The 57671-nt window shown below is 69.3% G+C and carries 44 protein-coding genes and 1 tRNA gene; 24 read left to right on the top strand and 21 right to left on the bottom strand.

From position 1 onward, the window contains the following. Positions 1-60: 60 nt before the first annotated feature. Positions 61-136: transfer RNA gene (locus tag E8A74_RS34160), tRNA-Asn, on the bottom strand. 136 nt (positions 137-272) lie between these two features. Between E8A74_RS34160 and E8A74_RS34155 the strand changes: the two genes are divergently transcribed. Further along, the gene (locus E8A74_RS34155) at positions 273-1865 is read left to right on the top strand and encodes a lipopolysaccharide biosynthesis protein (protein WP_232379849.1); all 1593 of its coding nucleotides are present in this window, start codon (positions 273-275) and stop codon (positions 1863-1865) included. Positions 1866-1979: 114 nt separating this feature from the next. Further along, a complete protein-coding gene (gene ettA / locus E8A74_RS34150; RefSeq protein ID WP_136932996.1) occupies positions 1980-3659 on the top strand; it encodes an energy-dependent translational throttle protein EttA in 1680 nt (559 codons plus the stop codon). 70 nt (positions 3660-3729) lie between these two features. On the opposite strand, the gene E8A74_RS34145 is transcribed toward ettA, so the two are convergent. Continuing rightward, positions 3730-5778 carry a MopE-related protein gene (locus E8A74_RS34145; protein ID WP_136932995.1) on the bottom strand — a complete coding sequence of 683 codons (2049 nt, stop codon included), beginning with the start codon at positions 5776-5778 and terminating at the stop codon, positions 3730-3732. Between the two features lie 295 nt (positions 5779-6073). Here E8A74_RS34145 and E8A74_RS34140 point away from each other — a divergent pair, with 295 nt between their 5' ends. After that, positions 6074-7051 carry an endonuclease/exonuclease/phosphatase family protein gene (locus tag E8A74_RS34140; protein WP_170229548.1) on the top strand — a complete coding sequence of 326 codons (978 nt, stop codon included), beginning with the start codon at positions 6074-6076 and terminating at the stop codon, positions 7049-7051. A gap of 141 nt (positions 7052-7192) precedes the next feature. Here E8A74_RS34140 and E8A74_RS34135 read toward each other — a convergent pair whose 3' ends face one another. Then, positions 7193-8911 carry a MopE-related protein gene (locus E8A74_RS34135; protein ID WP_170229547.1) on the bottom strand — a complete coding sequence of 573 codons (1719 nt, stop codon included), beginning with the start codon at positions 8909-8911 and terminating at the stop codon, positions 7193-7195. 160 nt (positions 8912-9071) lie between these two features. On the opposite strand from E8A74_RS34135, the gene E8A74_RS34130 reads away from it, so the two are divergent. Then, complete coding sequence (locus E8A74_RS34130; protein WP_136932992.1) at positions 9072-13496, top strand: translocation/assembly module TamB domain-containing protein; 4425 nt, start codon at positions 9072-9074, stop codon at positions 13494-13496. A 10-nt stretch (positions 13497-13506) separates the two neighbouring features. Here E8A74_RS34130 and E8A74_RS34125 read toward each other — a convergent pair whose 3' ends face one another. Further along, positions 13507-14319 carry a phosphate/phosphite/phosphonate ABC transporter substrate-binding protein gene (locus tag E8A74_RS34125; protein ID WP_136932991.1) on the bottom strand — a complete coding sequence of 271 codons (813 nt, stop codon included), beginning with the start codon at positions 14317-14319 and terminating at the stop codon, positions 13507-13509. Positions 14320-14417: 98 nt separating this feature from the next. Between E8A74_RS34125 and E8A74_RS34120 the strand changes: the two genes are divergently transcribed. The 9 genes from E8A74_RS34120 to E8A74_RS34075 all read left to right on the top strand — a co-directional run bounded on the left by E8A74_RS34120 (position 14418) and on the right by E8A74_RS34075 (position 26784). Continuing rightward, a complete protein-coding gene (locus E8A74_RS34120; protein ID WP_136932990.1) occupies positions 14418-17681 on the top strand; it encodes a POTRA domain-containing protein in 3264 nt (1087 codons plus the stop codon). A gap of 258 nt (positions 17682-17939) precedes the next feature. After that, positions 17940-19058, top strand: coding sequence for a recombinase RecA (recA, locus tag E8A74_RS34115; RefSeq protein WP_136933019.1), 1119 nt, complete (start codon positions 17940-17942; stop codon positions 19056-19058). Between the two features lie 47 nt (positions 19059-19105). Further along, positions 19106-19603: a SixA phosphatase family protein gene (locus E8A74_RS34110; RefSeq protein ID WP_136932989.1), complete on the top strand. Its 498-nt coding sequence runs from the start codon at positions 19106-19108 to the stop codon at positions 19601-19603. 79 nt (positions 19604-19682) lie between these two features. Then, positions 19683-20651 (top strand): HD domain-containing protein, encoded by a 969-nt coding sequence (locus E8A74_RS34105; protein ID WP_232379848.1) that lies wholly within the window; start codon positions 19683-19685, stop codon positions 20649-20651. Between the two features lie 466 nt (positions 20652-21117). Beyond that, positions 21118-22608, top strand: a complete 1491-nt coding sequence (locus E8A74_RS34100; protein ID WP_232379881.1) for a vWA domain-containing protein — start codon at positions 21118-21120, stop codon at positions 22606-22608. Between the two features lie 97 nt (positions 22609-22705). Beyond that, positions 22706-23806 (top strand): hypothetical protein, encoded by a 1101-nt coding sequence (locus tag E8A74_RS34095; RefSeq protein ID WP_136933285.1) that lies wholly within the window; start codon positions 22706-22708, stop codon positions 23804-23806. A 41-nt stretch (positions 23807-23847) separates the two neighbouring features. Beyond that, positions 23848-24789, top strand: a complete 942-nt coding sequence (locus E8A74_RS53040; RefSeq protein ID WP_170229579.1) for a hypothetical protein — start codon at positions 23848-23850, stop codon at positions 24787-24789. Further along, entirely contained in the window at positions 24777-25568 is a 792-nt protein-coding gene (gene modA / locus E8A74_RS34080) for a molybdate ABC transporter substrate-binding protein (RefSeq protein ID WP_170229578.1), read from the top strand. Before E8A74_RS53040 ends, modA begins: the two co-directional genes overlap by 13 nt. Before the next feature lie 316 nt (positions 25569-25884). Continuing rightward, positions 25885-26784 (top strand): type II CAAX endopeptidase family protein, encoded by a 900-nt coding sequence (locus E8A74_RS34075; protein ID WP_136933282.1) that lies wholly within the window; start codon positions 25885-25887, stop codon positions 26782-26784. 7 nt (positions 26785-26791) lie between these two features. On the opposite strand, the gene E8A74_RS34070 is transcribed toward E8A74_RS34075, so the two are convergent. Together E8A74_RS34070 and E8A74_RS34065 are read right to left on the bottom strand one after the other, a co-directional pair. Beyond that, positions 26792-27313 (bottom strand): cyclic nucleotide-binding domain-containing protein, encoded by a 522-nt coding sequence (locus E8A74_RS34070; protein ID WP_136933281.1) that lies wholly within the window; start codon positions 27311-27313, stop codon positions 26792-26794. A 13-nt stretch (positions 27314-27326) separates the two neighbouring features. Beyond that, positions 27327-28559 carry a M50 family metallopeptidase gene (locus E8A74_RS34065; RefSeq protein WP_170229577.1) on the bottom strand — a complete coding sequence of 411 codons (1233 nt, stop codon included), beginning with the start codon at positions 28557-28559 and terminating at the stop codon, positions 27327-27329. Positions 28560-28727: 168 nt separating this feature from the next. On the opposite strand from E8A74_RS34065, the gene E8A74_RS53035 reads away from it, so the two are divergent. Both E8A74_RS53035 and E8A74_RS34055 read left to right on the top strand, forming a co-directional pair. After that, positions 28728-28949, top strand: a complete 222-nt coding sequence (locus E8A74_RS53035) for a Franean1_4349 family RiPP (RefSeq protein WP_170229576.1) — start codon at positions 28728-28730, stop codon at positions 28947-28949. A gap of 87 nt (positions 28950-29036) precedes the next feature. Then, positions 29037-30926 (top strand): prenyltransferase/squalene oxidase repeat-containing protein, encoded by a 1890-nt coding sequence (locus tag E8A74_RS34055; protein ID WP_136933278.1) that lies wholly within the window; start codon positions 29037-29039, stop codon positions 30924-30926. Here the strand turns inward: E8A74_RS34055 and E8A74_RS34050 are convergent. Continuing rightward, positions 30886-31917 carry a class 1 isoprenoid biosynthesis enzyme gene (locus tag E8A74_RS34050; protein WP_136933277.1) on the bottom strand — a complete coding sequence of 344 codons (1032 nt, stop codon included), beginning with the start codon at positions 31915-31917 and terminating at the stop codon, positions 30886-30888. The genes E8A74_RS34055 and E8A74_RS34050 overlap by 41 nt on opposite strands. Further along, positions 31914-33305: an adenylate/guanylate cyclase domain-containing protein gene (locus tag E8A74_RS34045; RefSeq protein WP_136933276.1), complete on the bottom strand. Its 1392-nt coding sequence runs from the start codon at positions 33303-33305 to the stop codon at positions 31914-31916. The genes E8A74_RS34050 and E8A74_RS34045 overlap by 4 nt, the downstream gene beginning before the upstream one ends. A gap of 473 nt (positions 33306-33778) precedes the next feature. Here E8A74_RS34045 and E8A74_RS34040 point away from each other — a divergent pair, with 473 nt between their 5' ends. The 3 genes from E8A74_RS34040 to E8A74_RS53025 are packed head-to-tail and all read left to right on the top strand — an operon-like array spanning position 33779 to position 37006. Beyond that, a complete protein-coding gene (locus tag E8A74_RS34040) occupies positions 33779-34963 on the top strand; it encodes a GNAT family N-acetyltransferase (RefSeq protein WP_136933275.1) in 1185 nt (394 codons plus the stop codon). 19 nt (positions 34964-34982) lie between these two features. Next, complete coding sequence (locus E8A74_RS53030; RefSeq protein ID WP_170229575.1) at positions 34983-36227, top strand: carboxylate--amine ligase; 1245 nt, start codon at positions 34983-34985, stop codon at positions 36225-36227. Further along, positions 36224-37006 carry a metallophosphoesterase family protein gene (locus E8A74_RS53025; protein ID WP_170229574.1) on the top strand — a complete coding sequence of 261 codons (783 nt, stop codon included), beginning with the start codon at positions 36224-36226 and terminating at the stop codon, positions 37004-37006. Before E8A74_RS53030 ends, E8A74_RS53025 begins: the two co-directional genes overlap by 4 nt. Here E8A74_RS53025 and E8A74_RS34030 read toward each other — a convergent pair. From E8A74_RS34030 to E8A74_RS34010, 5 genes are all read right to left on the bottom strand, one after another. Then, entirely contained in the window at positions 36959-38386 is a 1428-nt protein-coding gene (locus E8A74_RS34030; RefSeq protein ID WP_136933273.1) for a VanW family protein, read from the bottom strand. The two genes, E8A74_RS53025 and E8A74_RS34030, sit on opposite strands and share 48 nt — an antisense overlap. A gap of 69 nt (positions 38387-38455) precedes the next feature. Further along, the gene (locus E8A74_RS34025) at positions 38456-39361 is read right to left on the bottom strand and encodes an SH3 domain-containing protein (RefSeq protein ID WP_136933272.1); all 906 of its coding nucleotides are present in this window, start codon (positions 39359-39361) and stop codon (positions 38456-38458) included. Positions 39362-39555: 194 nt separating this feature from the next. Continuing rightward, entirely contained in the window at positions 39556-40281 is a 726-nt protein-coding gene (phoU, locus tag E8A74_RS34020; protein ID WP_136933271.1) for a phosphate signaling complex protein PhoU, read from the bottom strand. 24 nt (positions 40282-40305) lie between these two features. Then, on the bottom strand, positions 40306-41091 hold the full coding sequence (locus tag E8A74_RS34015) for a phosphate ABC transporter ATP-binding protein (protein ID WP_136933270.1): 786 nt from the start codon (positions 41089-41091) through the stop codon (positions 40306-40308). 26 nt (positions 41092-41117) lie between these two features. Beyond that, complete coding sequence (locus tag E8A74_RS34010; protein WP_136933269.1) at positions 41118-42335, bottom strand: ABC transporter permease subunit; 1218 nt, start codon at positions 42333-42335, stop codon at positions 41118-41120. Positions 42336-42719: 384 nt separating this feature from the next. Here E8A74_RS34010 and E8A74_RS34000 point away from each other — a divergent pair, with 384 nt between their 5' ends. Then, positions 42720-43049: a four helix bundle protein gene (locus E8A74_RS34000; RefSeq protein WP_136933268.1), complete on the top strand. Its 330-nt coding sequence runs from the start codon at positions 42720-42722 to the stop codon at positions 43047-43049. Positions 43050-43123: 74 nt separating this feature from the next. Then, a complete protein-coding gene (locus E8A74_RS33995) occupies positions 43124-43255 on the top strand; it encodes a sigma factor-like helix-turn-helix DNA-binding protein (protein ID WP_136933267.1) in 132 nt (43 codons plus the stop codon). 173 nt (positions 43256-43428) lie between these two features. On the opposite strand, the gene E8A74_RS33985 is transcribed toward E8A74_RS33995, so the two are convergent. The 8 genes from E8A74_RS33985 to E8A74_RS33955 form a co-directional block, all read right to left on the bottom strand. Next, positions 43429-44136, bottom strand: a complete 708-nt coding sequence (locus E8A74_RS33985) for an OmpA family protein (RefSeq protein ID WP_170229572.1) — start codon at positions 44134-44136, stop codon at positions 43429-43431. A gap of 570 nt (positions 44137-44706) precedes the next feature. Beyond that, positions 44707-45624 (bottom strand): hypothetical protein, encoded by a 918-nt coding sequence (locus E8A74_RS54195; RefSeq protein ID WP_211365508.1) that lies wholly within the window; start codon positions 45622-45624, stop codon positions 44707-44709. 139 nt (positions 45625-45763) lie between these two features. Continuing rightward, positions 45764-46627, bottom strand: coding sequence for a pepsin/retropepsin-like aspartic protease family protein (locus tag E8A74_RS33980; protein WP_136933265.1), 864 nt, complete (start codon positions 46625-46627; stop codon positions 45764-45766). Between the two features lie 213 nt (positions 46628-46840). Then, entirely contained in the window at positions 46841-47722 is an 882-nt protein-coding gene (locus tag E8A74_RS33975; protein WP_136933264.1) for a hypothetical protein, read from the bottom strand. 271 nt (positions 47723-47993) lie between these two features. Continuing rightward, positions 47994-48461, bottom strand: a complete 468-nt coding sequence (locus tag E8A74_RS33970) for a hypothetical protein (protein ID WP_136933263.1) — start codon at positions 48459-48461, stop codon at positions 47994-47996. 845 nt (positions 48462-49306) lie between these two features. Continuing rightward, the gene (locus tag E8A74_RS33965) at positions 49307-51487 is read right to left on the bottom strand and encodes an alkaline phosphatase D family protein (protein WP_136933262.1); all 2181 of its coding nucleotides are present in this window, start codon (positions 51485-51487) and stop codon (positions 49307-49309) included. 70 nt (positions 51488-51557) lie between these two features. Continuing rightward, a complete protein-coding gene (locus E8A74_RS33960; protein WP_232379880.1) occupies positions 51558-53393 on the bottom strand; it encodes a HAMP domain-containing sensor histidine kinase in 1836 nt (611 codons plus the stop codon). Then, positions 53390-54103, bottom strand: coding sequence for a response regulator (locus tag E8A74_RS33955; RefSeq protein WP_136933261.1), 714 nt, complete (start codon positions 54101-54103; stop codon positions 53390-53392). The genes E8A74_RS33960 and E8A74_RS33955 overlap by 4 nt, the downstream gene beginning before the upstream one ends. A 168-nt stretch (positions 54104-54271) precedes the next feature. Between E8A74_RS33955 and ndk the strand changes: the two genes are divergently transcribed. The 4 genes from ndk to dapE are packed head-to-tail and all read left to right on the top strand — an operon-like array spanning position 54272 to position 57465. Next, a complete protein-coding gene (gene ndk, locus E8A74_RS33950) occupies positions 54272-54700 on the top strand; it encodes a nucleoside-diphosphate kinase (protein WP_136933260.1) in 429 nt (142 codons plus the stop codon). Then, positions 54697-55536, top strand: a complete 840-nt coding sequence (locus E8A74_RS33945; RefSeq protein WP_136933259.1) for a hypothetical protein — start codon at positions 54697-54699, stop codon at positions 55534-55536. The genes ndk and E8A74_RS33945 overlap by 4 nt, the downstream gene beginning before the upstream one ends. A gap of 22 nt (positions 55537-55558) precedes the next feature. After that, positions 55559-56386, top strand: coding sequence for a 2,3,4,5-tetrahydropyridine-2,6-dicarboxylate N-succinyltransferase (locus E8A74_RS33940; RefSeq protein WP_136933258.1), 828 nt, complete (start codon positions 55559-55561; stop codon positions 56384-56386). Continuing rightward, complete coding sequence (gene dapE / locus E8A74_RS33935) at positions 56383-57465, top strand: succinyl-diaminopimelate desuccinylase (protein WP_136933257.1); 1083 nt, start codon at positions 56383-56385, stop codon at positions 57463-57465. The genes E8A74_RS33940 and dapE overlap by 4 nt, the downstream gene beginning before the upstream one ends. Positions 57466-57671: the final 206 nt, after the last annotated feature.

Below are 57671 nucleotides of genomic sequence, written 5' to 3'. Positions count from 1 at the left end.
CTCGCTCTCAGGGGCCGCTGTTTACTGACGCCTCTCGCAATGTTCGCGAGGAGGAAGAAATGGCTCCAGCTGCTGGACTCGAACCAGCGACCCGGCGGTTAACAGCCGCCTGCTCTACCGACTGAGCTAAGCTGGAATGGCGTCGAAACGGACCGCGAGGATACCCGCGGAGCTTCGTCCGTCAAGAACTTTTTTCGAGCCCACGCGAAGATCACCTCCCGGCCCGGCAACGAGCGGTTGCCCTCCCGCGCGCGTTCTGCGAAGAAGCCGCCGTGCAAGAAGCCGCGCCCGCCCCCGCGACGAACGCCCCCGCGCCTGCCGCGAGCGGAGCGGCCCCCGCGCTCCCGACGCCCAGCGCCGCGCGCACCGCCGGGCGCGGCGGGCTCGCCATCGCCTTCGCGAAGGTCTCGTTCATCCTCTTCGGCTTCGTTCAGCAGCTCCTCCTCGAACGGCTGCTCGGCCAGGCCGGCTACGGGCAGATCTCCCGCGTCCTCGCGATCGTTGGCGTCTTGAACAACGTCGTCGTCTCGACCGCGCTCCAGGGCGTGTCCCGCGCGGTCTCGACGGCCTCCGCGGGCGAGGAGGGGGCCGTTTTTGCGCGCACGCTGCGTGTCCACGTGGTGCTCGCGGTCGTGCTCTCGCTCGGCTTCGCGCTCGCCGCGGGGACGATCGCGGCGGCGGTCGGCGCCCCGCACGTCGCGACGCCGCTGCGCCTCGTCGCGGCCGTCGTGCTGCTCTACGGCATCTACGCGCCGCTCGTGGGGTCGCTGAACGGACGCAGGCGTTTCCTCGATCAGGCCGGGCTCGACGTGGGCTACGGGCTGCTGCGCACGATCGGCATGGGCGTCGGGGCCTTCGCGCTCCTCCGGCTCGGCGGGAGCGGGACGCTCGGCGCGACGATCGGGTTCGTCTCCGCCGCCGCGCTCATCGTGCCGATCGCGATCACCCGCTCGGGGGTGGGCCGCCTCGGCGCCGCGGGGCCGAGCGCGCGCGACTACCTCGGCTTCCTCGGCCCGCTCGCGCTCGGCCAGATCGCGCTGAACCTCCTGCTCCAGACCGACTTCCTCCTGCTCAGCCGCTTCGTCGGGCGCGAGGCGAGCCGGCTCGGGCTCGCGGCGACCGCGTCCGACGATCTGCTCGGGATCTACCGCGGCGTGCAGCTCTTTTCGTTCCTGCCCTACCAGCTCCTCATGTCGGTGAGCTTCGTGCTCTTCCCGATGCTCGCGAAGGCCCGGGCCGAAAAGAGCGAGCCGCTCGTCGCCGAGTACACGCGCGCTGGCGTGCGCATCGCGCTCGTGGTGACGGGCGCGGTCTCGGGGACGATCGCGGCGCTCGCGCCACACGTGCTGCGATTTGCCTACAAATCGAGTGCGATCTGGGAGCACGGCGGGCCGGTGCTCCGTGTGCTCGCGCTCGGGATGGGGTCGTTCGCGATCCTCGGGATCAGCTCGGCGGCGCTGACGGGCCTCGGGCGCGAGCGGATGAGCGCGGCGTTCAATGCGCTCGCGGTCTGCCTCGTGGCGCTCGGGTGCGTGGGGGTGACGCCGCGCCTGCCGTTTGGCCCGCCGATGCTCCTCGCCACGGCGATCTCGACGTCGGTCGCGCTCGGCCTCGTGGCCGTCGTGGCGGCGCTCGCGCTGCGGCGCGAGGCGGGCGCGTTCGTCGCGCCGCTCTCGCTCGTGCGGGTGCTCGTGGCCGCGGCGGTGACGGTGGCCGTGGGGATGCGGCTGCCTTGGCTCGGCAAACCGGCCGTGCTCGCCCAAGGCCTCGTGACCGGCGCGCTGTATCTTTCGGTGCTCGTGGTGACGGGCGAGCTTGGCAAGAAGGACCTGTCGCTCGTCCGGAAGGTCCTCGGGAAGGCCTGAAGTTGCGGGAGAACCCGTACGTCGGGCGTGACGAATCGTCGGCTTTCGGTATCCTTCGCCGCCTCCCCCTCCCCTTCCCATTCATCATCAACTCGCGAGAGCGGTAAAAGAAACGTGGCGCATCAGTTCATTTTCACGATGCAGGACGTCCGGAAGGTGCACCCCCCGAACAAGGAGGTGCTGAAGGGCCTGTGGCTCTCCTTCTTCCCCGGCGCGAAGATCGGGGTCCTCGGGCACAACGGCGCAGGCAAGAGCACGCTGCTCCGGATCATGGCGGGCACCGACAAGGAGTTCCTCGGCGAGGCAAAGCCTGCCGACGGCACGCGCGTGGGCTTCCTTCAGCAGGAGCCGCGGCTCGACGCGGGCCGCACGGTGATCGAGAACGTCGAGGCCGCCGTCGCGGACACGCGCAAGCTGATGAAGCGCTTCGAGGAGATCGGCGTGCTGCTCGGCGAGTCGCCGGACAACATGGAGGAGCTGCTCGAAGAGTACGGGGTTTTGCAGGACAAGATCGACGCGTCGGGCGGCTGGGAGCTCGATCGCGTGCTCGAACGCGCGATGGACGCGCTGCGCCTGCCGCCGCCGGACGCCGAGGTCGCGCTCCTCTCGGGCGGCGAGCGTCGCCGCGTGGCGCTCTGCCGGTTGCTCCTCGAAAAGCCAGATCTTTTGCTGCTCGACGAGCCGACGAACCACCTCGACGCCGAGAGCGTGGCGTGGCTCGAGCGGTTCCTCGCGGAGTACACGGGCACCGTCGTCGCCGTGACCCACGATCGGTACTTCCTCGACAACGTGGCGGGCTGGATCCTCGAGCTCGATCGCGGCATGGGCTACCCGTACGAGGGCAACTACTCGGGCTGGCTCGAACAGAAGAAGAAGCGCCTCGAGCTCGAACAAAAGCAGGAGTCGTCGCGGCAGAAGACGCTCGAGCGCGAGCTCGAGTGGGTGCGGATGAACCCGCGCGCGCGGCAGGCCAAGAGCAAGGCGCGCCTCGCGGCCTACGAGACGTTGCTCGCCGAGGATCTGAAGGCGAAGGAGTACTCGCCGAGCCAGATCCACATCCCGGCCGGCGCGCGCCTCGGCAACGTGGTCGTGGAGGCCGATCACCTGACGAAGGCGTTCGGCGACAAGCTGCTCATCGACGACCTCTCGTTCTCGCTGCCGCGCGGCGGGATCGTCGGCGTGATCGGGCCGAACGGCGCGGGCAAGACAACGCTGTTCAAGATGATGATGGGCCTCGAGAAGGCCGACAAGGGCGCGCTCCGGATCGGCGAGAGCGTGGAGCTCGCGTACGTGGATCAGTCGCGCGACGCGCTCGATCCGAACAAGAGCGTCTGGCAGGAGATCTCGGGCGGCGAGCCGACGTTGCTCGTGGGCAAGCGTGAGGTGAACTCGCGCGCGTACGTGGCGTCGTTCAACTTCCAGGGCGCCGATCAGCAGAAGAAGGTCGGTGATCTCTCGGGCGGCGAGCGCAACCGCGTGCACCTGGCGAAGCTGCTCCGCCGCGGGGGCAACGTGCTCCTGCTCGACGAGCCGACGAACGACCTCGACGTCGACACGCTGCGGTCGCTGGAGGAGGCGCTGCTCGAGTTCGCGGGCTGCGCGGTGATCATCAGCCACGATCGCTGGTTCCTCGACCGCATCGCGACGCACATCCTCGCCTTCGAGGGCGACAGCAAGGTCGTGTGGTTCGAGGGGAACTACGAGGACTACGAGGCGGATCTGAAGCGCCGGAAGGGCGCCGACGCGAACGAGCCGCACCGGATCCGCTACCGGCGCATGAGCGACGTGGGCTGACGTTTCGTTCGAGTGCCAAAGAAAAACCGCCCCCGGATCCAGGAGGATCGGGGGCGTTTTTTTGTGGGAGCTACTGGCAGCGGCGAATGACGATGTCGTCCAGATTCCAGGACGACACGACATACGCGTCGAGCTGATTGACGCTGACGCCGAAACGGACGCGCATGGTCGCGGACTTGTAGGCGGTCAGATCATAGTTGTAGTTGTTCCACGCCTGCTCCTGGATGCCCGGCATGGCGCCCGACTGCCAGATCACGGTCCAGGTCGAGCCATTGTTCGCGGAGACCTCGATCGTGTTGATCATGTAGGGGTCGTAGTCGCTGTTCAGCCACCGCCAGAGGTCCATGGTCACGAATCCCGTGCCGCTCGTGTTGATGACGGGGCTCGTGAGGTAGTAGGCCGCGTGAACCACCGTGCTCGCATTGCCGCCGATGACGACGCCCGCGACGCCGTTGTCCGCGGTCAGGGTATGATCCGCGGCGGGATCCGGGAAGCCATACCCGTGCCCGCTGGACACCTTGGCCGCGCCGATCTGCCACTCGGTCCCGAGCCCCCACCCGGCGGTGTTGTTCACGAAGGTCTCGGAAAAAATCGAAACGATGTTCGGGACCGTCTCGTCGATCAGCCCATCACAATCGTTGTCCTTGCCGTCGCAAATCTCGGTGGAAGGCATGACGTTCTGCTTGCACGAGAGTGCCCCGCTCGTGCACGTCTGCGTGCCCGCGGCGCAAACCCCCTGAAGGCCGGTGGTGCACGCCGCGCCGCCACCCGGGTTGCCCTCGTCCGTCTGGCTGTCGCAATCGTCGTCGACGCCATTGCAAACCTCGGCCACGGGCTGGGCATTCTGGTTGCAGACCGGCGCGCCGTTCGTGCAGGCCGTCGTCCCCGGCCCGCAGATGCCGGGTTTTCCGGTCGAGCACACAACGCCCCCGCCCGGGTTGCCCTCGTCCGTCTGGCCGTCGCAGTCGTTGTCTTTGCCGTCGCACGTCTCGGCGCCGGCCATGGTCGTCGCCGCGCACGTGAGCGAGCCGTTCTGGCAGTTGAGCACGCCCGCCGCGCAGACGCCCTGGAGGCCCGTGGGGCACGCGCCGCCGCCGCCGGGGTTGCCCTCGTCCGTCTGACCATTGCAGTTGTCGTCGACGCCGTTGCACGTCTCGGCCGTGCCCATGCTGGGCACGCACATTTGCGGTTGTCCCGCGACGCAAGCCTGCACGGTCTTCTGGCACGCGCCCATGCCGCAGGTGAGCGTGCCGAGGCCGTCATCGATGAGGAGATTGCAATCGTCGTCGACGCCGTTGCACGTCTCGGGGCTCGGCATCCCGGGATTGCAAGCCTGGGGCATGCCGTTCACGCAGCTCTCGACGGTGTTCGCGCAGGCGCCGGCGCCGCAGGTGGTCTGCCCGAGATCCTCGTCGGACATCCCATCACAATCGTTGTCGAGCGCGTCGCAGGCCTCGACGACGGGGAGGGTCTCCCCTTCGCAGGGGCCCCAGGTGCCGCCGGCGCAGGTCTGCGTGCCGTCCTTGCATGCGCCGACGCCCTTCGTGGCGGCGCCGCCCGAATAACACGATTGCGTTTGTCCGTCGACGCAGGTGCAGCCCTCGTCGATCTGGCCGTCGCAATTGTCGTCGCTGCCGTCGCACGTCTCCGTTCCCGAGGGCGGCGGGAGCGGGGTGCAATCGGGGACGGCGCCGTCTTTGCAGCCGTCGACGGTGACGGAGCAGGCGCCGAGGCCGCAGGTGACCTGCGCGATGGCGTCGTCGACCTGGCCGTTGCAATCGTCGTCCTTGCCGTCGCACGTCTCCGTGGCGCTCGGCAAGACCTCGCCGGCGCACGCGGACCACTGGCCACCGGCGCACGTCGCGGTGCCGCCTTTGCATTCCCCTTGGCCCTGGGTGCCCGCGGGGCCGGTATAACAAGGCTGGGTCTCCCCCTCGTTGCAAACGGCGGTTCCGCCCTCGCCGCCCTCGCCGCCCGCCCCGCCGCGCCCGCCCGCCCCGCCGCTGCCGCCCGCGCCGTTGGAGGACGAGGATCCGCCGTCGCTGCACCCGAATGCAGCGACGCCGACGACGAGGAAAATTGCGCCCGCGAACAGCCCTTCGCGCATGAGGTTCCGCATGGCCCGCTCCTGAAAAGAATATTCCAAGCGAATGCCTGGTCGATTGATCCTCGCATGGATCACGAAGCGCTGTAAAGGCCGGGGGTCCGCGCGCCCCGTCGTCATGCGCCGAAGCGGCGTGCTCATGCATGGTTACGAACCTGACCATGCGCCGCATCGTGAAGCGGAGAACGACGCGGGGCTTGCCGCGCCGGAATGGCGACGGGACACTGAGCGCATGTTGCATGCTTCTTCTCGATCTCAAGGCTCTCGTTTCGGTGGATGGACTTGCCTCGCCCGCGCGGGGAGGCTCACGGTGGGCAGCGCGCTCGCGACCGCGCTGCTCGTGCTTTCGAGCGGAGGGTGCGGGCAGGAAGGCCGCGTCCGGGAGGGCGCGGGCGGCGATGCCGGCGGGAGCGGCGGGACGGGCGGGAGCGGCGGGAACGGCGGCGCCGGCGGCGGGGCGCCGAAGGACCCGCTGCCGCTGCGCGTGGCCAACTGGAACGTTCGCAATTATCTGAACGACAAGAACGACAGCGCGGCGGCGGACGAGGTGGTGCGGTCGACGGCGCAATACGTGAACCATCGAAAGGCCATCGGCGTGGTGCTTTCGGCGATCGACGCGGACGTCGTGGTGCTGCAGGAGGTCGAGAACGAGGCTTCCCTCGCGGACCTCGTGCAGAGCGAGCTTGGTGGAAAATACACGAGCATCGGGATCGTGGACGGAAACGACCCGCGCGGCGTGGACATCGGAATTCTCTCGAAGCTGCCGCTCGACAAGGTCGTCTCGCACAAGGACGAGCAATTCCCGCTGAATGGCACGGTGGGGCCGACGTATCGATTCTCGCGCGATTGCCCCGAATACCACCTCACCTACAACGGGCGAAAGCTCGTGCTCCTCGGCGTGCATTTCAAGGCGAAGGAGGACGACAATCCGAACAAGCGCCTCGCGGAGGCGCAACGCACGCGCGCGATCGCGAACGCGCTCGTGAAGGAGGACCCGTCACGCGGGGTGCTGGTGCTCGGCGACTTTAATGACGTGCCGGGCTCGCCGCCTTACCTCGCGATGATCGGCGAGGGGGACGGGACGTACACGAATGCGCCCGACTTCGTGCCGGCGAACGTCCGCTGGACCTACGATTACCAGGGCGCGCTGGAGCTCGTGGACCACCAAATGTCGCACCCTCTGCTCGCAGGGATGCTCGATCAGGCGTCCGTGACCATTCGCCACGGCGACGACGTGGACGACGCAACGGACCACGCGCCGATCGTGGCGACCTATGGGGTAAAATAAACCTAGGAAATCGAAACGCAGCCGAGGGCCGAGAAGCGCCGCGAGCGCCTCGAAGCTAGGGAGGGCGACGCAGGAATACACATGTATTCCGAGGAGCCCGACCGACGATTCGAGGCGCGCAGCAAGCTTATCGCCCCTCGGCTAGGGGCAGATTGTGGTGGAGACGATGACGTCGTCGATGTTCCACGAGCCCATCGGGTCGACCCCGGCCGAGGCGACGTTGAAGCCCCAGCGAATACGCATGGTGGCGTTCTTGTGCGGGGTGATGTCGTAGGACACCTTCGTCCAGGCAGAGGCCGTCGAAAGCACGGCGCCGCTTTGCCAGACCTGGACCCAGGCGGTGCCGTTGTACACCTCGATGACGTTGTTCATGTACGGCGTCACGTCGCTGTTCAGCCAGCGCTGGAACTGGAGATAGACGCCGGGCGCCGCCGAGGTGTCGAAGATCGGGCTCGTCAGGTAGTAGTAGCCGTGCGTCGTCGCGCTCTGCGAGCTCGTCGAGCAGCCGCCGACGACCACACCCGCGACCTTGTTGTCGGACGAGGACGAGGTGTCGGTCGCCGGATCGCTGTGGGTGCCGCTCGTGTTCTTGCAGGTGCCGTTGGCGACGGCCGCCTTGACCTCCCACTCGGGGCCGAGGGTCCAGTCGGGGGCGTCGCCGAAGTCTTCGTAAAGGAAGACCGGCGGGCCGCCCGTGCAGCGGAGTTGGCCCTCCGCGCAGGTCGTCGTGCCGCCGCAGCCGCAGGCCGCGCCGCTGCCCGGGTTGCCCTCGTCGACCGTGCCGTTGCAGTTCTCGTCGATGCCGTTGCACACCTCGAGGGTCGCCGACGAGTTCGGCTCGCAGAGGAGGGATCCGCTCGCGCATTTCAGCGTGCCGGTCCCGCAGGCGCCGGACTGACCCGTCTGGCAGGAGACGCCGCCCTCGGGGTTGTTCTCGTCGACCACGCCGTCGCAGTCGTCGTCGACGCCGTTGCACTTCTCGGGCGCTTGCGGGATGATCGGGAAGCAGTCGATCGTGCTGTTTTTGCACTGGATCGCGCCGTTCGCACAGACGCCGAGCAGGCCCGTGCCGCACTCGCCGCCCGTGCCGGGGATGTCCTCGTCCACCGTGCCGTCGCAGTCGTCGTCGATGCCGTTGCAGGTCTCGGGGACGGGCATGACGTCGGGGACGCACTCCAGTGCGCCGTTCGTGCAGGCGTACTTGCCCTTGGAGCAGGCGCCGATCAGCTCCGACACGCAGGCCTTCCCCTTCTCGGGGAACGAGTCGTCGACGATCTGATCGCAGTCGTTGTCCAGGCCGTCGCACTTCTCGAGCGTGGGCTGGAGCGGGACGCACTCGTTGAGCTGGCCGTTCTCGCAAGCGACGACCGTGACCTGGCAGGCGCCGAAGCCGCAGACCGTCGGCGCCATGTCGTCGACCGTCCCGTTGCAGTCGTCGTCGATGCCGTTGCAGCTCTCCTGCGTCTTCGGCACGACCTCGCCCTTGCACTTGCTCCACTTGCCATTCACGTCACACGTCTGCTGACCCGCGGTGCAGGAGCCGACGCCCTGCGTGCCGTTGGCGCCCGAGTAGCAGGACTGCGTTTGTCCTTCGACGCAGGGGCAATCCTCGTCGACGTCCTGATCGCAGTCGTTGTCCAGGCCGTCGCACAGCTCTGCGGTCGGCATGCACGTCGCGCCGCCCGCGCCCCCCTGGCCCCCTTCGCCGCCGGTGCCGCCGGTTCCGCCCGTGGCGCCGGTTCCGCCGCCACCCAGCCCCCCGGAGCCGCCTTGTCCCGGGGTTTCGCCGCCCGCGCAGCCAAATGCATGAATTGCCAAGCAGCCAAGCGCCACCAGCGTGGCGGGGATCGTCGATCGCATCGGTCCTCCGAACAACACGAAGCACAGGCGCACCCGCACCGGGACCTCGCACGCAAGACAGAAGGATGTTTCCAGGATTCTCGGGCCGCGTAAAGCGCCGAAGGTGCATGCGGGGCGGTGATCCCGGCACGGGGGACCGGCCTGAGGTAAGCTCGGCGCCATGGTGTCCGGGAGCGCGCCGACGAACAAACGCACGCGAAAACGCGGGCGTCGCGACGTCGGCCGCGCTTTCGCCGTCGCGCTCTGCGTGCTGTTTGCCCTCGTCGGAGCGATCCCGCTCGTCCTCGGGGCGCTCGTGCGCACAGGCACCGTGCGCGCGTGGGCCGCGCGCGAGACGGCTGCGCTCGTGCAGCGGGAGCTCGGCGTCGTCGCCCGCTACCGGGTCGCCGTGCAAGCGTGGCCGATGGCGATCGACCTCGAAGACGTGGTCGTCGACGCGACCGACGGCGGCGCGCCCGTGCTCGCGGTGGAGCGGATCAGCGTTCGTCCGCGGGTGTTCTCCCTGCTCGACGGGGAGCTCGACGTGGGCGAGGTCGAGGTGCTCGGGCCGCGGATCCGCGCCGTGGTCGAGGGCGGCGCGCTGAAGAACCTCGTGTACAAACTGCCGGCCTCGCAGCCCTCGGCCGCGAAGGCGCGGGCCCCGTTCTCCTCGCTCGCCGTGACGGACGCGCGCATCGACGCGCTCGTCGAGGGCGTGCACGTCGTGACCAGCGAGGTCGACGTCGACGTGTCCGCGGAGGACGATGGGGCCTTCGAGATCGCGCTCCGCGCAGGGAAATCGACGATCGTCCGGACGCACCCCATGCCCGGTCGACCGGACGAGGACATGGTCGACGAGGACGTGATCTGCCGGCTCGACACGCGGGTGCGTGTCGACGCGGAGGGGCTGCTCGTGCGGCGGCTCCGGCTCCTCGGGGCGGCGGATCTCGATCCGGACGCGGAGACGAGCCCGGGGTGCGAGCTCGCGCGGGAGGACTGGCGCTCGGTGGAGCTCGAGCTCGGCGCGCTGCGCGTGGAGCTGCCCAAGGGCGGGGCGCCGCTCGCCGTGCCGGCGTTTCGTGGCCGCGTGCGGACGCGGCTTCCGGTGCCGCTCGCGCATCGCTTCGTGGACACGCCGTGGCTCACGGGCGCCGTGGACCTCGACGTGGAGGTCGAGCACGACGGCAAGTCCACGCTGCCGCGCGTGGCGGGGCGCATCGAGGCGGATCGACCGGGCCTCTCGGGCAAGGTCTTCGCGACGACGTTCGAGGGCGAGCTGTCGATCGCCGAGGACGTCGTACGCGTGTCGAAGATCGAGCTCACGTGGGCCGACGGCACCGCGAAGATCGCCGACGTGAAGATCGAGCCGTTCGCGCCCGGCGCGCCGCTCACGGCGGGCCCGATCGAGGTCCGCGATCTCCAGTTCCCCGGCCTCCTCCGGGATCTCGGCGTGCACCCGCAGGCACACGTGGCCTGGCACCTCGAACGAGGCCGCTTCGAGCGGTTCACCGGCACGCTCTCGCCGCTCTCGCTCGACGGTCCGATGGAGATCACGACGCGGGACTTCGAGGTCTTCGACAAACCGACGACGGATCCCGCGCGTGGGCACATGATGGGCGTGGCCGAGGGGACGCTGCGCGGCTTCTTCCGGGTGCGGCCGACGGGGATCGTGCTCGACGACGTCGCGATCGAGACGCCGAAGTCGGAGCTGCACACGACGGTGAAGCTCTTCTTCCGGAGCTACCTCGACATCGAGATCGCGAAAGGATCCCACGTCGACCTGTCGGAGCTCTCGCCCCTGCGGAACATCCCGATCGCGGGGATCGCGGACGTTGCCGCGGTCGCGCGCGGGCCGTTCACGCGGCCGAAGGTCGAGGCCGACGTGGCGATCAAGGGCTTCGAGTTCGCGGCGTTCTCGTTCGGCGACGTGGAGAGCGCGCGCGTGTTCTTCGAGCCCTTCGATCTGCGCCTCGCCGACGTGCATGTGCGCAAGGGCGAGAGCAAGATCCGCGCGCCTGAGGTGCACGTCGACTTCGACGCGGGGCCGAACGTCGTGGTGGACGCGGAGCTCGACACGCAGAGCGCGCCGCACCTCTGGCTCCACGACTTCTACCGGATCGTGCACCTCGACGACGATCCGCGCTTCGCCGAGATCGACGGCAACGCGAGCGGGACGGCGCGGGTGCATTTCGTCGTCGGCGGGCCCGAAGATCGCTGCGGCGCGGGCCGCTTGCGCGTGAAGACGAAGATGCACCTCGAGGAGGTGGCGCTCTTCGGCGAGAAATATTCCGACGGTGACGTCGACGTCGATCTCGACTGGGAAGATCGCGAGGCGGGCGCGGCGGGGATGAACCTCGACGTGCACGCGGCGAGCCTGCGCAAGGGCACGGGCTCGCTGCTCGCGACGGTGTCGGTTCGTCCGGGCGGGCGTGTGTCCGGGCAAGCGATCGCCACGGGGATCCCGATCGATCACCTCGACGCGCTCGGCCGCATGGGCAAGCCGCTCGACGGCTCGATCTCGGCGATCGCGAACATCTCGGGCACGGTGAGCCAGCTCGAAGCGCAGGCCGACGTGCAGATCTCGCCGATCCGGATCGGGCCCTCGTCGCTGCCGTCGTCGCAGCTCCGCGTGCTCATGGGCTCCGAAGGCACGCAGGTGAAGACGGTCGGCTGGACGCGCTGCGGCAATCCACGCTCGGGGCCCTTCGATCGCGCCGAGTACGACAGGGACACGTCCGCGGGCACGTTCCGCGTCGACGGGATGCTCGCGGGCGGGCAGCTCGCGCTCTCGGACGTGCGCATCACGCGGCAGAAGCACAAGGTCGTGACGGGCAAGCTCACGACGCGTGGGCTCGATCTCGGCACGCTCGCGAACCTGATCCCGGGCGTCGCGTTCAGCGCCACGCCGCCGCATGGCAGCCTCGACGCGGCGCTCGAGATCCGCCGGCTGCCGCTCGACGATCTCGCGAAGAGCGACGTGATCGTCACGCTGACGGGGCTCGACCTCGATCGCGGCGGGCGTCGCGTGTCGCTGCAGGGGACGCCCGGGCCGATCGTCGTGCAGAACAACACGCTCGTGCTGCCCGACCTCGAGCTCGTCGTGCAGAGTGGCTCGGGTTTGTCGGCGCCGATCGCGCTCGGCGGCCGCGTGCAGCGCCTCGTGACCACGCCCGAGTTCGATGTGGGCTTGCGCGTCGGGCCGCTCGATCTCGGGCGCCTCTCCGCGGACATGCAGCAGGTCTCGCGGGCGCGCGGGTCGCTCGAAGCGAACCTGCGCGTGCAAGGCACGACGAACGCGCTGCGGTACGGCGGTTCGGCGCGGCTGCGCGGCGGCGAGCTCGCGCTGCGAGGGATGCCCGTGTCGCTCGACGACATCGAGGTGGACGTCGCGGTCACGAACAGCGAGGTGCGCATCCTGCGCGGCGCGGCCAAGGTCGGCGGCGGCGAGGTGAGCTTGACGGGGCGCATGCCGATCCGCGGCTTCGAGCTCGGCACGGCCGAGGCGTCGATCCTCGCGCGCGGCGTGAAGATGCCGCTCGGCGAGGGGATCAACTTGACCGCGGACGCCGACCTCTCCGCGACGTTCCGGCCCTTCACGAGCGACGAGGAGCGCGCGGAGCGGAACCTGCCCGAGGTGAAGGGCACGGTGTCGCTCACGTCGTTCACGTACTCGCGGCCGATCGCGCTGAGCCTCGACCTGAACCAGCTCGCGGGCGGGCCGAAGCGCACGGCGGTCGAGACGTACGACCCGAAGAACGACGCGCTTCGCTTCGACGTGAACGTGGTCTCGCCGCGGCCGATGCGCTTCTCGAACGGGCTCGTCGACATGCTGCTCGAAGTCACGCCGCCCGGGCTCGCGCTCTCCGGGACGAACCAGCGCTACGGCGCGCGCGGCAACCTGCGCATCCTGCCGGACTCGAAGCTCCGGCTGCGGAACAGCGAGTTCACGGTGCGCGAGGGATCGGTTCGTTTCGACGACCCGCTGCGCCTTTCGCCGCGGATCGATCTCCGCGCGCAGACCGAGTACCGGCGCTACGCGGCGACGAGCGCCCCGGGCGCGGCGCCCGCCGACACGAGCACGAGCGCGGCGGCGACTGCGACGCTCGGGCAGCAGTGGCGCATCAACCTCTACGCCCACGGCAATCAGGAGAACGTGAAGCTCGACCTCACGAGTGATCCGCCGCTCGGCCAGGAGGACATCGTCCTCTTGCTGACGCTCGGCCTCACGCGGGCCGAGATGGATCGTGGCCTCGCCTCGTCGCTCGGCGAGACCGTGGGCCTCGAAGCGCTCGCCGCGCTCACCGGCGCGGACAAGGCCGTGAAGACGATCGTGCCGCTCATCGACGAGTTCCGGTTCGGCACGTCGTACTCGTCGCGCACGGGCCGCACGGAGCCGACGGTCACGCTCGGCAAGCGCATCACGGAGGACGTGCGCGCCACCGTGACGACGGGCATCACCGAGAACCGCGAGGTCCGTTCGAGCATCGAGTGGCGCCTCGGCAAACGCGTCATCGTGCAGGGCGCGTACGACAACACGAACGACGTCTCGAGCTCGCCGCTCGGCAACCTCGGCGCCGACTTGCGCTGGCGGCTCGAGTTCGAATGATCGCGCGAGCTCAGCCGAAGCCGGGCAGATCGTCGAGCGCGGCGCGCACCGGCGCGTAGCTCTGCTCGCGACCCGGAACCCAGCGGCGCAGCCCCTCCATGTCGAGGAGCTTGCGGTGCTTGGGGTTCGCGTACGCCATCTCCGAGAGCACGCGCTTGAACGTCTCGGCCTTGTCCGCGGCGAGCGTGGGCATCGCGTCGAACATGCGCAGGTCGAAGGTCGGCGTCGTCCAGAGCACGTCGACGATGCGCGGATCGACGTGCCCCGTCGCCTGCTCGGCCTGGAAGACGAGGCTCCCGACCGCGCCCGCGTGCGCACGGCCTTCGTGCACGGCCGCGAGCACCGCGAGCTCGCTCGCGCCCGTGTCGCCGTGCTTGCCGACGTCGGAGTCGAACGCGAGGATCTTCACCTGGTTCAGATCCACGCCCGCTTGTTTCAAGTAGTAGAGCGGCAAGATCCGCGACTGCGCCGAGTCGCGCGTCCCCACGGCCAGCACCTTGCCGTGGAGGTCCGTGAGCTTGCGAACGACGACCTCCCGCCGGATGAGGATCTTCGCGCACACATCGCGGTCCCGGTCGCGCATGGCGATGCCGATGGCCTTGCCTTCGGTGCGTCGCTTCACACGCACATGGGAGATGCCGGAGTTCCAGGCGATGTCGACGTGCCCATGGAGCAGGGCCTCGATTTGCCGCTCGTAGCTGGAGAAAAGCGCGAAATCGAGGGACACGCCGTGCTCCTGGAAGTGCTCACGCATGCCCTCCCAGATGGTCACGACCTTTGGGTCGTATGCGACCGCCCCTATCAGGATCGTCGGATCAGCCATGCCGTACCTTTTGGCGAGCAACTCGGGCGGACGGTAGCATCGGGACGGGCGTCTCCAAAGGGCCGCGAGCCCCTCTGTGCCCCCATCCACCTCGGCCCGTGCCCATCCCGCGTTTTTCCCGGTCCCAACGAGCCCGCTGCCTGGCCGCGGCATGCTCGCTCGTCTGCCTGCTCGGCGCGGCGACGGCGGGGGCCGATGACGCGAAAAACCCGGGGACGAGCCCCGGCGAGAGCGCCGCGCTCGCCGGCGAGGAGCCGCAAGCCGCGCTCGCCGCGCCGCAGCTCGGGCCGCCGCCCGACACGAGCGCGCTCACGGGCAAACCGATCAAGCGCGTCGACGTCGTGACCGTGGGCTCCCGCTGGAGCACCTCGCCGCGCGTCACGAAGATCCGCACAGGCGAGCCGTTTCAGCCCTCGGCCGCGCGAACCGTGATGCGCGAGCTCACGGAGTCGGGGCAGTTCGCCCGCGTGACGGTCGAGGCGATCGCCGAGGGAGACGGCGTGGTCCTGCGCGCGCACGTCTTGCCGCGGCGCATCGTGGCCTCGATCCGCCTCTCGGGCGCGACGCTGGATCGCGCCGCGACGCTCGACGCGGGGCGCGTGCGCGAAGGCGGCGAGATCACGGCGCCGATGTTGACGGAGATGGGCCAGCGGATCCGCCGGTACTACGCGGATCACGGCTACCCCCAGGCGAACGTCACGTCCGACGTCTCGGACACGGACGATCCGGGCCGCGTCGTCTTGCGCATCGACATCGACGCGGGCGCGCCGCGCACCGTGTCGCGCCGCTCCTTCGTGATCACGCCCGGCATGGAGCGCGAGCTCGGCGGCCGGGAAGAGCGTTATCGGTTCGGGGTCGGCGCGCGCATCGACGAGCCGCTGCTCGAAGAGGCCGATCGGGAGCTCGCCGAGGCGCTGCGCGAGAGCGGCTTTTACCGCGCCGACGTCAAGCACGCGGTGCGGCTCTCGGCGTCGAGCAGCGAGCTCTTCGTGTACGTCACGCCGGGGCCGCGGATCGTCCCGGTCTTCGAGGGCAACCGCTCCGTCGACGAGGTCGAGCTCTCCGCCGCGGTCGCACCAAAGAAGGGCCTCGAACAGAAGACGCAAGAACTCATCGAGCGGCTCACCCGCTTCTACGTGCAGCGCGGCTTCCTCGACGCGCGCGTCGTCGCCGAGGAGCGCGGCGGCCCGAACGATCCGGTGCATCACCTCGTGCTGCGGATCGACGAGGGCGAGCAGGTGCGGGTCGTGCAGCGCATCTTCCCGTGCCTGCCGAAGACCTGGAACGCCGAGCAGGTGCGCGGCGAGATCGACAGCTTCCTCGTGGAGGATCTGCCCGGCGACAAAGGTTTTTCGCTGAAGGACCCGAACGCGGTCTCGGCCCTCTTCGGCGGGCGCGGGCCGCGCGCCGTGGCGAGGCCGCTCGATCTGAACCCGGCCGAGACGTACGCGCCCGAGACGTACGAGCGCGCGCTCAAGCACCTGAAGGATCTCGCGTACAGCAAGGGCTACCTCAACGCCATCGTCGGACCCGTGCAGATCGAGCGCGCGACATGCAGCACGCGTTCGCCCGCGGGACGCTGCATGCCCGAGCCGCGCGAGCCGAACGAGGCTGTCTGCGCGAAGGACGCCCTCGGCCTCCCGCTGCCGGAGCCGGAGCCCCCGCAGACGCTCGCGTGCCGCCCCGATCCCCTGAAGCACGTCGAGTGCTCGCGCGAGATCGCGCTGCGCATCCCGATGCACCTCGGCCCGCAGACCTTGCTGCACGACGTCGCCTTCGAGGGCAGCCGCACGCTCTCCGAGCAGGCGCTCTTCGAGACGAGCCGCCTCGAGCTCGGCAAGCCGCTCTCCACGATCGAGCTCGAAGCGGCGCGCCTCCGGCTCGTCGAGGCCTACCGCGATCGCGGGTATGCGTTCGCCGAGGTGAAGGCGGCGATCGAGCCCTCGCCCGACCGCACGCGGGCGCGCGCTCGCTTCGCGATCACCGAGCGGGATCAGGTCATCGTCGGCGGCTTCGTCGTGCGCGGCGCGCTGCGCACGAGCGAGGCGCTCATCCTGCGCCGTGTCACGCTCCAGGAGGGCAAACCCTTCGTGGAGCGCGACGCGCGGCGCAGCGAGGAGCGCATCGGCTCGCTCGGCGCATTCTCCAGCGTCTCGGTGGGCCTCGAAGATCCGGAGGTCCCGCAGAAGCAGAAGCGCGTGCTCGTCACGGTGACCGAGCAGGTCCCGCAGTACCTCGATCCACGCGTCGGCTTCTCCACGGGCGAGGGCCTGCGCTTCGCCGTCGAGTACGGTCACAAGAACATCGCGGGCCTCGCCATCGCGCTCACCTTGCGCGTGCAGCTCTCGTACCTCTTCGACTTCATCGTCCTCGATCCCGGCGTGCGCGCCGACTACGAGAAGAAGCTCAGCGTCGGCCAGCAGCTCGAACGCCGGAACACCGCGTCGATCGCGTTCCCCGAGATCGGCCTCGGCCCGCTCGTGAGCCTCTCGATCGACGGCATCGACGTGCGCGACAACCAGCGCGGCTTCGGCATCACCCGCCAGGCGCTCGTGCCCACGCTCGCCTACCGGCCGAGCCGCACGGTCACGATGCGCCTCGGCGCGTCCGCGGAGGTGAACGAGGTCGACGTCTTCAACGAGACCGCCCTCGACTCGCCGATCATCCCGCTGCTCCGCGTCCCCTTCGGCAGCACCTTCGCCGTCGCCGAGCGCATCAACTTCGCGTGGGACGGCCGCAACAGCGCCTTCGCCGCGACGAAGGGCGCGCTCGTCGCGCTCGGCGTCGAGCACGTCAACGCGCTGCCCACCGACGAGGACGAGGCCACGATCAACAGCCACTTCCTGCGCATGTCCGGCCGCGTCGCCGGCTACTTCGAGCTCGGCTCGAAGGGCCCGAGCATCGCGATGAGCCTCGCGGCCGGCTACAACCTCCAGCTCAAGGACGGCAGCTCCACCTACCCCGACCGCCTCTTCTTCCTCGGCGGCGTCGACACGATCCGCGCCTTCCTCGCCGACGCGCTCGTGCCCGAGGACGTCGCGCGTGGGCTCGTCGCGAAGGGCCAGACCACGCGCTCGGCCGTCCTCGCGAACGTCCCGATCCGCGGCGGAGACCTCTCGATCAACCCGCGCCTCGAGCTCCGCGTGCCCGTGACCGACCTCTTCCAGGCCGGCTTCTTCCTCGACACGGGCAACCTCTGGAAGGAGCCGACGGCCATCGACTTCACGCTCCGGTACGCCCTCGGCGCGGGCCTGCGCATCACGACCCCCATCGGCCCGCTCGCGCTCGACTACGGCTTCAACCTGAACCGCCGTCAGTGGGAGGACATCGGCGCCTTCCACTTCTCGATCGGCCTCTTTTGAGGAGGGATCCGGCCTCGTTGGGCCGGCTCCCTACGTCCCTCACGCCGCTACGCTTCGTTCGGGCCTACCCTGGGGCTTGGCCGCTGTCTTGGGCGGCCAAAAAAGAGACACGCCAGACAGGACATTTCGTGTCCTACCCGCGACCGTTCAGCCTTGCCTCCTGAACAGCCGGACAGTATACGCAGCCGAGACGAACGGTTCGTGGCGCAAAACCCGCGACCCAGTACCCTCTTTGCCCCCCTGCCCCCCGAGGTCGCCATGAGTGACGAGAAAAACCCCAAGCAGAAGCTCGCCGCGCTGGAGCTCGCCATCGCGAGCGTCGAGAAGGAATACGGCAAGGGCGCGATCATGCGCCTCAAGGAGGGGCAGAGCCTGCACGACGACGTCGCCGCCGTCTCCAGCGGCTCGCTCTCGCTCGACATCGCCCTCGGGATCGGCGGCTACCCCCGCGGCCGCATCATCGAGATCTACGGCCCGGAGTCCTCCGGCAAGACCACGCTGACCCTGCACGCGATCGCGCAGATCCAGCGCACCGGCGGTGTCGCCGCCTTCATCGACGCCGAACACGCCCTCGACGTGAACTACGCGAAGAAGCTCGGCGTGAAGACGGACGAGCTGCTCATCTCGCAGCCCGACTACGGCGAGCAGGCCCTCGAGATCGCGGACATGCTCGTCCGCTCGAACTCCGTCGACATCATCGTCATCGACTCCGTCGCCGCCCTCGTGCCCAAGGCCGAGATCGAAGGCGACATGGGCGACAGCCACGTCGGCCTCCAGGCCCGCCTCATGAGCCAGGCGCTGCGCAAGCTCACCGGCACCGTGGCCCGCTCGAACTGCCTGCTCATCTTCATCAACCAGATCCGCCTGAAGATCGGCGTGATGTTCGGCAACCCCGAGACGACGAGCGGCGGCAACGCCCTCAAATTCTACTCCTCGGTGCGCATGGACATCCGCGCCATCGGCAAGATCAAGGAGGCCGCGGCGACCGGCAAGGAGCCCGCCGTGGTCGGCAACCGCACCCGCGTGAAGATCGTGAAGAACAAGATGGCGCCGCCCTTCCGCGAGGTGGAGTTCGACATCCTTTACGGCCAGGGCATCAGCCACGCCGGCGACGTCATCGACCTCGCGACGGAAGCAAACATCGTCGAGAAGAGCGGCGCCTGGTTCTCCTTCCAGGGCGAGCGCATCGGCCAGGGCCGCGAAAACGCCCGCACCTACCTGGAGCAGCACCCCGACGTGCTCGACCGCATCGAGGCGCTCGTGCTCGCCAAGCACGGCATCCAGCGCTCCGGCAAGGCGCCCGAAGCCGCCCCGGCCGGCAAGAAGGGCGACGCCGCCCCCGCCGAAGGTCGCCGCGCCCCCGCGAAGACCAACTGAACCATCCCCGAGGGGGCCTCCCTCGTGGCAGGCTCCCTCTCGTCACCATGAACCTCTACGTGATGCGCCACGGCCTCGCGGCCGACAGCTCGCCGTCGGGACGAGACCGCGATCGTCCCCTCACCCCCGAAGGCATCCTCGGCGTCGAGGAAATCGGCAAGACGCTGCGGACCCAGCAAGGTCCGACGCTCGGCCGCATCGTGGCAAGCACCTACGTGCGCGCGCATCACACCGCAGAGCTCATGGCCGGCGCGCTCGGTGTCGCGGCGATCCCGATCGAGACGTTCCCAGAGCTCGAACCGGACGAGTCGCCGCCCGTCGCGCTCCTGCGCGAGCTCGCCGCAGCAGACGCAGACGCGCTGCTCGTCGGCCATCACCCGATGGTGATCGCGCTTCTGCGCTTGCTCGTGCGTGACGTCGGCGAGCTGCCGCTCGGCTTGCACCCAGGCATGCTCGTGGGCATCGCGCGCCCGAGCGAGCCGAACGCGACCACGCAGATCGGCGGCTCCTTCCGCGTGACGACGGTGCTCCGCCCAGGCCGCTGACGCGCGCGCTCGCGCTCGACAGGCAAGGCGCGCCGCGCTACGCCCTCCCCCTCCCCTGTTTTCAAGCGAGATCGGAAGCGTGCAGGAAGAGACGAAGGCCCCCAAGACCCCCGATCCCGAGCGGGCCATGACGGCACTCGCCTGGGCCGTCGAGCGCGCCGAGCGAGGCACGCCCCCGCCGCCTGCCGAGCCAGGCGCCGCCCCCACGCATCCCGTCGCGGACAGCGAAGACTTCCGCGCCGCCTCGTCGCTCTACCTCCCCGACGTCCGCCGTTCCATCGACCGCATCATCATGTCGCGCGACGCCGAAGACGGGCTCGACGCGCTCCTCGAATGCGGCGCCCTCAGCGCCATGTTGCCCGAGGTCAAAGCGATGGTCGGCTTCGGCGACGGCGAGTGGCGTCACAAGGACGTCTGGAAACACACGAAGCAAGTGGTTCGCCAGGCCGTCCCCCGGCTCGAAGTCCGGTGGGCAGCGCTCCTGCACGACATCGGCAAGGTCAAGACGCGTACGATCTCGCCTTCGGGGGAAGTTCACTTCTTCGGCCACGCCGAGGTCGGCGCGCGCATGTTCGACCGGCTCGACCGGCGTTTGCCGATCTTCAACCCCGAGCCCGCGCTGAAGAGCTCGGTGCGTTTCCTGATCCTGCACCACCTGCGGGCAAGCCAGTACGAGGCCTCGTGGACCGATAGCGCCGTGCGCCGGTTCGCGAAGGAGATGGGTGATCAGCTCCAGGACCTGCTCGACCTGTCGCGCGCAGACATCACCACGAAGCGGCCCGAAAAGAAGAAGAAGGGCCTGCGCCAGATCAGCGATCTCGCCGACCGCGTGGAGCAAATCCAGAAGCTCGACGCCGTCGTGCCCCCGCTGCCAAGCGGCATCGGCGACGAGATGATGCGCGCCTTCGGCCTGCCGCCCTCGCGCAAGATCGGCGACCTGAAGAAGGCACTCGAAGCTGCGATCGACAGCGGCGAAGTGCCGTCGCACCAGTGTGCCGACGTGTACCTCCAGTTTTTGCGGGAAAACGCAGGGCGGTTCGGGCTGTAGGCAGGCAGCGCCGCGCCCGGGGCTCTGCCCCGGACCCCGCGGGGGGCTGTCCGCCCCCTCGACCCCGGACCAGCCAGGGGCTGGACCCAGGGTTGAAAAACTGCGCTCCGCGCAGTTTTTCAAACAGGCCGACGAAGAAGCCGGGGGGCCAGCCGAACCAGCAGCGCGGCTGTTTTGGTGGGGAACGTCGTTGCCGGTCTTGACCGGGCCTGTTCGATGAACTGCGCATCGCGCAGTTCATCGAGCTTGGGTCCAGCCCCTGGCTGGTCCGGGTGCAGGGGCGGACAGCCCCTGCTGGGGCCTGGGGCAAAGCCCCAGCGAAGCGGCTCCCTTGGGCTCCCCGCCGCCCGCCGACACCTTCTTCACGCCCGAAAGATCGTTCGCCCCTCTCGTCCGTAAGAGGTCGGGCCGCCGCGCCCGAGGAGCTGGCCACTCCCGCGACGCGCGCCCCAACGAGGAGCCGACGATGCGACCGAAGGTGATTGCTTTGTTCACGGCCACCCTGCTCGCCGGGTGCGCCGCCGCCGCCCCACAAGCCCCCGTCGCGAGCCCCACGCACACGGAAGAAGGCGCTGCTGTCGCGCCGAAGACGCCCGCGCCCGCGACCCTCCTCGTGGCCTCCGGAGGCGCCGCCGAGCCCGGCCCCGCGAGCGACGCGCCGCGCGAAAATGCCTCGTGGATCGGCGCCGCCCCCGCGAGTGATTTCATCCTCCGCAGCCAGCGCGAGACCTTGCTCGGCGTGTGGGTCGACGTCCCCACGAGCGCCAGGATCGCCCGCGCGAAGAGCGCCCTCGCGCTCGTCATCGATACGTCCGGCTCCATGTCCGGCGCGAAGATCGAGCACGCGCGCGCCGCCGCGCATCGCATGGTCGACAGCCTGCCCGACGGCGACATCGTCTCCATCCAGGCATTCTCGGACGCCGCCGAGGATCGCATCGCGCCCTTTCCGCTCGACCCCGGCACGCGCCGGACCATGCACGCCGTGATCGATCACCTCAGCGCGGCGGGCGGGACGAACCTCTTCGACGGCCTGCGCCTCGCCGAGCTGCGCGTCGCGTCCGCGCCCGCCTCGCACCCCGTTCGCCGCGTCGTCGTCATCTCCGACGGCGTCGCCACCGTCGGCCCCACCTCGCCCGAATTGCTCGGCGCGATCGCCGAGACCGGCGCCGAGCGCGGCATCCAGGTCACGGCCCTCGGCGTCGGCCTCGACTACGACGAGCGCACCTTGAACACCCTCGCCGTTCGATCGAGCGGCCGCATGCATCACCTCGCCTCGCCCGAGGACATGACGAACGTGCTCGCCGAGGAGACGCGCCTCGTCGCCGCCACCCGCGCGACCGACGCCGTCGTCGAGATCGTCCCCGCGCCGGGCGTCACGATCCTCTCCGTCGCCGGCGCCCGCGCCACGCCCGTCGCGGGCGGCGGGATGCGCGTGCCCCTCGGCGCGATGTTCGGCGGCCAGCACCGCGAAATGGCCGTCCGCGTGCGCGTGGACGATGCGAGCATGACGGGCGCCCGTCCCCTCGCGAGCGTGCGCCTGCACTTCCGCGACCCCGCGGAGCAGGGTTTGCCGCGGGTGCAGGAGGTCGTGGCGCGTTTTGATCTGACCGACGATCCCGCGGTCGTCGCGCGAACGGAACACGCGCGCGCCCGGACGATCGCCGCCGTGCACGAGGCGGCGGAAATTTCAATCGCCGCCGCGCAGGACGTGAATGCGGGCCGCTTCGAGGATGCCTCGAAGGCCCTCGCGCAGGCGGAGCAGCGGCTCCACGCGGTCGCCGCGACCGTCCGCGACGAGAAAGAAAAACAACGTGTCCTCGCCGCCGCGCGCAACGTGAGCGCGGCCCGCAAGAGCTCCGATTCCGCCGCCGCTGCGCCCGCGCCCGCCGCGCCTGCCGCCCGCCGCGCCCGCGCCCTCGAGATCAACGCGGCGGCCATGCACGACGCCGGGTACTGACCGACGCACGCCCTCCTTAAATCCGTCATTCCGACGAACGTTCCGTTCTTGCAGAAAGAGTGGATCGATTGCGGGCGCCGCGGGATCATGGGCGACCATGGGTACCCGAATCTTTGTTCCCCTCGCCGCCCTCGCCGCGCTTTCGTCCACGGGATGTGGAGGAGAGAGCGTGCTCCTCTGTGGCGGCGGCGAGGTCCTGTTCCGCGGCGCGTGTGTTGATCCCGTGCGGCGTTACGAACCGGACGCGCAGCTCGATCTGGACAACGTCGTCGCGTATGGCGAGCCGCTCCAGGATCTCGCGCTCCCGCCCCCGCCGAAGAGCGGCTTTCGGATCGTCGCCCCGCCGCGCACGCTCGCGCCCGGCGCGGAGATCTCGTTTTGCCTCTCGTGGCCCATCCCCGAGCTCACGCACGAGATCGTGCACGGCGGCCGCCTCTACACGACGCCGGGCTTGCACCACTCCAACATGGTCGCCAAGCCCGTCGAGGCCGTTCTCGGGCCGAACCCTTATCCAGGCTGCCACCCCGGCGCGGGAGATCCCTTCTCGAACGTGGGCGCCGGCATCCCCGACGTGCTCTTCGCCAACTCGACGCAGGTGGTTGGCGAGGAGACCATCCAGTTTCCCGAGGGAATGGGCTACGTGCTCGACACCACGCGCGAGATCTCGACGAGCATCCATTTCCTGAACACGAAAACCGAGCCGCAGCGCATCGAGCTCGCCTACGATTTTTTCACGATGCCCGCGGGCGAGCTGACGCAGGAGGTCGCGCCGTTCGTCGTGCAGATCGCGGACTTCTCGATCCCGCCGCACACGACCGAGAACGTCGCCACCACGTGCACCGTGTTCGGCGGGCATGTCGTCTCGCTCATGCCCCACACGCATGATCTCGCCCAGGGTTTCACGGTGGATTTCATGACGGCAGACGGCGCCGCGCGCCGCGTCTACGAGGACGGCGCCTACGATCTCGCGAGCGACATCCGGAACTACGATCCGCCGCTCGATCTCGACGGCGTCACGGCGATCCGCCACGCGTGCCTGTTCAACAACACGCGCGACATCGAGGTCCACTACGGCCTCGGGCTCAACGAAATGTGCATCCTGTTCGGGTACATTTATCCGCCTGTGAAGCAGTTCGCCGGCTTCGTCGAGGAGGACGGCAAGTCCTGCTCGTCCCTGCAGCTCGGCCTCTTTCGTTGACCCCCGCGCGGGGATCGGGCGATGATCCCGGCGGGAGCGACATGAAACGAGCGACCGCGGGGTTCGTCCTCGCCTTGATCCTGGCGTACGGCTGCGTGGAGCCGCCCGCGGGCACCCTCGTGCCCACGCCCTCCGGCAATGGCGGCGCGGGCGGCACGGGCGGGCCGCCGGACGATGATTTCACGGCGAAGGAGCTCTTCGACCTGAACGTCTACCCGATCTTCGCCACCAAATGCACGCCCTGCCACACGCAAGGCGCGAACAGCGCGCCCATCTGGCTCGGCGCCGAGGAGAGCTCGTCGTACGCGAAGATCGAGGGGTACCCGAAGCCGCTCATCGCCCACCCCGACAACAGCCTGCTCCGCCTGAAAGGCGAGCATACCGGTCCGGCCCTCGCGATCGAGGACGATACCCTCCTCACGGAATGGCTGATGAAAGAGGTCGACGAGCGCGGGCTCTTCGGGGATCCCACGTTCGAGCCGGATCCGGGCGTCGGCGGCGCGGGCGGCGAAGCCGGGGCGGGGGGCGCGGGCGGAGGCGGGGGCGCGGGCGGCGGCCCCGGGAGCAACACGACGCTGCTCGAAGCGCTCGAAGCGTTCGGCGCGTGCATGCAGTGGAAGGACTGGGAGTCCACCGGAATGGTGAACCTGCCCGATCAGCCGACGGCGTCCGGCGCCTGCAAGACGTGCCATTTCGCGGGGATGGGCGGCAATTGGCTCTCGGGCGACGCCGCCGCCACGTTCGAGAAAAACCGGCTCTTTCCGTACATTTTGAAAATCGCGGTCGGCACGGTGGACGAGACCGGCGCGTTCAAGGATCTCGTGCCGGCGCGGCGTCACATCGACAAAGGCAAGGAGAGCCAGATGTGCGACCAGGAGCCGTGCCATCCGACGTTTTTGCTGACGCCGGAGATGGAGACGGCGGTGGAGAACTTCTTTTTGCTGTCCTACGCGCGATGGAAGCAAGGGCTTTGCGAGCCCTAGGCCGGAGGAGGTTCGTCCTCGCGTTCGCCCTCGTCGCGTTCGTCGTCGCTGGCTGCAAGCGGGAACCCGCCGAGGGAGGCGGGGAGGTGACGGTCGCCGCGGCGACGAGCCTGCGGAAGGTGTTCCCCAAGCTGAGCGAAGGTTTTGGCGCGACGCATCCAGGCGTCCGCGTGCGCGCGACGTACGGCGCTTCGGGGGAGCTCGCGCGGCAGATCGAGGGCGGGGCCGGGGTCGATCTGGTGATCGTCGCGGCCCGGGATCCGATCGACAAGCTCGCGGCCGGTGGGCACGTGGACGCCAAACGCGCGCGCATCGTCGCGACGAACGAGCTCGTCCTCGTCGGGCCGAAGGGTGGGCCGAAGCTCACGTTCCAGACGCTCGCGACGGCCCTGCCGCCCGGCGAGAAGATCGCGATCGGGGAGCCGGGCGCGGTGCCGGCCGGGCGCTACGCGCGCGAGGCGCTGGAGAAGCTCGGGGCCTTGCAAGCGCTCGAAGGGCGCATGGTGCTTGGCGGGAACGTCGCGGCCGTGCTCGCCTACGTCGAGCGAGGCGAGGTCGCGGCGGCGATCGTTTATCGTACGGAGGTCCCCGGGACGTCGGGGATCGAGGTGCTCGATGGCGGAAAGGCAGAATGGGCGCCGAAGCCCGAAGTTTGGGCTGCCGTCACGACGAAGGCCCGCGCGGGGGCACGGGCTGACGCCGAGGCGCTGCTCGATTTCATCACGGGCCCCGAGGGGCAGCGGATCCTCGCCTCGTACGGGTTTGGCCCGATTCCCTAGAACATCGATCGGTTTGACAACCGCTCGATGTCCTAGCTCTTCTGTCCCGAGGGGGACGCCTCGCGTCCCCCTCTCGCCCGGGCAAAGCCCGGTCGATTCACCCCCCGAGGCGAGCTCGCTTCGCGATCTCGCAGAGCGCCGAACGGGTCGGCGTTCTAGGCCCACGGTCCCCCGGCCCGGCGGTCCGGATGCGCCGGACAAACACGCGATACCACGTCCCTGTCGGGACGCCGACGCCCCGGCCCGCGACGGAACACCGCGCGGGCCCCGCCTTGTCCCTACCCGCGAGGCTCGACCCCGTATAAGCTCGCCGTCGGTGCAGGAGGCGACGGACAAGGTACGGCGCGCGCGGAGAGGGCTCGCGATCTTCTTCGGGGTCCTCCTCCTCGCGAGCGCGCCGTTCGACGTGCAGATCGTTCTGCACGGTCTCCATCCGAACTACTTCCTCCCATTGGTATGGGTCCCCTGCTTCGCGTCGGTCGTGGCGAGGTTTCTCCTGCGCGAGGGGTTTGGCGACGTATCGTTCCGGCTCGATCGTCGCGCCGCGTGGGCCATGCTGGTCGGCGTGATCTATCCGGTGGCCGTGGGCGTGCCGGCCTACGGCATCGCCTGGACGACGGGCATGGCGCACCTCGAGCCCGCGGCGATGCACCCGCTCGGATTCGCAATCCCGGGGAGCACGCCGGGCGAGCGGCTGCTCGCAGGCAGCATCATCGCGGTCACGCTCGGGCCGCTGGCCATGGCGGTGCTCGCGCTCGGGGAGGAGCTCGGCTGGCGCGGGTACATGCTGACGCGCCTCATCGACGCGCGCGTGCCGCAGCCGGTGCTCGTGAGCGGCGTCGTCTGGGCGCTCTGGCACGCGCCGCTCATCGTGGCGGGTGAGTACAACGGCAGCCCCGTGCCCATGCTCTCGCTCCTGCTCTACATCGTGACGAGCGTCGGCGCGGGGACCCTGCTCGCGACCCTGCGCCTGGAGACGGGCAGCGTCTGGCCAGCCGTGACGATGCACGCGGCCTGGAACGCGATTGTCGTCGCGTTCTTCGGGGCCTCGACGAACGGCGAGGATGCGGCCTTGTGGACCGGCGAGGGCGGCGTGCTCGTGGCGATCTTCACGACGGCGATCACGTTTGTCCTCTTGCGCTGGCGGCGCGGGCCGGGCGATCGCGCGCGTGGCGACGGGCCCGGGACCTCCGAGCTCGGCGCCGTGCGCTTGTGATGCGCGGCTAGCCTGGATCCAGCGACGTCGCGTCGATGCCCCAGAGGATCGCGTCGATAAGGCGCTGGTTTGTCGTGCGCAGCCGCTTCGCGACCTCCTTGAGCAGCGCGAGCAAGAACTTCGAGTAGAGCCGCGGGTTCGACTCGAGTTCGCGGTACAGCGTGTGGCGGTCGATCGTGTAGAAGAGGCAACTCGTCTCGGTCTGCACGTTCGCCGAGGCGGATTGGTCGTCGATGACGTCGAGCTCGCCGAAGAAGTCGCCGGCGTGGAGGCGGCAGATCACGGTCTCGACGTCGCCCTTGAGGCGGCGCGACACGACGACGTTGCCCTCGGCGATGATGTAGAGGACGTCCCCTGCGTCTCCCTCCCAGAGCACGACCTCCTGCGCGGGGCAGGGCGCGATCTGGACGTGCGCGGCGAACTCTTCGACCTCTTCGAACTTCCAGGCGGCGAAGAGGCTGACCCGCTGAAGGGCGCGCGCGCACTGCTTGATCTGGTCCTTGTGAAGCGGCCTCGGGGAGAGTGTCATCGGGGTCCTTCGATTAGCGCAGCAGAGGGCGGGCGAGGAGCGTGACGAGCGTGACGAAGGCCGCGGAGAGGCTCGCGACCGAGGCGCATCCGTACACGAGGAACGTCCGCTCGTCGTTCGTCATGGGCCTCTGCTTTCGTCCACGCACGAGATTTCGCACGCGATCCTGCAAGAACCTGCGGCTGTGTTCGCGCAGCGCCGGCATGCGCAGCCAATCGCTCAGGATGTGGTAGCCGTCGGACTCGATGAACAGGCACGGATAGAGGCTGCCGATCGCGAGCGCGAGCATCGAGATCGCGTAGAGCCAGAGGAACGACGACGTGACGCCCGCGGGAACGAACCACGCCACGATCGCGCTCATCGAGCCGAGGAGCAGGCCCGACAAGGGCCCGGCAAAGCTCACGGCCATGCGCGCCTTGCGGGTGGACATCCACATGTCCGTGACGTCGGCGTAGACCGAGGGCACGAGGCGGTTCACGAAGGTGAAACCGAAGGCCTTCACCTCGCGGCCGAAGTGCTTGCAGGCGAGCGCGTGGGCGAGCTCGTGCACGACGATCGCGGCGGCGTGCATGAGCAGGAACACGGGCAGGAAGAGCGCATGATGGCCGCGGAGCACCTCGCTCCCGAGCCCGCGCCCGGCTTGCTTCCCGATCGTGATCAGGCCGAGGACGAGCAGCACGGCATAAGCGACGAGCGCGGGGCGGGTGAAGAGGACGCGGACCTTGTCGTAGAGCGCGGCGATGCGCTGATCGACGTTCGATAGGCGCAGATCGATGCCGCGGATCCGCGTGAGGAGGCGCGATCGGCCCGAGGTCTGCTCGTCGGAGAGCGTGCGGCGCACGAGATCGGTATGGGGGATGATGATGAGCTTGTGCTCCCGCGCGCGCGACAAAAAGCGCTGGATCACCCGGAAATCGAAGGATCCGAACTTGAGGAAGTACGCCGTCGCGACGTCGCGCAGCGTGTGCAGCCCGTCCATTTTTTGCCAGAGGAAGTACTCCTCTTCGTTGAGGAAGAGGTAGCGGTCGGCCTCGAGCTGTCGGATCACGTAAAAGAGCTTGCGATCCTTCCTCGATTGGGCCTGCACCTCGTACGCGTCCTCGGGAATGCGCCGAGGCTTCACGCTCAGCGCGACCTGATCGGCGACGTAGGACTTGGTGACGAAGCTGCTGCTCCGCGATCCGCCGAGACCTGGGGTCCGCTGGCGAATCAGGAGCTCGAGTTGGGGCTTCTCCTTCTCGCTCATCGGATCTCGGCTGAAATAAGCCCGTCGAGGACACTAACACACCGGCAAAGCCGGGCAAAGATCGGACGCCGGTGCGCCGCGGCGATCCTTGACCGGGACAGGTCCTTTGGTGTAGGTCATAAAGGTCCACGTACATTTTTTCCGAGGACGACTTCGAGGAGCAGCAGCATGGGAGCCAAGAAGAACATCGACGAGCTGATCGGCCGGACCCTCATGGACAAGGACTTCCGGGCCCGGCTTTTCGCCAACCCCGATGCGACGCTCGCAGCCGAGGGGTACGAGGCCACGCCCGAGCTGCTCAACGCGATCAAGTCGGCGAACCCCGACGAGGTCCAGGCGGTCGCGAAGGGCATGGAAGAGCAGCTCGCCAATCGCAAAGCGGCGTTCTGAGATGCCGCGGGAGCGACGCGCGGACCCGGCTCCCCGCCCGGTCCCGCGCCGCTTCGCACCGAAGTCCCCCCTCCAGGCCTTTTGATCGTGATCCACCCCGGAGCGCCGTGGTCGAAGGGGCTCCCGCGGCCGCTCGCCGCACGCGCTGAGGCCGCGCTCGCCGCGCTGGGAGGACCGGACGATCCTGCCCGCGCGACGGCAACCACCCTCGAGACGTTGTGTGCCGCGCAGGAGCCCGCCGTGGAGGCGGGCTCGACCGCGCGCGCCGTCCTCCTGCTCGTCGCAGCGGTGCACGCCGCATGTTGCCTCCCTCCCCCGGCCTACGCGCTCCCCGAGGACCAACCCGAGCCCGCCCTCTCGCCGATCGAAGGGCTCCTTCTCGCGGCCCGCGCGTGGGACCGAGGGGACGGGCCGGCCGGGCTCCAAACGGCCTTCGATCGGACGATCGAGGCGCTCGGGGATGTGGTGCAGGGCGGCGGGGCGAGCACCCTTCCGGCAGCGTCGCCGCTCCTGGATTTCGGGCTCTCGGCGATCGTGCCCGCAGCGCTGGGATCCTCGGGCGAGGGGGATGCGGAGCTCGCATCGGCGGGGCGGGCGCTCGGGCAGCTCACGCGGCTCGCGTGTGAGGTGCGCGCGCTCCTCGATCCGAACATGCGCGCGCCGCTGCCGCAGATGCTCGCCGCGATCGCGGCCGACGCGGGCGCGACCGGGATGGGCGCCGCCCTCGCGCGATGGGTTTGCCCGTCGCCCGATCGGCTCCCCTGGCTCCGGATCGTGGGTTCCGCCGAGGTCGTCACGCGTGTCGTGGCCGAGGCGGATCGGCTCGCGGAGCGCGCCACACGCGCCCTCGAAGGCGAGACGAAGCGCGTGGTGGACGAGCTCGTGGCCTCCCTCGCGCGCGTGGTTCGTCGGGTGAACGGGGCGAGGTTTTTCGCCTTCGTGCCCAAAAGCGAGCTCGAGGTGGACGAGCTCGAGCGGACGGCGCGGCTCGCGTGCCGGACCCTCGCCGCGGATTCCGAACTCCGCGAATCATGGGATTTGCAGCGGTGGGGAGGGTTCGCCGACGTGCCGCGCGTGGGGCGGCTGTTCCCTGTCGGGCTTTGCTTGCTCGCACTGCACGAGGCCGGCGAGGACGTCACGGCGCGGGCGCGGGCGCTCGTCGAGGTCCGCCGCGTCGACGGATTCCGTTATTTCGACGATTACACCGGCATTCCGCCGGACAGCGACGACCTCGGCCTCGCCTTGCAGCTCGTCGCTCGTTTGCCCGAGCGAACCACGCTCGCGGCGGAGCTCGCGCCGGCCCTCGACCTCCTTTGCGCGCACCAGGCTGAGGACGGGATGCTGCCGGTTTGGCTGGACAAGGGGTTGCGCGAGCCGGTGCCCGAGGGCGCGCCGGCGTGGCTCGGGCCGCGCTGTGTGGCCGTGACGCTGAACGCGCTCATCGGCCTCGCGGAAGCGGGGATCGGGCTCCCCGAGGGCGTGTTCGACCGCGCGCTCGCGTGGTGCCTGCGCACCTGGTCGGCCGAGAAAGATGCGAGCCTCGCCTATTATGGCGCGCCGTATACGTGGTTGATGTTTGCCCGCCTCGCGTGCGTCGTGGAAAAGGCGGGCGCCGCGCCGGACCTCGTGGCCACGCTCTTCGAGTTCGTCGATGCGCACGAGCGGGCCCTCGTCACGCTCCAAGCCGCGGATGGAGGATTCGGCGGCGTCGTCTCGACCGCGTGTTCTCTGGAGGTTTTGGCGCGCGGGCGAGGACGAACCTTTGACCCCTGGCCCATGGTCCATTACCTCGCCGCACGGCAGGAGCCAGACGGGTTATGGCCCCGCGAGCCGCTGTATCGTTGCCCCGGCAAGGACGGCGTCCCCGCGGCGCATGGCGCGCGGACGGTCTCGGCGGCGTTTTGCCTGCGCGCGCTCGCCGTGACGCGCGCGCGGCTCATGGGGCTCGACCTCGCGCGAGCGCGCGCTGGAGCGTGATCGCGGCCAGGCGAGAATCGAGGGATTCGAGCCAGGTGATTCGCTCTTCGGTGAAGGCGTCGAAGCCAGGCAATACGTCGAGGGTCCGGGACATCTCCCGTGCCTCGTGGTGCACCTCCCCCGCGCGTTCGAGCGCGCCGCGTAGGAGGCCTCCCTCGTAGAGACGCTCGCGAAGGCGCGTCGCGAGCTCTTCCCGGGCCGCATCACGCTCCGCAGGGGGTTCCACGCGGGCGACACGCGCGAGATCGTCCTGGGAGAGGCCCGCGCGGGCGAGCAGGTACGTGCGGTGCCCGGCGCGGAGATCCCGAGGCCAGCCGAGGACGTCGTTGACGATCCCGTAGGCCACGCCGAGCCGCCCGACCAATGCTTCGAGGGCCGGCGCGAGATCCATTCGCCCTGCGAGCGCGGCGACCGCGAGCACGGGAATGCGGGCGAAGGCGACCTTGCCGGCGTGCGCCTCGAAAAGCGCATCGGTATAAGGCGCGTCGGAGCGGACGGCGTATTGCTCGGCCAGGGTGAGCCGGGACATATCGAGGAAGGCGCGATCGAAGGCTCTCCAGAATGCTTCGTGGAGGCCGAGCGTGGCGCGGCAGGCCTCGACGAGGGCGACGAAGCAGGTATTGCCGAGGAGCTGGAGCGCGGGGTCTCCGCGCTCGGGTTCGTCGAGGAGGTCGTCCTGGAAACGGACGTGGAAGTAGCCGAGCATGGCGCCTGCGAGCAGAGGCGCGAGGGGGATCGTGGCGAGCTCGGGGCGTTTGCCCAAAAGCCCGTCGCGCAGCCAGAGCGGCAGATAGAGCAGCGGCGGCGCGAGGGGGTTCGAGAAGTAGCCGCGGTGATGGCCCTGGTCGTCCGCGACGCTTTGCAAAAAGCGAGCGGCGAGCGCGCCCAAGGGCTCGGGCAGCGCGGAGAGGTGCCGCTCGCAGAGATCCCACGCGTGATCGATTTCGATCTGTTTCGCGAGATAACAGGCGAACGGCGCGTCGGGCTTCACGGATAGCTGGTGGACGGCGGGAGGAGGGAGATGCGCGTCGGCTCGGGCACGACGTCGGAGGGCAGGACGGCGAAGACCTCGATGGGCTCGGGTTTGCCGCGGATACGCAGCGGCCCGAGGGTGCGCGTGCGGAAGGCGCCCTGGATCGCCTGGTGCACAGGCGCGGAGACGAGGATCTGGGTGCGCGTCTCCTTGTTCAGGGCTTCGAGCCGGGCGGCGAGGTTCACGGTATCGCCGATGACCGTGTATTCGTGGCGCTGGGACGAGCCGATATTGCCAGCGACGACGGCGCCGCAGTTGATGCCCACGCCAATGTCGAGCCGGAGCATGCCCTTGGCTTCGAGCTCGCGGTTCATCGTCTGCAGCGCGTCGAGCATCTCCAGCGAGGTGCGAACGGCGCGCTCTTCGGGGCGATCGAGGGGGTAGGGGACGCCGAAGAGGGCCATGAGGCCGTCGCCGAGGAATTTGTCGAGCGTGCCGCCGTTCTTGAAGACGATCTCGACCATTATCGAGAAGTAGCGGTTCAGCAGATCGACCACTTCCTCCGGCTGCATCATGGTCGAAAGCTGCGTGAAGTTGCGAATGTCCGCGAAGAGCACGGTGGCGTGCATCCGCTGCCCGCCGAGGCCGATGCTTTCGGGGTTGTTGAGGACGAGGTCGACGACGTCCTTCGAGAAGTACTTGGCGAGGCGATCCCGATCCTGTTCGAGGCGGTCTCTCGCGAGCGACTCGGTCGCGGCCTGGAGGATGAGCTTGCGGGAGTTCCAGGCGGTGACGGCGGAGAAGACGCCGGTCAGCGCGGTGAAGAGCACGATGCTCGCGCACTCCTCGAAGTTCAGCCCTTCCCCGACGTACACGGCGCTCTCGACCCAGGGCACGGGCATCGTCGCGTTCACATACGTGAGGAACGCCGCGCCGCACGCGCCCACGAGCCCGGCCGAGTACAGGCCGGCGAGCACGCTATACCGCAGGCCCGCCATGATGTTGAAGGCCGCGAGGATGACCCAGGCCATGGGGCCGCGGTAGACCTCGTACACACCGGAATGGTTGTACAGGCTGCCGACCATGGCGAGGTACAGGAACGAAATGTCGACCGTGATCGATAGGTACTTGAGCCAGCCGTAGTGGCGAGGGCGGAGGCGGAGGAGAAGCCAGACGACCGCGGAATACGCGAGCCAGGCGTACAGCATCGAGCGGAAGACCAGGTTTGCCGCCGGCGCTTCCTTTGCCGAGCCGAGCAGGCTCGCGCTGAGCGAGAAGAGCGCGAAGCCGCTTCGTACGTAGTTCACGAGCCGCTCGCCCGCCATCTCCTGGTTCTGCAGGATGGCGCGGATCTCCTCCGGGAGCTGCGCCGGCGGGGAAAATCGAGGGTTTTTGGTCTCGAGCACGGCTCTCTCTCGTCGCGCGGGGCGCTGGGGGATACGGGATGGGACAAGAAGGTGCTGCCCGCGTCAAGGGGCGAGTGCACGCGTCACCGCTCTTCGGGACAACCTGGCAGCTCGCCGAGAGGCCTCTTGTGCGCGCCGATGTGCTCGCGCCGCACGGCACCGTGCAGTTTGTCGGGCCCTCGTCGCCGCGGACGTACCCGTCCCTCGGGCGAGCGCCGCGGCGGATTTTCCGCGCGCGTAGGAGGGCGGACGGAGGCGCGCGTCCCGCAGGTGCGTGGAGCCGTCCCGGGGCGAGCGCGCCGCGGGTCGAGCGAGCCGGCGGCATCGGTGGGGGCGGAACGCAGGGAGGGGCGCAGTCCGTGCCTACATCGGGCTCGCGCGGCGCGCGTGGGGCGCGCGCGAGAAGTCCATACGGCGAAGATCGCGGTTTTTCGAGGGATGCTCGAAATGGCCGCGTCGCCTGGAGGGCTGTCATGGAACTCTGCTGCACCGTGGTCTCCGATATCGCCGAGCTCGAGGCCATGCAGGGGGATTGGGAGGCGCTGCTCGATCGCAGCGATTGCAACGAGCCCACGCTCTCCCCTTTGTGGATCCTCGCCTGGTGGCGCGTGTTCGGCGGGACGGACGGGCGATGCCTCCGTGCGCTACGGATCTCCCGCGAGGGGCGGCTCGTGGGCCTCTTGCCGCTCGTGGCGCGGCGCGTGTGGCATCGGGGCGTCCCGTTCCGGCGGCTCGAAGCGCTCCCGTCGGGGGAGGACGAGGCGGACGAAATCGTCTCGGAATACATCGGAATCGTGGCCGAGCGCGGCGAGGAGGACGCCGTCGCGGAGGCGACCGCGCGGGCGCTCGCGGGGGGCCTGCTCGGGGCCTGGGACGAGGTCGTGCTGCCGGCGATGGATGGCAGCAAGCGCGCGCCATTTGCGCTCGCGGACGCGCTCGGGCGCAGGGATCTGCGGGTGACCTTGACGGAGCGCAGCCGGAGCCCGTACGTGGCGCTGCCGCAATCGTTCGAGGCATACCTCGCGGCGTTGCCTTCGTCGCGGCGGTACCTCGTGCGGCGATCGGTGCGGGATCTGGAGAGCTTCGGCCGGGGCGAGCTCGTGCTCTCGGTCGCGCGCACGCCGGACGAGCTCGTGTCGGCGCGTGCGACGCTCCTTTCGCTTCACGAAGCGCGCTGGCAAAAGGACGACCGGAGCGGGGTATTTACGTCGCAGAAATTCACGGCCTTTCACGATGCCGTGATGCCCGCGCTGCTCGAACGGGGCGCGCTGGAGCTCGCGGTGCTCCGGGCCGGGGGCGAGCCCGTGGCGGCGCTCTACAACCTGGTCTGGAACGACAAGGTGTATTTTTATCAGAGCGGTCGGCGCGCCGATTTGCCGCCGAAGCTCCGGCCGGGGATCGCCGCGCACGCGCTGGCCATTCGAATGGCGATCGCGTCGGGGCGGCGCGAATACGATTTTCTGGGCGGGGACGTGCGGTACAAGCTCGACATGGCGCTCTCTTCGCGGCCGATCGTGGAGATCCGGGCTGCGCGGCGGACCCTGCGGGAGGCCTTGCGCGATCACGCGGAGCGCGCCGCGCGCGAATGGGCGCGGCTGTGCGGCCGTCCCAGCACGAAGCGGCGTCCGGTGGAAGCATTCGCCGAGGAAGAACCTTGATGCGGAGGGGGAGGGAACGATGCCCGAGCAATCGCTTGTCCCGGCCGTGCTTTGCGGGGATCTCAACATGGTCCGGTGTTTCTCCGGGGACGCGCCGGCCGAGGCGGGCCTGCCCGTCCCGCGCATTCCGTTCGTCGTGGCCTCGACGCGCGCCGGGGATCCGACGTTCGGATCTCGATATGTCGCGCGGACCGCCGTCCTCTCGGATCCCGTGAAGAACCCGGATCAGACGGCCGAGGACCTCCGGATCGTGGCGGAGCGGACGGGCGGGCGGCCCGTGCTGTTTTACGGGACGGACGCCATGTTGCTCTGCGTCTCGCGGCACCGGGAGATGCTAGCGCGGCATTATCGATTTCTCCTGCCGCCGGCCGAGCGCGTGGAGGAGCTCGTCGACAAGGCGCGCTTCGCCACGCTCGCGCGGCGCCTCGGTTTGCCCGTGCCCGCGACGGTGGCGTCCGCGGAGGCGAGGACGCGGGCGGAGGTGATGGCGCGCGTGCCCTTGCCTTGCGCGGTGAAACCCGTGAATCACACGTCGTTCCGCACCTCCGCGGCCGTGCGCGAGGAGGGAGGGTTGCCCTGGAAGGCGTTTTTCGCGCGGACGCCGGAGGAGCTCGACAAACGGCTCGCGCAGATGCGGCGGTCGGGCACGGCGTTCGTCGTGCAGCGGTACGTGCGCGGCGGCGACGATCACATCACGAGCTTTCACGCGTGGATGAATGCGCGCGGCGAGCCCGTCGCCCATCACGTGGGCAAGAAGATCCGGACGTACCCGTCGGGCTCGGGCGAGAGCACGTTCATCGAGATCGTGGAGGATCCCGAGGTGACGCGGGTCGGGCTCGAGGTCGTGCGGGCGCTCGGGCTCGTGGGCGTGGTGAAGCTCGATTTCAAGCGGGACGCGGAGACGGGCGAGCTCTTTTTGCTGGAGGCGAACCCGCGCTTCAATCTGTGGAACCGGCTCGGCGCGGCGTCCGGCGTGAACCTGCCGCTCGTCGCGTATGCCGAGCTCGCGGGGCTGCCCTTGCCGCACACGGGGCCGGTTCGTCCGGGCTTGCGCTGGGCCTCGGTCGAGGGGGACGTGCGGGCGTTCCTCCTCGATTACGGGCCTTCCGGCGCCGTGTCGCTCCGCGATTTCGTGGCCTCGTACCGCGGGCCCAAGGTCTTCGACGTGTTTGCCTGGGACGACCCCTGGCCGCTCGTGCTCACGCTGGCGAAACGCGTGGGGCAGCGGGCCCGGCGCGCGGGCGGAAAGGCGGGGCGGCCGTGAAATACGCCGTCGTGTCGGACGTGCATGCGAATGTAGAAGCGCTCTCCGCGGTGATCGCGGCGATCGACGTGGAGCGGGTCGACGCGATCCTGTGCCTCGGCGACGTCGTGGGGTACGGGGCGAACCCGAACGAATGCGCGCGGATGCTCGCCTCGGCCGGGGCGAAGGGCGTCGTCGGCAACCACGATCGCGCCGCGCTCGGGCTGCGGGACACGGCGCATTTCGGCCTGCAGGCGCAGCAGGCGATGCGATGGACGAGGCGGCTCCTCGGCGGGCCGCCGCGCGAGTGGCTCGCCTCGTTGCCGCTCCTCCGGAAGGTGTCCTCCGAGCTCTTGCTCTTCCACGCGGCGCTGCACCCGATGCCGAACGACGAACTGCATTTGTCGAGTTTGTCGCGGCTGGAGAAGAGCCTGCGAGCGCTGCAAGAGGGCGGGTACGGCGCACGGATCGGGCTCTTCGGGCACACGCACCACGCGGGGGCCTGGCGCGCGCGGGGCGGCGCGTTCGGGCCGGCGCCGGGCGACATGGTGAAGCTCGACGACGGGGCGCATTACCTGATCAACCCCGGGAGCGTGGGGCAATCGCGGGACGGGGATCCCCGCGCGGCGTTCGCGATCCTCGACATGGATCAGGGGGCCGTGTGGTTCCGGCGCGTCGCCTACGATACGACGCTGGCGATGGCGAAGGTGGCGGCGCTCGCGGCGGCGCAGCGAGGTGGGATCGCGGCGTGGTTAGCCGCTCGATTGCCGCTCGGCCGCTTCGCCGGGCAAAGGCGGTAACGTCGCGGGATCGAGGCCGGGCGGGACGATCAGGATCTCGAAGGTCGGCGGATACACGTCGGTCTTCTCCTCGACGCGCGCCCGGCCCTCCGATTTCACGACGCGGGTCTTCTTGATGTGGTAGCCGCGAATGCCCTTTTGCTTCAGGACGACGCGCCCCTCGCCCAGGCCCGGGCTCTCCTCGATCTTGCGTTTGTAGGGGGATACGCCGACGGTCGCGCTCGACCATTCGACCTCGGCGGGATTCCCGCTCCCGCGGATCTCGACCGTGAGCGTGCCTTTGTCCGCGATGGCGTGCACGACGACGGGGAACGAATAGGGGTTCTTGAGCTTGAGGTCGACGTGGGGATACACGACCGTGGCGTCGAGGCCCATCGGGATGTAGCCGCTCGGCCGGGAATGGTTGATGCGCTCGGCGATCTCGAAGCCGCCGAGGTACGCCGCCGCGTGCAGCGTGCTCGCGACCTGGCAGGTGCCGCCGCCGATGCCTTCCCGCATCTCGCCCTTGAAGATCTCGGGCGCCGTGGTGAAGCCATTCTCCTTCGTGCGCGCTCCGACCTCCGCATTGAAGCTCTTGATCTCGCCCGGCAGGAGCACGACGCCGTCGATGCCGGCGGCTGCCCGCGCGACGTTCTGCGCGCGGTTCGCCTGTCCACCGACGTAGCCGAAGCGGGTCTCGTATTTCGTGACGACCCGGGAGACGTCGATCGACGCGACGACCTCGCTCGACGCGTCGGGCAGGATCGCGAAGCTCGGGACGGGCACGCGCGCCTCTCCGCTCGCGGCGGCCCGCTCGATCGCCGAGGCGGCCGCATACAGGTCGAGGTACTGGCCGGCGACGTGCGCGGTGGGTTTTCCGGTGGCGAAATCGAGGCGCGCGCCGCGGGGCGGGGTGTCGGTCTCGTCCTTGCGACGCGAAAGCGCGGCGGCGAGCGGCTCGATTGGGAGCGTGACGAAGACGGGGACCGAGACGCCACCGTGCCGCGCGGAGAGCGCGTCCGCGAGGCGCGTGAAGAGGTCTCCCTCGCGGCCCACGGAGGCCAGGCGCGCGGCGAGCCGCTCCTCGTCGACGGTCGCGCCGAGCTCGGCGAGCGACGCTTCGAGCGCGACCTCTTCGCCGAGGACGAGCGTGACGCGCCGATCGAGCAACACGCGCGCTTGCCTCGCGGCGACCTCGCGCGGCGTCCCGGGGCCGGCCTCGGCGCCGCCGATACGCACGCCCTTGGCGACGGCGTTTTCCGTGGGCAGGAGGTGTTTACACGCGGCGGAGGCCCCCAGCGCCGCGGCGCCGGAGACGAGCACGGCGAGGGCGCCGCGGAGAAGGAAGTTCCGGCGGGGGCGTCGCGTGGTGGACGAGGGGTGCGCGCTTGCGTGTGACATCGGCCCGAGAACGCTTCGGAGCCGAGCTTATCGTTCCAAGCCGCTCGATTTCCAGATCCGCGTGGAAATTCAGAGTCCGATCGCGCCGCGGTAGATCCAGCCGGTCTTGCCGCCCGTCTCGACCTTGAACCAATCGTTCCGGCGGCCGACGAGCTTGATCTTCGTCCCACGCACGAGCCGCGCCACGACCTCGCCGTCCTTGGGATCCTTGCGCACGAGGGCCGTATCCCAACTCACGACGCCCGTGCCATTGGCCTCGGCCTCGCTCGTGGTGCTGCCGGCGGCGGCTTCGCCCTCGCCGGCCGGGGCCTCGGCCTCCTCGGGCGCCTTGCCGGGCGGGTAGAACGTCAGGCCGTATTGCACCGTGTAATTGCGGTACTTGTTGGGGACGTCTTCGAGCGGGAGGTTCGCGAAGGCGCGTGAGGCGCACTGCACGATGCCGGTGACGGTCGAGGTCGGGATCGTCGTCTTGTCCTTCTTGTTCTTGACGACGTGGACTTCTTTTTTCTCGAAATCGATCTCCAGGCCGAGCGTGAGCTTGCCGGAGAGGCCAACCGCGGAGGGGCACTCGGCGAGGCCCTGGAGCTTGGGGACCGCGACGGGGTCGAGCTGGAGGGCCCCGCAATCGGTGACCTTCTTGTTCTTCTTGTCCCAGCAACGGCTGATCTTGCCGGGGCCGACGGCGACCGTCTGCTTGTTCGAGGGCGCGGCGGCCGGCTCGGCCGTCGGGGCGCCCGTGGGCGCGGGCGCGGCGGCGGGCGGCGCGGCCTGGGCGGACGTCGGGGGGGCCGTCACCTCGACCTGGGCCTTCAGATCGCCCGGCACGTTGGGGCCGACCTTCACGCCCGCGAGCTTGGGCCATGCGATGCCCAGCACGAAGCCCACCGCGGCGACGATCCCGACCCGGGACCATGCGGGCCTTTCGTCGGCCGGCGAGGGCCTCTCGATCGTGACGGGGCGTGTGGACTTCGCCATGGGCCGTGCCGTAGCACAAGTTCCCGGGCTCTCAGCAAGTTTTGCGCGAGGCACGGGGCGCGAAACGCCCCTTCCAAGCACGCCCTTCCCGTTCGAACGCGAGCCGCAACGGAGCGCAGCGAAGGGAAGGCGAGCGGCGGGGGTGTGGGGGGCAGAGGAAGGCCCGACGATTCTCCGCGCAGCGGAGAATCGGCTCAGGGCCGACCGGAGCCCTCCACGTTGGGAGGCGGAGCGCCCGTCTCGTAGCGCCGGTTCCGGTGCCGGATGTCCTTGCCGGTGACCAGGAAAACCACGGTTTCGGCGATGTTCATTGCATGATCGCCGATACGCTCGAGGTACTTCGCGATCGATTGGATCCGCGTCGCCCGATAGATCGTCGTCGGGTCCGAGGTCATGAGCTCGAGCAGGCGCTTCCAGATCTCGCTGTAGTGCTCGTCGATCGCCTCGTCCCGCGTGAGCAGCTCCGTCGCGCGGTCGACGTCGCGCTCGACGAGCGCGTCGAGCGCCTCGTGCACCACGAGCGTCGCCTCGTCGGCGAGGGCCACGAGGTCGAACGTCGCGCCGAGCGGCGGCTCCTCGTTCAGCTCGGCCACGCGGTCGCAGATGTTCACGCCGAGGTCGCCGATCCGCTCGAGGTCCGTCACGATCTTCAGCGCCTTCGTGACGAAACGCAGATCCGAGGCGACGGGCTGGCGCATGGCGAGGATGCGCATGCAGAGATCGTCGATCTCGCACTCCAGCCGGTTGATGCGCCGGTCCATCTTCATGGTCGAGCGCGCGAGGGCCGTGTCCCGCGTGGCGAGGGCCTGCATCGCCTTGCCGATCATCTCCTCGACGAGGCTGCCCATGAGCAGCAGCCGATCACGCAACGTGCGCAGCTCGTTCTCGTAGACGCGGCTCGTGTGCTGACCCTGGGGCATCGACCTTCGCGTGATCCTTTCAGCTCAACCGAACTTCCCTGTCACGTAATCCTCGGTTCGTCGCTCCCGCGGGTTCGTGAAGATCCGATCCGTTCGATCGAACTCTACCAGATCTCCCTCGTGGATGAACGCCGTGTAGTCGCTGACCCGCGCGGCCTGCTGCATGTTGTGCGTGACGATGACCACGGCCACGTGCTCGCGTAATTCGTGGAGCAGATCCTCGATGCGGCTCGTCGCCACCGGGTCGAGCGTGCTCGTCGGCTCGTCCATGAGCAGCACCTCGGGGCCGAGCGCGAGCGCGCGCGCGATGCAAAGGCGCTGCTGCTGGCCCCGCGACAGGCTCGTCCCGGGGCGCGCGAGGTCGTCCGCGACCTCGTCCCACAACGCGGCCTTTTGCAGCGAGCGCTCGACGAGCTCGTCGGGGCGCTCGGCGGGCAGGCCGTTCAGGCGCAGGCCGGCGAGGATGTTGTCTCGCACGGACATGTGCGGGAACGGGTTCGGCTTCTTGAAGACCATGCCGACGCGGCGGCGGACCTCTGCGGGGTTCGTGCCGGGGGCGTAGATGTCTTTGCCGTCGAGCAGCACGCGCCCCTCGACGCGGCTCCCCGGCGTCATCTCGTGCATGCGGTTCAAGCACCGGAGCAGCGGGGACTTGCCGCAGCCGGAGGGGCCCATCAGCGCCGTGATGCGCTTGTCCGCGATGCGCAGCGTGATCCCGCGGATGACCTCCTCGCGGTCCGTCCACGCGCGGAGATCCTCGGCTTTCATCTTCACCGGGGGCTCGCTGTCGTGCGGGTGGTCGGAGGTCATACGGGGATCCGGGGGTGTCGCGGGCGTCAGGCCGCGACGAAGAGCTTCCAGGGTAGCGCCGAGAGCGAGAGCGCGCCGATCCAGGCGAGCGGCGCGGTCTCGACGGCCGCGCGGGCGAGCGAGCGGAGGGCGCCGCGCCAGATGTCGGGCATCGCCGCCGGCAGCACGACCTCGCGCAGCGTGCGCAGCCGATCGGCGCCGAGCGCGAGGCAGGCTTCTCGCAGCGATCCGGGCACGGCGCGGAGCGCCTCGCGGAAGGCCGTGGTCATCCGCGGCAGGAGGAGGAGCGCGAGCATCGCCGCGCCCGCGATCGTGCTTTCGCCGGAGCCGAGCACACGCACGAAGATCGCGACCCCGAGCAGGCCGTAGACGATCGGCGGGGCCGCGGCGAGCGTTCGGGCGAGCTTTTCGACGCGCGACATGCGCTTGCCGCGGGGCGCGTACTCTTCGAGCCACGCCGCGGCGCCGATCGAGGCGGGCACGGCCATCCCGAGGGCCAGGGCGACGAGCGCCAAGGCGCCCTCGATCGTCACGGAGAGCGAGGCGCGCGCGAGGTGGCTCGACGCTTCGAGGACCCACACGTCCCACCCGCCCTGCGGCGTGTGGCCCGTGATGATCACGAGGATCATCACCTCGCCGAGCGCCCGCGCGACGGCGAAGAGCAGCGCCGCGCCGATCCCGCCGCGCGCCGACTTGAGGACGATGGCGTTCACCGTCGCGAGCTTGCTCGCGCCGAGCGCGTACGCGCCCTCGCGCAGGTTCTGCGGGACGGCGGAGATCACGTGTGCGCTCTGCGCCGCGAAGTACGGCAGGATCATCACGCCGAGGGCCACGCCCGAGAGGAGCACGTGGTGCGCGCCGAGCGACGGCGTGAGCAGGGCGATCGCGAGGTAGCCGAGGACGACCGTGGGCAGGCTCGCGAGCCCGTCGAGCGTCGGCGCGAGGATACGGCGCGCGCGGGGGCCTGCGAACTCGCTCAGGTAGATCGCGGCGGCGAGGCCGAGCGGGAGCGCGACGAGGACGGCGACGAGCGTGGCGAGGACGGTGCCTGCGAGGAGCGACGCGAGGCCGCTCGGCGTGCCGGCCGCGGGCCTTGAGGCACCGAGCGTCCGCACGAACCCGAGGGCCTCTGCGGCGAGCAGGCCGGCGATCACGAGCGTGGCGAGGACGCTGGCGAGCGCGCAGAGGAACAGGAGCTTCGGGACGACGACGTCCGCGAGCGAACGCGTGACGCGGGTGCCCACGGGATCGTCGTACCCGTGCTGTGTGACAGGACCGTGACAGAGGGGTGGAGCGGCGAAAAAAAAGCGGGAGCGGAGGCGGAAGCGGAGGCGGAAGCGGGAGCGGAAGCGGGAGCGGAAGCGGGAGCGGAGGCGGAAGCGGAAGCGGAAGCGGGAGCGGGAGCGGGGGCGGGAGCGGGGGCGGGAGCGGGGTTCAGGGGATTTTGCTCGGGGAGCGGCGAGCGTACCGTCGTGCTCGGCCTCTTCAAGGCCAAGCCGTCCTCGCCGTCCTCGCGCTTCGCGCTCCGGGCGGCTCCGGGCGGTGCTGCGCAGCCTTGAAGAGGCCTGCGCGCGACGGTGCGGGACGGGGGGTCCCGGCGTTTGGGTCGTCGGGCGGAGGGTTTCGTCATGCTCAGGATTTACGAGGTCATTTTGCTGATGGCTGGGGACGCGGCGGGGGTCGCGGAGCAAATCGAACGCAGAGATTCGGATCTCGCTCGGCAATTGCGCAGGGCCATGCATAGCGTCGCTCTCAATACGGCGGAAGGTGCCGGGAACACGGCCGGACATAAACGGCAGCGGTATCAGACAGCTCTCGGCTCCGCTCGGGAGGTGCTGGCCTGCGTCCAGGTCGCCCAGGCCATGCGCTATATCGGCACGGTCGATGCGCACGTGCTGGACCGAATGGACCACGTCATCGCCACCCTGGGACGCCTCGTCTACCGCCGCGCCTCGTGAACCCGCAGGGCTGGCCGTCCTTCCCCAGGGCGGCCAGCCGAAACGGACTGGATCCACGCGCCCATTGGAATGCCATGGCGCCATTCAAGGCGGAGGAAGGCCGTTCGATCCGGGAGATCGCCGAATCCCTCGGCATCAAGACGAAGACCGCCTACGCCCGCCTGCACCTCGCCCGGGAGCACCTGAAGACGCTCGCGCTCGCGTGATCCGCTCCCGCTCCCGCCCCCGCTCCCGCTTCCGCTCCCGCTCCCGCTCCCGCTCCCGCTTCCGCCCCCGCTCCCGCTCCCGCTCCCGCTCCCGCTCCCGCTCCCGCTCCCGCCCCCGCTTCCGCTCCCGGAGCCTGTTCGGAGCGTCTTCGGTAATATCAACTGCGCCCGATTCACGGACCAGGACGTGGAGCCGAAGCGCGCGATTGCGGCACGAATCGGAAGCGCACGAGCGGCGGGCCGCCGTCGTCGATCTCCGGCCGTTCGATTTCTACGCGGAGGGCCTCCGGCGATACCCCGTGCCGGACCAGCCATCGTTTCACCTGCTGTGCGCGCTCCTGCGCGAGCTGCTCCGCATTTTGCCCTTCATTTGCTTTGACGCGCGCGATGATTCTGATCGAGCCGGGCAATTCTCTGAGGGCCTGGGGCAGAGGTTCCAGCTTGGCAGCTTCCTTCGGTTCGAGCGCGGTACTTCGGAGCGCAAAGCCGACCAAGGCAAGCATCGGGAAGCTGCAATCCCCCGGGGAACGCGCCCAGTTGCCGCTGTTGCATTGCAAGACCTCGCATGACCGTCGCAGGAGAAGAGCGCTTTTATCAGGAAGCCATTCTCCGGCATAGAAGCAGGACGACGAATCGTTCGGCTGGCAGGAGGCGCGTCCGCGATGACAGCCGCACATTTGCTCGCCGATGGTGACGTGCTCCTCGGGCGCATACTGCCTGCCCTGAAGCTTGCACCCTGTCTCGTTCGCCTCCAGCTCGGCAGGCGGTGGAAATGGATGAAGCGCGCAGAGGCGCACGTCGGTGAGCGACGGATACACAAGATGATATTTCAAGCGTTCCGGGGGAATGGGCTCGATTCGGCCGTACACGAGCACCTCCACGTTCGGCGAGAAGGTGCAGCAGGTCCAGGAATCGTCACCCCCGCAGCGAAACGCGTACGGGTTTGCTTCGTCTGCAAGCAGCAGGCTCGGAGGCATCCCCCGCTCGGAGCTTTCGAGAGACGAAAGGACGATGGGGCCTCCCGCCGAATTGCAGCACTGAAAGCCGCAGTCCACCAGGGTCATCATCGTTCTGGCGCGCAGCATCCCACGCACGAGCGCGGACTGGCCGGAAAGCTCGTCGGCGCGCGCGAGGACTTCGGTGACATCGAGAGGATCGAGCCCCGAAGGGCATGGCGGCAGCACAGCCGGCTCGAATGGACAACCGTGGTCGATGAGGCACTCAGGCCGAAGGTTCTGGAAAGGCTTGTAGGGTGAATCTGCGGCGCTTGCCCATCCGCGGGTGTCGACGACCCGAGCGGCATCCGGCGCGTCTGATCCGGCATCTGTGGGAACCACGGACGGGCTCGAAGGCGTGAGATAATCCGGTGCTCGCGGTGTGCCGCACGCGATGGAATACGCGATGAGAACCGCGGGCCATCGGTAAAGCGTCCGTGCAAGCACGGCCTCTGTCTACACGCATCCGTCGGCGTATGGCAATCCCTGCGTAATCCGGGGATCCACCCCCTTCCTCAACGGCGGTACACAACAAGATCCCTCTCGCCGCCCCCGCTCCCGCCCCCGCTCCCGCCCCCGCTCCCGCCCCCGCCCCCGCTCCCGCTCCCGCCCCCGCTCCCGCTTCCGCTCCCGCTTCCACTTCCGCTTTCGCAGTTGGACGAGGCCACCTGCAAACATCGATGCGAAGACGCTGAAGAGCGCCGCACGAAGCCGCGGCTCAGCGTTCGAGGCGCAGCTTGTCCCAGGCCCAGCGGGCGCCGCGCCGCGGAGGCGCGGGGACGCGGTGCCGCCGAGGACCCACATCGATCGCGGCTTCCCGGCCGCCGGCGGCGTGTCCCCCGGCAGCGTAACCGGGCCCTTGGCGACGCCGCGCAGGACCTCCTCGACGCGCAGGCGCAACGTCATGCCCCCGAGCGGGAACGTCCCCTGCGCGCGGCTGCCATCGCGGAAACGGATCTCGACCGGCACGTCGACGCTGAATCGGTCGTCGGCGACCTCCGCGAGGTGACCCTCGATCATGGGAAGGAGGGCCTCCATCGGCACCGGGATCGCGTCCTCCACCTTCGCCACCTGGCCCGCCAGCGAGACGCTCTCGACGTCGTCGGCCTTGCGACCGAGGAGCCGGCTGGTCAGCCCTTCGAGCTCGAAGGAGCACGTGTGCGGCGCTGGGCAGCGCCCGTTCTCCAGAGGCAGCGGAGCAGGCGCGGGCGGCGGCTCCGCCGGTTTCGACGGCTGCGCTGCGGCAGCAATTTCCACGGCGGTGGGGTCGCCCGAGGGCGACGCGATCGTTCTGTCCGAGGTCGACCCGCCGCACCCCGCCGCACCGAGGACCAAGGCCGAAACGACGATGCCGTGAAAGGCGGACGAGGACATCAGGCGCATGGCGCCTTCTACATCGCCTCTCTCCTGCATCTAGGGGAAAAGAAACCAGGAGTTCCGCCTCCTCCGGGGCGACGCGCGCGCGGGGGCTTTCGGCGAGGACAGCGGCGGGGCCTTCTCGGCGCGGGTCTCGTCAGGGCCGCTCGAATACGGCGACCGCGCTCGGGTAGTCGACGGTCACCCGGAAGGAGTGAAGCGCGGACCCGCCCAGCGCGCCGTCCACCCGTTTATCCATCCACTGCGACATCCACGCGTGGAAGTTCTTGTCCTGCCGCCGGACGAACCAGACCGGCCCCACCTCGTACCCCGCGACCACGATCCGCGGCACCTCGATCATCGGCTCCCCGCGGGCGCAAAGGTCGGCGCCCTCGATCACACGCCAGGCCGGGTGATCCTGGCGCCACCGGTCGAAGGTGGACTGCACGATGAAGCTCGTGGCGCGCACCGGAGGCCCGCCGTCCGCGAGCGCCGCTGCCGCCTGATCCGTGAGGTTCACGGTCGCGCCCGTGTCGAAGAGCAGATCCACGGTCTGGCCGTCGATCTGCGCCTGGATGCGCGGGAAGTTGGTCGCCCGCTCGCTGGCTTCGTTCACGGGAAAGCCGAGCGAGACCCGGTGAGACGCGTCGTGCGCCGGCAGATCGCCCGTGGCACGGAGGAGGAGCCGGCGGCCCGGGTAATCGAAGGTCCACGTGCGGCCCCGGAACCAGGCCTGGCCGAGCATGCCGTCGCTGCTCTCGCGTGGACAAGCCTCCGTGTCCTTCGAGGCCACGCCGAGGTGCCCTTCGAGCACGGTCACCGGGGGAATCGACGCCTCCGGCTTGAAGGGCGGGAGCCGTACGCCCTCGGCCAGCCCCTCGTCGTCCGCGACCTGCTCGGTCGGGAGGCCGAGCCGCTCGACGGCGTTGCGGGTGAGGAAGAGTCCACCGCCGGTATCGGTGAAGAGAAGCAGCCGGGCGCCGCTGGGGGTGATGGGCTCCACGAAGAATCGGTCGGCCACGAAGCGCGTGGGGAGCGGCAAGGGTCTGCCGGGCGAGGGGAGTGCAGGGGGAGCGGGGGAGGCGCTGGGCGGGGGAGGCGCGGGGGCGGCCGGGGCGCAGGCGGGCGCGCAGGAGACGAGCAGCAGCGAAGCGAGGCGACGATGCACCCTCTCGAGACTACACGTCTCCGCCGCGGGGCGAAGGAGGCGGGAGCGGGAGCGGAGGCGGGAGGGCTACTTCGCTTCGATCTTCGCGCGGAGCGCGGCGGCCTTCGCTTGGGCCTCCGCCGCCTGCGCTTCGAGCACGACGAGCGCCTCCTTGTCGGCGTGGATGGCTGCTTCGGCGACCTTCGCTTCCTCGGCTTCCAGGTCTGCGAGCAGCTTGTGCTGGGCCGCGAGCTCCTTCTGCATTTCGACGATGTTTGCCTTCACCGACGTGATCGTCACGTCCGCCTCGTCCCCAGGCTCCACGCGTTCGCGGCGGAAGAACTTGTCGGCGAAATTCCTGGGGAGGCTCGAATGCTCGTGCGGCAGCCTGGCGAGGGCGCCGTGCGTCTCTTTGCGGCACCCGTTCAGCTTGTCGATGAACTTCTTTCGTTCCCCGAAATCGCGGAATTGATCCCGCGCCCCCTCGGCCTCTGCTTTGGCGGTGACGGCGCTGCTCGCTTGCCCGAGGAGCCCGGCGAGTGCAGGCGCGAAGGCCACGAGGGGCGCATGCTCGCTTTGCTCGAGAGCGGGCAACCAGGCCTTCATCGCTTCGAGTTGCCCCCCGAGGACGGGGCGCTTGAAATCGCTCGGCGTTTTGTTTCCGAGGAAGTGTTTGTACAGCGCGTGTGTCCGATCGCCGTTCGTGATCGTCAAGATGGCGTGGACGACACCGTTCGCGAGGTTGTCGAGGAGATCGTCGACGTGATCGATGAGCGCTTGTGCGTCCGTGATGGCGTCGCGTACCACGAGCTCCTTGTTGTGCACCGCCGGCCATTCGGCGCGCAGCGCTTCGAAGGCGGCGACGTGGGGGGCGCCGAGGGGGTGCGCTTTGAGCCGACTGTGCGTGTAGGTGATTTCGGCGAGCACGGAGCCGAGTGACGTGCGGGGATGGATGGTGCGTACGGCCATGGGTGTGATGACCTCCGTTGACGGGGTGTGTGATTCGTAGGCCTGGAATCCGCAGTCCAGGTGCGCCACGTAGAACCCGCTGCCTGTGCTCTCCTTGGGACCAGAATGCCCAGCACGTTTTGGACGGGGAGAGGCGTGGCCTGCTCTTCCCAGACGAGGGCGCGCAGCAGCTCGGTGGTGCCCTCTTTCGAAGGAGCCGTCCCTCGGGACGACTCCCCCAAACGCCCCATCGACCGAGGCTCCACGGGGAGCCTCGGCCGACGGAATGCGCTCAGTTCATCGTCTTGCAGATCGATGTCGTGAAGCGCCCGTTGATCGAGTTGTTGTCCGCTTCGGCGAGCAGACCGATCGTGACCTTGTCGGCCGAGACGGACTCGACGTTCAAGATTCCCTCGGAGGAAATCACGTTTTGTCCGGGCCCTGTGACGAAGGTGATCGTCTGGCTGCCGTTCAGGTCCGTGAGCTCGAGCTTGAGGGGATATTCACCGGCCGTCTTCGGCGCGCTGAAGAGGATCTGCGTGTCGGACTGGGCGAAGCTGTCACACGCCATGACCTCGATGGGATAGAGGCTGACCGAGAACCGGTCCCCATCGTCCGTCACGACAGCCGATTTCATCGTCCAGCTCGCCCCGGCGACCGTTCCTTGTGGTGCTTGGTCTTCGATGTCGTCGACGCTGGTTCCCCCGCATGCGGCGAGGAGAGCGGTTCCCAAAGCAAGGAGGCCAAGGCGGATCTTCATGTTCACGAGGTATGCCCTTTCTCAGCTCGTTCAAAGCTGCGATGGGCGCCTTTGCACCAGGCATGCCATCTCATTCGGCGCCCTTTCCAGCTCCTACGCGACGGGCACCCTCAATGCGTGTAACCGTTCGTTGACGATACCTGTGGACCCCACCTCGGTGCCGTCGGATTCGTGCTTTCGGTGAATAACGACGACGGTCCCCCGGGCTTTTCTTCGGCCCGATCACGCGTGGTGTTTGGCATGAACGCCCGGCATGCCGCCCGATCGGACACCCTCTTGTATCTGTGGGCCGTGTCGGGCGACACGACATGCATGGGCCCGTGCGCCCCCGCTCTGCTTCACGACGACTTCAATCGCAGGGCGACGTCGGCCGCCGCGCGGAGGTTCGCCGACAGGCGACATCGGCCCTCGTCCTCGTCTGTCGGGCGCCCCGACATGCGATGTCTCCGCCACGCGAGATGGTGCAGGTCGCCGGACAAGGCGCGTCGGCGCGGCAGGGGGAGCGTCTTGCCGCCGGACATGGGGCGAGGCGTGGTGCCGGTGGAAGGTCGACTGTGAAGACACGGTCCGGCGGCGCCCGAGGGGCCCTGTCGAGCGGCCGAACACGCGCTGTCGGCTGCCGCGGGGGCTTGTCACGGGGGGCGACGGGTCCACGCGCAGGCAAACGCCGGGGGGTGGGCAACGTCGCTCGGGGGGTCGCGTGGCGGAGGGATGGGTCGCGCCGCCGAACACGCGCCGTCGACGGCCGAGGGCACGTGTCGGGCCCGGTTGCGAGCCGAGGCGAGGGAAGAGGGGGGGAGGAAGGAGACGTGGAGAGGGGGAGGCGGGAGGTCCCGCCCCCCATCTCACGTCCACATCAGCGTGGTCGTGTCCCAGCGCTTCCAGGCGCCTTCGATTTCCTTGAAGAGGTCGCTCCCGCCGGCCACGGTCTTGAACCGCGTCTTTTGCATCTTGGTCACGAACTCGGCCGTCCTGCCGGCGTAATTCGTGGTGACCTCCTTCCCGGAGACGGCGTGCAGGGTCACGACGATCTCCGCGGCGCTCACCTCGGCGATGGCATAGCCGTGTGTATTGCTCTCGGCGTGGGCGAGGTGGGGGTTCACCTTCGTCTCGGTGTCGAGCACGAGGTCGTCGATCTGGAGCGCGAGCAGCGGGGCCGCGGGGATCTGGCTCAGGACGGGATCGGATTTCACCTGCGAGCTGAGCTCGTCGCGGAACGGGGTCGAGGAGACGGCGCCGGTCATGAACTCGACGATCTTTTTCGTGGGATCCTGCTCGGCCCAGGGCGTGCCGACCATGAACGTGTGCAGGTCGCCCGTTAATGCGACGACATTGCCGAGCCCGCCGAGCTTGCCGAGCAGCTCGTTCCGCTTGTCGCGGAACCCGTCCCAGCCCTCGACACCCATATAAAAGCGGCGTTGTACGTTCGCCGGGATGCCCGCGATCTGGCGCAAGTCGACCTGGACCGGGACGATGTTGAATTCGTTCGCCCAGACCTTCCACGTCTTCGTGGAGCCCGTGAGCGTCTCCAAAAACCAGGCCTCCTGCGCCTCGCCCATGACGTCCTGGGTCTTGGGATCGGCGGCGTAGCGGAGCGTGCTGAAGACGTCGAACGCGTCCTTGTGCACGAAATACCGCGTGCCGATCTGCGCGTAGAAGCTGACCTTGTTGAGGTCGAAATACGAGAGGCCCCGCGGCAGGCCCGCGGCATCGATGGCCGGGATCGGCGGGTCGGGCGGGGGATCACCGCCGTTGAGCTGGGCGACGATCAGGTTGATGTAATCGACGCTCACGTTGCCCGTGACCTTCGCGGCGTCGTACCCCGAGGCCGTCGCGACCTGCGAGAGGACGTTTTTGTAAAGGCCACCCGCGTACGTCTCGATGTCGACGTAGGGCGTGGCGATCGTGGGACCGGGCAGGCCCCCGGGCGAGGCCGTGAGCGTGGCCTCGTCGAAGAGGACCGCGCCGGGGAATGCGTCCTCGGGGATGAGGTGATCGGGCCGGTGGCTGCGGAGATCGGTCACGACGAGGTGGACGTGCTTGCCGAACGTGAAATCGCGATAGATGCGGATGTCGTTCGGGACGTCGGCGGCGGGGTCGTACGCGAAGTCGGGGTCGCCGGCATAATCGACGGGCTGGTACTCGAACCAAGCCTGGTTCGCGGCCTTCCGGCGCGCGACGTCGAGCTCGTTCGCCCGGCCGCTCAGGTACGTGGCGTTCGCGCCCCAGCAGTCGTTCGAGAATTCGTGATCGTCCCAGGTCGGGATCATCGGGAATTTTTCGTGAAGGACCTGGAGCGCGGGGTCTCCGCGGTAGGTGCGATAGAGATCGCGGTAGTTGTCGAGCGATTTGGCCGCGTAGAATTTCACGTCGCCGCTCGCCCCGAGCTCGATCGCGGAGGCCGGGTCGCGGAAGACGACCTTGCGCGCGTCGTCCGGCGTCTGGAACGAGGGGTCGCCCGTCGTCTCGTAAATGTAATCGCCGAGGTGCACGATGAAATCGAGGTCCTCGATCTCCAGCGCGAGGAGCGTGTTGTAATACCGCCCCACGAAGTCCTGGCAGGAGACGAAGGCGAAGCGCACCGGCACGTCCGCGTCCTCGTCGGGCGCCGTCTTCGTACGGCCGACGCGCGAGACGTAATGGATGCCGTCGCGCTCGTACACGAATCGGTAGTAATAGGTCGTGCCGGGTTCACCGACGATGCGGGCCTTGACGCAGTTGTCATAGGCGGCGAGGGCCTGGAGCTTGATGGGCTCGGAGACGGGCTTCGTGAATGCAACGTCGAGCGCGACCTCGAGCTCGACGTCGAGGTCCCAGCCCGCCTTTTCGCCGTCGACGACGCGCGTCCAGACGACGACGCTCTTCGGGCGTGGATCCCCCGAGGCGACGGATTGCGGGAAATACCCCGACCCCTTCACGAGCGTACGATTGCCCGTCGTGTTCGAGGTATCGTCGCCGCATCCAGGAACAAACGCGGCGCCGAGGGTGACGACCGTTGCACGAAGGAAGCTTCTACGGCTCAGCATGACGGAAATGTGCCAGAGCCGGGGGCCGCAGCAAAAGCCCGAACGGATTCTTTTTGTCCCGCGGTGAGAGCTACATCCGGTCGCGCGACGCTCTGTCCCCCGTGGGCGGGAGTCGCACCGTGAACGTCGAGCCCTTTCCGAGCTCGCTCTCCACGTCGATCGTGCCGTTCATGAGCTCCACGAGGTGCTTGACGATGCTGAGGCCGAGGCCCGTGCCGCCGAGGTCCCGCGAGCGGCCCGCGTCGACGCGATAGAAGCGCTCGAAAATGCGGCCGAGGTGCGCCGGCGGGATGCCGGGGCCGTCGTCCTTCACGCGGATCTCCACGCCGCCGCCGGCCTTCGGTTGCGCGGTGAGGACGACATGCGCGCCCTCGCCGGCATATTTCGTGGCGTTGTCGCAGAGGTTCATGAGGACCTGCTCCATGGCGCGGCGATCGATGCGCGCCGGCAGCGGGCCCTCGGGGCGCTCGACGCGCAGCTCGACCTTGCGGCGCCGCGCGGCCTCTTCGAGCAGGCGCGTGACGTGCGTGACGGCGGGGATCACGTCCTGCTCGACGAGCTTCAAGCGGTAGTTCTTGCTCTCGATCTTCGAGAGATCGAGCAGGTCGTCGACGAGCTGGCGCAGGCGCTTGGCGTGACGATCGATGACGTCGACGAACTCGGCGGCCTCTTCAGGCTCGGCGAGCGCGCCCGCGAGGAGCGTCTCGGCCGCGGTGCTGATGGCCGTGACCGGGGTGCGCAGCTCGTGCGAGACGTTCGCCACGAAGTCGGTGCGGATCGTCTCCAGGCGCCGGAGGTCCGTGACGTCGTGGAAGACGGCGATGAGGCCGCGATCGTTGGTGGTCTGACGATCACGATCCTTGCGCGTCGGGAGCTTGGAGACCCGCACGAGGAGCTTGCGCGGGAGCAGGCCCGAGAGCTCGACCTCACGCATGACGGCCTCGCTCCCCGCGGCGGCGCGATCGAGCGCCTCCTGGAGCGAGGCGTTGCGGATGACCTCGATCACGCTCTTGCCGATCGTGCCTTCGCCGACGAGCGTCATGCCGCGCAGCGCGCGGTTCGCGAGGACGATGCGCGCGTCGCCGTCGGTGACGAGGACGCCCTCGTTCATGCCGTCGAGGATCGAGGCGAGGAGATCACGCTCGTCGCGGAGCTCTTCGATCGCGGCGAGCAGCTCGCTCGAGAGGCGGTTCAAGGCGCGGCCGAGCTGCGCGGTCTCGTCGGTGCCCTGCGCGGGCGCGTGGATCGCGAGGTTGCCGCCGGCCATCGCGAGCGCAGCCTCGGTCAGGCTGCGGACGGGGCGCGTGAGCAGGTAGGTGCCGAACGCGCTCATCGCCACGGCCGCGGCGATCGCGACGGCGATGCCCACGAGCAAGAAGATGCGCGCGCCCCCGATGGCCGCGTCGACGCCGGTGAGGGGCACGGCGATGCGCACGACGGCGACGCCGTGCTCGGGCTTCGCGTAGCGGCTCGCGGCGTAGATCATGCGCTGGCCGAGGGTGCCGCTGTAGCGAAACGCGCTGCCGGTGCCGGTCGCGAGCGCGGAGGCGATCTCCTCCCGCGCGGCGTGGTTCTCCGTCCGCAAGACTTCGTCGTGCGTGAGCTCGGAGTCGCCGAGCACGGCGCCGCCCGGGGCGATGAGCGTGACGCGTCCGCCGGAGAGGGCGCCGAGCTCGTCGGAGAGCACGTCGAGCGTGTTGCCCTCGGAGCACGGAGAGTGTTCGCAGCGGCGCCGGACGATGTCCTCGCAGAGGCGGAGCTCGCCGGTGAGCTGCACCATCGTGCGCTCGATCATGAGCGCTTCGAGCGAGCGGGAGCCGAAGCGCTCGATCGCGAGGCCCGCGAGGAGCATGAGCACGACCGACGCGACGATGAGCTTCGCGCGGATGCCGAGGCGGCCGATCATTCGTCCGCAGGCGGGGAGAGCTCGCCGGGCTCGGCGCGGAAGCGGTATCCGACGCCGCGCACGGTCTCGATGTAGTCACCCGCGAGGCCGAGCTTTTCGCGCACGCGCTTGACGTGCGTGTCGACGTTGCGGGCCGTGACGTCGACGTGCGAGCCCCAGACCTCGTCGAGCAAGACGTCGCGGGTCATGACGCGGCCGCGGCGATCGAAGAGCACGACGAGCAGCTTGAACTCGAGCGCGGTGAAGGCGATCTCCTCGCCGTTCACCCACGCGCGGTGCGCGGCGCGATCGACACGGAGGACGCCGAAGTCGATCTTCGCGCCGTCGGGCTGCGGGCCCTCGGTGCGGCGCAAGATCGCGCGCGCCCTCAGGATGAGCTCGCGTACGGAGAAGGGTTTGACGACGTAGTCGTCGGCGCCGAGCTCGAAGCCGACGACGCGGTCGACCTCTTCGCCCTTGGCCGTGACCATGATGACGGGGATGCTGGCCGTCTCCGGGGACTGCTTGAGGCGTTTGCACACCTCGGTGCCCGGCATGTCGGGGAGCATGAGATCGAGGATGACGAGGTCAAACGGCTCTTCTTTGACCGCGCGGAGCGCCGTCTCGCCGTTCATCGCGGAGACGACGTCGAACCCCGCCTGCTTGAAGTTGTAGGACAGGACGCGCTGGAGGTCGCGCTCGTCCTCGACGATGAGAACGTTCGTCGGCATGCGTGGGCCCCACCTCTAGCAGCCTTGTGTGACAGGCGCGTGGCGTGCGGTCGAGCATGGGGGCGAGCCGAGCCATGGCGGGCGTCCCCCTTCCATTTCGGCAAGAACGACGCGCCAGCGCGAGCTTTTCTTGCGCGCACGCCTTCTTTCTTCTAGTAGGGGCGCCTCATGGCACTGGAGCGCACTCTTTCCATCGTCAAGCCCGATGCGGTCGAGAAGAACCACACGGGTGCGATCATCGCCCGCCTCGAACAGGAGGGCTTCATCGTTCGCGCGATGAAGCGCGTCCACCTCACCCGCGCGGAGGCCGAAGGCTTCTACGCGGAGCACCGTGGACGTGGCTTCTTCGACGAACTCTGCTCGTTCATGTCCCGCAGCCCGATCGTCATCATGGCGCTCGAGCGCGAGGACGCGATCGCGAAGTACCGCGAGGTCATCGGCGCGACGAACCCCGCGAACGCGGCCGAAGGTACGATCCGCAAGCTGTACGCCGCGAGCGTCGGCGAGAACGCGGTGCACGGCTCGGACAAGCCCGAGTCCGCGGCCCGCGAGATCGCCTACTTCTTCGCCGGCTACGAGGTTTCGCCCCGCGCGTGACCGGCTCGGCGCGCGCAGAAAGCCCGCTCGCCATCGCCCGCGGCGCGGTCCGTGAGGGCCTCGCCGCGCTCGAAGGCTTCGGTGATCTGCTCGGCTCACGCCGCATCGGGCCACGCGCCCTTGCGGTCGCGTTGAGCGAGATGGTCCCGGCCTGCGAGGCGCTGCGCGCGTCGTTCGTCGCGCTCGAGCTCGCGTTCGTCGCGACGCTCGCTTCCGACCTGGAAGCCCAAGATCAAGCCCGCAACCTCGGCACGCACGCAGGCGCGTGTGTCGCCGCCCTCTCGTCCGCGTTCTCCGACGGAGGATCCCTCTCCGATGCGCGGCGGCGCCTCGCCCTCGAAGCCTCCGTGCGCAAGCACGGGGCGGAGCTGCGGGACACGTTCGCGATCGCGGAGTTCTTCGCCGCGGCCGTCACGCCCGCGCCCACGGAGCTGGATCTCGTGGACGTGCTGGAGCAACGGTTTGGCGCGAATCGGGCGACCGAGGAGGGGGTGATTCGAATCGCCGTGGAGGCGCCGCGGCCCTCGTGGCTCGTGGCGGATCGGCATGTGCTCGGCGGGCTCGTGGAGCTCGCGGCGCCGATCGCCTCGCGGCGCGGGACGGTGCCGGCGCGGCTCGGCGTCGCGCGTCCGCCGAGCGGGGGGCTCGTCGTTCGCTTGAGCCCGGCGCCGCGGAACGCAGCAGCGACGCGGCTCGTGTTGTCCGTGACGGCACGAGGCGAGGTGCCGAGCGCGCTCGGGATCGCTCGTGTGGCCGCGCGTCGCGCGAAGCTCGGGCTCACGATCGACGCGGCCGCGGGGATCGTCTCGATCGAGAGCGAGCGCGAGGCGACGTAAAATCCGTGCTAAGTCGGCCGGGATGAACCTCGCCGACTCCCTCGCGCCGCTCGTCTCGGCCGCTTTCGCCGATCGTTCCCTCCTGAAGGATCCCGCGCACGAGAGCGCCGTCCTGCAGACGATCGACGCGCTCGATGGTGGTGTTCTCCGCGTCGCCGAGCCCATCTCCGAGGGCAACTGGGTGACGCATGCGTGGGTGAAGCAGGCCATCCTGCTCTACTTCGCCGTGCAGAAGATGTCGGTGATGGAGGCGGGGCCGCTCGAGTTCCACGACAAGATCCCGCTGAAGCGGGGCCTCGACGCCGCGGGCGTGCGTGTGGTTCCGCCGGGCGCGGTGCGGTACGGGGCGTTCCTCGAAGCCGGCGCGATCGTCATGCCGGGCTACGTGAACATCGGCGCGCGCGTGGGCGCGGGGACGATGGTCGACACGTGGGCGACGGTGGGATCGTGCGCGCAGATCGGCCGCGACGTGCACCTCGCGGGCGGCGTCGGGATCGGCGGCGTGCTCGAACCGCCGGGCGCGCAGCCGGTGATCATCGAGGACGGCGTGTTCGTCGGGTCGCGCGTGATCGTGGTCGAAGGCGTGATCGTGGAGCGCGAGGCCGTGCTTGGCGCGGGCGTCGTGCTCACGGCGTCGACGGCGATCCTCGATGTGACCGGCGCAGAGGTCGTCGAGCACCGCGGGCGTGTCCCCGCGCGCAGCGTCGTCATCCCCGGCATGCGGCCGAAGCGTTTCCCGGCGGGCGAGTTCGGCGTGCCGTGCGCGCTCATCATCGGAAAGCGGACCGAGTCGACCGATCGCAAGGTCTCGCTCAACGCCGCGCTCCGGGACTTCGCGGTGGCGGTATGAGCGGCGTCGAAGCGCGGCTCGTCAAGACGCTTCTTTGGCTCTGCAACATTCCCTCGCCGACGGGGGAGGAGCAGCGGATCGCCGACGCGGTCCTGGAGCGCGTGTCCCGCGCGTCGCTCGCCGCGCCGGCGCGCCGTCACGGCGACTCGATCGTCGTGCCTGTCACGCGAGGCACGGGTGGCCCGCGCGTCGCGCTCGCGGGGCACCTCGACGTCGTGCGCACGTCCCACGACGGTCCGCCGCGCGTGGAGGGCGACAAGCTCTACGGCCCCGGCGCCTCGGACATGAAGTCGGGCCTCGCGCTCATGCTCGACCTCCTGGAGCACGGCGCGCGCGAGATCGCAGGCACCGATCTCACGTTGATCTTCTACGCCCGCGAGGAGGGGCCGTACGCGGACAACGAGCTTGGCCGCGTGCTCGCGGACGACCCCGAGGCGACGGCCGTGGATCTCGCCGTCTGCATGGAGCCCTCGGACAACAAGCTGAGCCTCGGGGCGTCCGGCTCGATCCACGCGCGCGTGACGTTCGAGGGCCGCACCGCGCACAGCGCGAGGCCGTGGCAAGGCGAGAATGCCATCCACAAGGCCGGCCCTTTCCTCATGGAGCTCGGCGCGCGCGAGCCGCGCACCGTGATCCTCGACGGGCTCACGTACCGCACGGTCACGTCCGCGACCCTCGGGGAGGGCGGTCGCGGCCGGAACGTCGTGCCCGACGCCTTCACGCTCAACCTGAACCACCGCTTCTCCCCCGACACGTCGATCGCCGAGGCCCAACGCGACATCGAAGCGCTCGTCGCAGGGCGCGCGAAGATCGAGTGGACCGACCTCTCCCCCTCCGCGCCGCCCCACGCATCCCACCCGCTCGTGCGCGCGCTGAAGGACGCGGGCGTTGCCGGCGTCGAGGCCAAGCAGGCATGGACCGACGTCGCGCGCTTCGCGGCCCTCTCCGTGCCCGCCGTGAACTGGGGGCCCGGCGTGAACGCACAAGCGCACCAGCGGAACGAGTGGACGTCGATCCCGCTGCTCTCCGAAGGCCACGCGATCCTCTGCCGGTTCTTCGAGGCGATCGGGCGGCGCTAGGCTTGCCACGGGGGCCCGCTGGAAGAACTGCGCATCGCGCAGTTCTTCCACCCTCGAGTCCAGGCCGTGCCTGGTCCGGGTCCAGGGGTGGACAACCCCTGGTCGGGTCCGGGGTGAAACCCCGGCGCGACGACCTAGAACATCGATCGGTTTGACAACCGCTCGATGTTCTAGCTCTTTTGTCCCGGGGGGGGGGGGGGGGGGGG

This window comes from Polyangium fumosum, assembly GCF_005144585.1.
GTDB classification, from domain to species: Bacteria; Myxococcota_A; Polyangia; order Polyangiales; family Polyangiaceae; genus Polyangium; species Polyangium fumosum.
This window is presented reverse-complemented; position numbering and strand designations above follow the sequence as displayed.

What these genes read in the sequence shown, in the direction of transcription:
- E8A74_RS34145 (WP_136932995.1), bottom strand. Translation starts at nt 5,778, where the DNA reads ATGCGGAACCTCATGCGCGAAGGGCTGTTCGCGGGCGCAATTTTCCTC.
- E8A74_RS34135 (WP_170229547.1), bottom strand. Translation starts at nt 8,911, where the DNA reads ATGCGATCGACGATCCCCGCCACGCTGGTGGCGCTTGGCTGCTTGGCA.
- E8A74_RS34130 (WP_136932992.1), top strand. Translation starts at nt 9,072, where the DNA reads ATGGTGTCCGGGAGCGCGCCGACGAACAAACGCACGCGAAAACGCGGG.
- E8A74_RS34125 (WP_136932991.1), bottom strand. Translation starts at nt 14,319, where the DNA reads ATGGCTGATCCGACGATCCTGATAGGGGCGGTCGCATACGACCCAAAG.
- recA (WP_136933019.1), top strand. Translation starts at nt 17,940, where the DNA reads ATGAGTGACGAGAAAAACCCCAAGCAGAAGCTCGCCGCGCTGGAGCTC.
- E8A74_RS34110 (WP_136932989.1), top strand. Translation starts at nt 19,106, where the DNA reads ATGAACCTCTACGTGATGCGCCACGGCCTCGCGGCCGACAGCTCGCCG.
- E8A74_RS34100 (WP_232379881.1), top strand. Translation starts at nt 21,118, where the DNA reads ATGCGACCGAAGGTGATTGCTTTGTTCACGGCCACCCTGCTCGCCGGG.
- E8A74_RS34095 (WP_136933285.1), top strand. Translation starts at nt 22,706, where the DNA reads ATGGGTACCCGAATCTTTGTTCCCCTCGCCGCCCTCGCCGCGCTTTCG.
- E8A74_RS53040 (WP_170229579.1), top strand. Translation starts at nt 23,848, where the DNA reads ATGAAACGAGCGACCGCGGGGTTCGTCCTCGCCTTGATCCTGGCGTAC.
- E8A74_RS34070 (WP_136933281.1), bottom strand. Translation starts at nt 27,313, where the DNA reads ATGACACTCTCCCCGAGGCCGCTTCACAAGGACCAGATCAAGCAGTGC.
- E8A74_RS34065 (WP_170229577.1), bottom strand. Translation starts at nt 28,559, where the DNA reads ATGAGCGAGAAGGAGAAGCCCCAACTCGAGCTCCTGATTCGCCAGCGG.
- E8A74_RS53035 (WP_170229576.1), top strand. Translation starts at nt 28,728, where the DNA reads ATGGGAGCCAAGAAGAACATCGACGAGCTGATCGGCCGGACCCTCATG.
- E8A74_RS34040 (WP_136933275.1), top strand. Translation starts at nt 33,779, where the DNA reads ATGGAACTCTGCTGCACCGTGGTCTCCGATATCGCCGAGCTCGAGGCC.
- E8A74_RS53030 (WP_170229575.1), top strand. Translation starts at nt 34,983, where the DNA reads ATGCCCGAGCAATCGCTTGTCCCGGCCGTGCTTTGCGGGGATCTCAAC.
- E8A74_RS34030 (WP_136933273.1), bottom strand. Translation starts at nt 38,386, where the DNA reads ATGTCACACGCAAGCGCGCACCCCTCGTCCACCACGCGACGCCCCCGC.
- E8A74_RS34025 (WP_136933272.1), bottom strand. Translation starts at nt 39,361, where the DNA reads ATGGCGAAGTCCACACGCCCCGTCACGATCGAGAGGCCCTCGCCGGCC.
- phoU (WP_136933271.1), bottom strand. Translation starts at nt 40,281, where the DNA reads ATGCCCCAGGGTCAGCACACGAGCCGCGTCTACGAGAACGAGCTGCGC.
- E8A74_RS34015 (WP_136933270.1), bottom strand. Translation starts at nt 41,091, where the DNA reads ATGACCTCCGACCACCCGCACGACAGCGAGCCCCCGGTGAAGATGAAA.
- E8A74_RS34000 (WP_136933268.1), top strand. Translation starts at nt 42,720, where the DNA reads ATGCTCAGGATTTACGAGGTCATTTTGCTGATGGCTGGGGACGCGGCG.
- E8A74_RS33995 (WP_136933267.1), top strand. Translation starts at nt 43,124, where the DNA reads ATGGCGCCATTCAAGGCGGAGGAAGGCCGTTCGATCCGGGAGATCGCC.
- E8A74_RS54195 (WP_211365508.1), bottom strand. Translation starts at nt 45,624, where the DNA reads ATGTCCTCGTCCGCCTTTCACGGCATCGTCGTTTCGGCCTTGGTCCTC.
- E8A74_RS33975 (WP_136933264.1), bottom strand. Translation starts at nt 47,722, where the DNA reads ATGGCCGTACGCACCATCCATCCCCGCACGTCACTCGGCTCCGTGCTC.
- E8A74_RS33970 (WP_136933263.1), bottom strand. Translation starts at nt 48,461, where the DNA reads ATGAAGATCCGCCTTGGCCTCCTTGCTTTGGGAACCGCTCTCCTCGCC.
- E8A74_RS33965 (WP_136933262.1), bottom strand. Translation starts at nt 51,487, where the DNA reads ATGCTGAGCCGTAGAAGCTTCCTTCGTGCAACGGTCGTCACCCTCGGC.
- E8A74_RS33960 (WP_232379880.1), bottom strand. Translation starts at nt 53,393, where the DNA reads ATGATCGGCCGCCTCGGCATCCGCGCGAAGCTCATCGTCGCGTCGGTC.
- E8A74_RS33955 (WP_136933261.1), bottom strand. Translation starts at nt 54,103, where the DNA reads ATGCCGACGAACGTTCTCATCGTCGAGGACGAGCGCGACCTCCAGCGC.
- ndk (WP_136933260.1), top strand. Translation starts at nt 54,272, where the DNA reads ATGGCACTGGAGCGCACTCTTTCCATCGTCAAGCCCGATGCGGTCGAG.
- E8A74_RS33940 (WP_136933258.1), top strand. Translation starts at nt 55,559, where the DNA reads ATGAACCTCGCCGACTCCCTCGCGCCGCTCGTCTCGGCCGCTTTCGCC.
- dapE (WP_136933257.1), top strand. Translation starts at nt 56,383, where the DNA reads ATGAGCGGCGTCGAAGCGCGGCTCGTCAAGACGCTTCTTTGGCTCTGC.